56 protein-coding genes and 2 pseudogenes (1 of these 58 running past the window's edge) are annotated in these 57671 nt (G+C 40.2%); 41 read left to right on the top strand and 17 right to left on the bottom strand.

Going from position 1 to position 57671, the window contains the following annotated elements; genetic code table 11:
- The 10 genes from H4683_RS12265 to H4683_RS12225 all read left to right on the top strand — a co-directional run.
- Nucleotides 1-1348, top strand: the 3' portion of a protein-coding gene (locus H4683_RS12265) for a Cas10/Cmr2 second palm domain-containing protein (RefSeq protein ID WP_192599131.1). Its footprint begins 209 nt before the window's first position; the window shows 1348 of its 1557 coding nt (coding positions 210-1557); its start codon lies off the left edge, out of view; the stop codon is at nt 1346-1348.
- Complete coding sequence (locus tag H4683_RS12260; protein WP_192599130.1) at nt 1345-2094, top strand: RAMP superfamily CRISPR-associated protein; 750 nt, start codon at nt 1345-1347, stop codon at nt 2092-2094. Before H4683_RS12265 ends, H4683_RS12260 begins: the two co-directional genes overlap by 4 nt.
- Nucleotides 2072-3703, top strand: a complete 1632-nt coding sequence (locus tag H4683_RS12255) for an RAMP superfamily CRISPR-associated protein (protein WP_192599129.1) — start codon at nt 2072-2074, stop codon at nt 3701-3703. The genes H4683_RS12260 and H4683_RS12255 overlap by 23 nt, the downstream gene beginning before the upstream one ends.
- On the top strand, nt 3696-5102 hold the full coding sequence (locus H4683_RS12250; RefSeq protein ID WP_192599128.1) for an RAMP superfamily CRISPR-associated protein: 1407 nt from the start codon (nt 3696-3698) through the stop codon (nt 5100-5102). The genes H4683_RS12255 and H4683_RS12250 overlap by 8 nt, the downstream gene beginning before the upstream one ends.
- Nucleotides 5099-5491: a hypothetical protein gene (locus tag H4683_RS12245; protein WP_192599127.1), complete on the top strand. Its 393-nt coding sequence runs from the start codon at nt 5099-5101 to the stop codon at nt 5489-5491. The genes H4683_RS12250 and H4683_RS12245 overlap by 4 nt, the downstream gene beginning before the upstream one ends.
- A 9-nt stretch (nt 5492-5500) precedes the next feature.
- Nucleotides 5501-7687: a hypothetical protein gene (locus tag H4683_RS12240; protein WP_192599126.1), complete on the top strand. Its 2187-nt coding sequence runs from the start codon at nt 5501-5503 to the stop codon at nt 7685-7687.
- A 290-nt stretch (nt 7688-7977) separates the two neighbouring features.
- Nucleotides 7978-8163, top strand: a complete 186-nt coding sequence (locus H4683_RS21415; RefSeq protein WP_239027719.1) for a DegT/DnrJ/EryC1/StrS family aminotransferase — start codon at nt 7978-7980, stop codon at nt 8161-8163.
- A gap of 4 nt (nt 8164-8167) precedes the next feature.
- Complete coding sequence (locus H4683_RS21410; RefSeq protein WP_225942071.1) at nt 8168-8323, top strand: hypothetical protein; 156 nt, start codon at nt 8168-8170, stop codon at nt 8321-8323.
- Nucleotides 8324-8859: 536 nt separating this feature from the next.
- On the top strand, nt 8860-9852 hold the full coding sequence (locus H4683_RS12230; RefSeq protein ID WP_192599125.1) for an Rpn family recombination-promoting nuclease/putative transposase: 993 nt from the start codon (nt 8860-8862) through the stop codon (nt 9850-9852).
- A 58-nt stretch (nt 9853-9910) separates the two neighbouring features.
- Complete coding sequence (locus H4683_RS12225; protein ID WP_192599124.1) at nt 9911-10102, top strand: hypothetical protein; 192 nt, start codon at nt 9911-9913, stop codon at nt 10100-10102.
- A gap of 411 nt (nt 10103-10513) precedes the next feature.
- Here the strand turns inward: H4683_RS12225 and H4683_RS22400 are convergent.
- The 6 genes and pseudogenes from H4683_RS22400 to H4683_RS12195 all read right to left on the bottom strand — a co-directional run.
- Nucleotides 10514-10744: pseudogene (locus H4683_RS22400) on the bottom strand (transposase); the annotation flags it as partial.
- Nucleotides 10745-11241: 497 nt separating this feature from the next.
- Nucleotides 11242-12558: a M28 family metallopeptidase gene (locus H4683_RS12215; protein ID WP_192599123.1), complete on the bottom strand. Its 1317-nt coding sequence runs from the start codon at nt 12556-12558 to the stop codon at nt 11242-11244.
- A 157-nt stretch (nt 12559-12715) separates the two neighbouring features.
- Entirely contained in the window at nt 12716-13627 is a 912-nt protein-coding gene (locus H4683_RS12210; RefSeq protein WP_192599122.1) for a DUF4097 family beta strand repeat-containing protein, read from the bottom strand.
- The gene (locus H4683_RS12205; protein WP_192599121.1) at nt 13614-14180 is read right to left on the bottom strand and encodes an HAAS signaling domain-containing protein; all 567 of its coding nucleotides are present in this window, start codon (nt 14178-14180) and stop codon (nt 13614-13616) included. The genes H4683_RS12210 and H4683_RS12205 overlap by 14 nt, the downstream gene beginning before the upstream one ends.
- A gap of 17 nt (nt 14181-14197) precedes the next feature.
- Complete coding sequence (locus H4683_RS12200; protein WP_192599120.1) at nt 14198-15226, bottom strand: DUF4097 family beta strand repeat-containing protein; 1029 nt, start codon at nt 15224-15226, stop codon at nt 14198-14200.
- The gene (locus H4683_RS12195; RefSeq protein WP_192599119.1) at nt 15219-15542 is read right to left on the bottom strand and encodes a PadR family transcriptional regulator; all 324 of its coding nucleotides are present in this window, start codon (nt 15540-15542) and stop codon (nt 15219-15221) included. Before H4683_RS12195 ends, H4683_RS12200 begins: the two co-directional genes overlap by 8 nt.
- Before the next feature lie 175 nt (nt 15543-15717).
- Between H4683_RS12195 and H4683_RS12190 the strand changes: the two genes are divergently transcribed.
- The 3 genes from H4683_RS12190 to H4683_RS12180 all read left to right on the top strand — a co-directional run bounded on the left by H4683_RS12190 (nt 15718) and on the right by H4683_RS12180 (nt 18003).
- Entirely contained in the window at nt 15718-15876 is a 159-nt protein-coding gene (locus tag H4683_RS12190) for a hypothetical protein (protein ID WP_192599118.1), read from the top strand.
- A 70-nt stretch (nt 15877-15946) separates the two neighbouring features.
- Complete coding sequence (locus H4683_RS12185; RefSeq protein WP_192599117.1) at nt 15947-17329, top strand: leucyl aminopeptidase family protein; 1383 nt, start codon at nt 15947-15949, stop codon at nt 17327-17329.
- A gap of 161 nt (nt 17330-17490) precedes the next feature.
- Nucleotides 17491-18003, top strand: coding sequence for a YcxB family protein (locus H4683_RS12180; RefSeq protein ID WP_192599116.1), 513 nt, complete (start codon nt 17491-17493; stop codon nt 18001-18003).
- A gap of 87 nt (nt 18004-18090) precedes the next feature.
- On the opposite strand, the gene H4683_RS12175 is transcribed toward H4683_RS12180, so the two are convergent.
- From H4683_RS12175 to H4683_RS12165, 3 genes are read right to left on the bottom strand one after another with little or no spacing between them, the layout of a single operon-like run.
- A complete protein-coding gene (locus H4683_RS12175; RefSeq protein ID WP_192599185.1) occupies nt 18091-19002 on the bottom strand; it encodes a TRM11 family SAM-dependent methyltransferase in 912 nt (303 codons plus the stop codon).
- Nucleotides 19003-19032: 30 nt separating this feature from the next.
- Nucleotides 19033-19614: a branched-chain amino acid aminotransferase gene (locus H4683_RS12170; protein WP_192599115.1), complete on the bottom strand. Its 582-nt coding sequence runs from the start codon at nt 19612-19614 to the stop codon at nt 19033-19035.
- Nucleotides 19615-19669: 55 nt separating this feature from the next.
- Nucleotides 19670-20578 (bottom strand): cation diffusion facilitator family transporter, encoded by a 909-nt coding sequence (locus H4683_RS12165; RefSeq protein ID WP_192599114.1) that lies wholly within the window; start codon nt 20576-20578, stop codon nt 19670-19672.
- A 299-nt stretch (nt 20579-20877) separates the two neighbouring features.
- Here H4683_RS12165 and argH point away from each other — a divergent pair, with 299 nt between their 5' ends.
- Entirely contained in the window at nt 20878-22206 is a 1329-nt protein-coding gene (gene argH, locus H4683_RS12160; RefSeq protein ID WP_192599113.1) for an argininosuccinate lyase, read from the top strand.
- Nucleotides 22207-22258: 52 nt separating this feature from the next.
- On the opposite strand, the gene H4683_RS12155 is transcribed toward argH, so the two are convergent.
- The 3 genes from H4683_RS12155 to H4683_RS12145 all read right to left on the bottom strand — a co-directional run bounded on the left by H4683_RS12155 (nt 22259) and on the right by H4683_RS12145 (nt 24489).
- A complete protein-coding gene (locus H4683_RS12155) occupies nt 22259-22552 on the bottom strand; it encodes a hypothetical protein (RefSeq protein WP_192599112.1) in 294 nt (97 codons plus the stop codon).
- Nucleotides 22553-22727: 175 nt separating this feature from the next.
- The gene (locus tag H4683_RS12150; RefSeq protein WP_192599111.1) at nt 22728-23507 is read right to left on the bottom strand and encodes an enoyl-ACP reductase FabI; all 780 of its coding nucleotides are present in this window, start codon (nt 23505-23507) and stop codon (nt 22728-22730) included.
- A 91-nt stretch (nt 23508-23598) separates the two neighbouring features.
- Nucleotides 23599-24489 carry a DUF4349 domain-containing protein gene (locus tag H4683_RS12145; RefSeq protein WP_192599110.1) on the bottom strand — a complete coding sequence of 297 codons (891 nt, stop codon included), beginning with the start codon at nt 24487-24489 and terminating at the stop codon, nt 23599-23601.
- Nucleotides 24490-24701: 212 nt separating this feature from the next.
- Between H4683_RS12145 and argC the strand changes: the two genes are divergently transcribed.
- The 5 genes from argC (at nt 24702) to H4683_RS12120 (ending at nt 30069) form a co-directional block, all read left to right on the top strand.
- Nucleotides 24702-25736 (top strand): N-acetyl-gamma-glutamyl-phosphate reductase, encoded by a 1035-nt coding sequence (gene argC / locus H4683_RS12140; protein ID WP_192599109.1) that lies wholly within the window; start codon nt 24702-24704, stop codon nt 25734-25736.
- Between the two features lie 13 nt (nt 25737-25749).
- Complete coding sequence (argJ, locus tag H4683_RS12135) at nt 25750-26976, top strand: bifunctional glutamate N-acetyltransferase/amino-acid acetyltransferase ArgJ (protein ID WP_192599108.1); 1227 nt, start codon at nt 25750-25752, stop codon at nt 26974-26976.
- Nucleotides 26939-27718 (top strand): acetylglutamate kinase, encoded by a 780-nt coding sequence (gene argB, locus H4683_RS12130; protein WP_192599107.1) that lies wholly within the window; start codon nt 26939-26941, stop codon nt 27716-27718. Before argJ ends, argB begins: the two co-directional genes overlap by 38 nt.
- Nucleotides 27715-28869: an acetylornithine transaminase gene (locus H4683_RS12125; RefSeq protein ID WP_192599106.1), complete on the top strand. Its 1155-nt coding sequence runs from the start codon at nt 27715-27717 to the stop codon at nt 28867-28869. The genes argB and H4683_RS12125 overlap by 4 nt, the downstream gene beginning before the upstream one ends.
- Nucleotides 28870-29139: 270 nt before the next feature.
- Nucleotides 29140-30069: an LCP family glycopolymer transferase gene (locus H4683_RS12120; RefSeq protein WP_192599105.1), complete on the top strand. Its 930-nt coding sequence runs from the start codon at nt 29140-29142 to the stop codon at nt 30067-30069.
- Between the two features lie 89 nt (nt 30070-30158).
- Here the strand turns inward: H4683_RS12120 and H4683_RS12115 are convergent, their stop codons facing one another.
- The gene (locus H4683_RS12115; protein ID WP_192599104.1) at nt 30159-30518 is read right to left on the bottom strand and encodes a hypothetical protein; all 360 of its coding nucleotides are present in this window, start codon (nt 30516-30518) and stop codon (nt 30159-30161) included.
- Nucleotides 30519-30597: 79 nt separating this feature from the next.
- Between H4683_RS12115 and H4683_RS12110 the strand changes: the two genes are divergently transcribed.
- From H4683_RS12110 to H4683_RS12050, 13 genes are all read left to right on the top strand, one after another.
- Nucleotides 30598-31311, top strand: a complete 714-nt coding sequence (locus H4683_RS12110) for an ABC transporter ATP-binding protein (protein WP_192599103.1) — start codon at nt 30598-30600, stop codon at nt 31309-31311.
- Entirely contained in the window at nt 31308-32138 is an 831-nt protein-coding gene (locus H4683_RS12105; RefSeq protein WP_192599102.1) for an ABC transporter permease, read from the top strand. Before H4683_RS12110 ends, H4683_RS12105 begins: the two co-directional genes overlap by 4 nt.
- Nucleotides 32139-32152: 14 nt before the next feature.
- Entirely contained in the window at nt 32153-32923 is a 771-nt protein-coding gene (locus H4683_RS12100; RefSeq protein ID WP_192599101.1) for an ABC transporter permease, read from the top strand.
- Between the two features lie 7 nt (nt 32924-32930).
- Nucleotides 32931-33611, top strand: a complete 681-nt coding sequence (locus H4683_RS12095; RefSeq protein WP_192599100.1) for a response regulator transcription factor — start codon at nt 32931-32933, stop codon at nt 33609-33611.
- Complete coding sequence (locus tag H4683_RS12090; protein WP_192599099.1) at nt 33599-35044, top strand: sensor histidine kinase; 1446 nt, start codon at nt 33599-33601, stop codon at nt 35042-35044. Before H4683_RS12095 ends, H4683_RS12090 begins: the two co-directional genes overlap by 13 nt.
- A gap of 468 nt (nt 35045-35512) precedes the next feature.
- Nucleotides 35513-35803: a hypothetical protein gene (locus H4683_RS12085; RefSeq protein WP_192599098.1), complete on the top strand. Its 291-nt coding sequence runs from the start codon at nt 35513-35515 to the stop codon at nt 35801-35803.
- Between the two features lie 68 nt (nt 35804-35871).
- Complete coding sequence (locus H4683_RS12080) at nt 35872-37533, top strand: SWIM zinc finger family protein (RefSeq protein ID WP_192599097.1); 1662 nt, start codon at nt 35872-35874, stop codon at nt 37531-37533.
- Nucleotides 37534-37677: 144 nt separating this feature from the next.
- The gene (locus H4683_RS12075) at nt 37678-38865 is read left to right on the top strand and encodes a class I SAM-dependent methyltransferase (protein WP_225942069.1); all 1188 of its coding nucleotides are present in this window, start codon (nt 37678-37680) and stop codon (nt 38863-38865) included.
- A gap of 472 nt (nt 38866-39337) precedes the next feature.
- Nucleotides 39338-39658 carry a hypothetical protein gene (locus H4683_RS12070; protein WP_192599096.1) on the top strand — a complete coding sequence of 107 codons (321 nt, stop codon included), beginning with the start codon at nt 39338-39340 and terminating at the stop codon, nt 39656-39658.
- A gap of 134 nt (nt 39659-39792) precedes the next feature.
- The gene (locus H4683_RS12065; protein WP_192599095.1) at nt 39793-42357 is read left to right on the top strand and encodes an ABC transporter permease; all 2565 of its coding nucleotides are present in this window, start codon (nt 39793-39795) and stop codon (nt 42355-42357) included.
- Nucleotides 42358-42423: 66 nt separating this feature from the next.
- The gene (locus H4683_RS12060) at nt 42424-43326 is read left to right on the top strand and encodes an ABC transporter ATP-binding protein (protein ID WP_192599094.1); all 903 of its coding nucleotides are present in this window, start codon (nt 42424-42426) and stop codon (nt 43324-43326) included.
- Nucleotides 43327-43432: 106 nt separating this feature from the next.
- A complete protein-coding gene (locus tag H4683_RS12055) occupies nt 43433-44344 on the top strand; it encodes a stalk domain-containing protein (protein WP_192599093.1) in 912 nt (303 codons plus the stop codon).
- A 160-nt stretch (nt 44345-44504) separates the two neighbouring features.
- The gene (locus H4683_RS12050; protein ID WP_192599092.1) at nt 44505-46049 is read left to right on the top strand and encodes an S-layer homology domain-containing protein; all 1545 of its coding nucleotides are present in this window, start codon (nt 44505-44507) and stop codon (nt 46047-46049) included.
- Nucleotides 46050-46346: 297 nt separating this feature from the next.
- On the opposite strand, the gene H4683_RS12045 is transcribed toward H4683_RS12050, so the two are convergent.
- The gene (locus tag H4683_RS12045; RefSeq protein ID WP_192599091.1) at nt 46347-47549 is read right to left on the bottom strand and encodes a YhgE/Pip domain-containing protein; all 1203 of its coding nucleotides are present in this window, start codon (nt 47547-47549) and stop codon (nt 46347-46349) included.
- Between the two features lie 58 nt (nt 47550-47607).
- Entirely contained in the window at nt 47608-48189 is a 582-nt protein-coding gene (locus H4683_RS12040; RefSeq protein ID WP_192599090.1) for a TetR/AcrR family transcriptional regulator, read from the bottom strand.
- Nucleotides 48190-48475: 286 nt separating this feature from the next.
- On the opposite strand from H4683_RS12040, the gene H4683_RS12035 reads away from it, so the two are divergent.
- The 4 genes from H4683_RS12035 to glpK all read left to right on the top strand — a co-directional run bounded on the left by H4683_RS12035 (nt 48476) and on the right by glpK (nt 53297).
- Nucleotides 48476-50119 carry a glycerol-3-phosphate dehydrogenase/oxidase gene (locus H4683_RS12035; RefSeq protein ID WP_192599089.1) on the top strand — a complete coding sequence of 548 codons (1644 nt, stop codon included), beginning with the start codon at nt 48476-48478 and terminating at the stop codon, nt 50117-50119.
- Nucleotides 50120-50183: 64 nt separating this feature from the next.
- A complete protein-coding gene (locus H4683_RS12030) occupies nt 50184-50750 on the top strand; it encodes a glycerol-3-phosphate responsive antiterminator (RefSeq protein WP_275403080.1) in 567 nt (188 codons plus the stop codon).
- Nucleotides 50751-50918: 168 nt separating this feature from the next.
- Nucleotides 50919-51749, top strand: coding sequence for an MIP/aquaporin family protein (locus H4683_RS12025; RefSeq protein WP_192599087.1), 831 nt, complete (start codon nt 50919-50921; stop codon nt 51747-51749).
- Nucleotides 51750-51803: 54 nt separating this feature from the next.
- Nucleotides 51804-53297: a glycerol kinase GlpK gene (gene glpK / locus H4683_RS12020; protein ID WP_420826561.1), complete on the top strand. Its 1494-nt coding sequence runs from the start codon at nt 51804-51806 to the stop codon at nt 53295-53297.
- A gap of 58 nt (nt 53298-53355) precedes the next feature.
- Here glpK and H4683_RS12015 read toward each other — a convergent pair whose 3' ends face one another.
- Both H4683_RS12015 and H4683_RS12010 read right to left on the bottom strand, forming a co-directional pair.
- Entirely contained in the window at nt 53356-53577 is a 222-nt protein-coding gene (locus H4683_RS12015; RefSeq protein WP_192599085.1) for a hypothetical protein, read from the bottom strand.
- Nucleotides 53578-53673: 96 nt separating this feature from the next.
- Entirely contained in the window at nt 53674-54246 is a 573-nt protein-coding gene (locus H4683_RS12010; protein ID WP_192599084.1) for a biotin transporter BioY, read from the bottom strand.
- Nucleotides 54247-54343: 97 nt separating this feature from the next.
- Here H4683_RS12010 and bioD point away from each other — a divergent pair, with 97 nt between their 5' ends.
- The 5 genes and pseudogenes from bioD to H4683_RS11985 form a co-directional block, all read left to right on the top strand.
- The gene (gene bioD / locus H4683_RS12005) at nt 54344-55078 is read left to right on the top strand and encodes a dethiobiotin synthase (protein ID WP_192599083.1); all 735 of its coding nucleotides are present in this window, start codon (nt 54344-54346) and stop codon (nt 55076-55078) included.
- Nucleotides 55056-56417 (top strand): adenosylmethionine--8-amino-7-oxononanoate transaminase, encoded by a 1362-nt coding sequence (gene bioA, locus H4683_RS12000; RefSeq protein WP_420826560.1) that lies wholly within the window; start codon nt 55056-55058, stop codon nt 56415-56417. Before bioD ends, bioA begins: the two co-directional genes overlap by 23 nt.
- A 171-nt stretch (nt 56418-56588) precedes the next feature.
- The gene (locus H4683_RS11995) at nt 56589-57002 is read left to right on the top strand and encodes a nucleotidyltransferase substrate binding protein (protein WP_225942068.1); all 414 of its coding nucleotides are present in this window, start codon (nt 56589-56591) and stop codon (nt 57000-57002) included.
- A complete protein-coding gene (locus tag H4683_RS11990; RefSeq protein ID WP_225942067.1) occupies nt 56990-57283 on the top strand; it encodes a nucleotidyltransferase family protein in 294 nt (97 codons plus the stop codon). The genes H4683_RS11995 and H4683_RS11990 overlap by 13 nt, the downstream gene beginning before the upstream one ends.
- Before the next feature lie 87 nt (nt 57284-57370).
- Nucleotides 57371-57610, top strand: a pseudogene (locus tag H4683_RS11985) (GNAT family N-acetyltransferase); the annotation flags it as partial.
- Nucleotides 57611-57671 lie beyond the last annotated feature (61 nt).

Genomic DNA, 57671 nt, shown 5'->3' with positions numbered 1-57671 from the left:
AAATAGTATTCTCAAATTTGCTCATTTGAATTTGGCTTCTAGGTTTGTCAAGAGTTATTCTCTGGAGATACTCAAGGCATATCCCGATATGGAACTATACATAAGTATGGTCGATGGAACAGGATTGACGGAAAAAGAGATTCGTGGAAAGTTAGATGACAAGGCAGATAGGTTAAAAGATAAACGAAGGGCTAGATTCAAACGTTGGACATATGGTATAGAAAAAATTAATGCCATTGGGAAAGCAGAGACATATGAAAAACAATTAAATGACGAAGAGAGGAACGCAAAAAGGAAGGAGGAGTATACCAAGTATAATTGGGGACGGAATTTTCTATCTAATCGTTTGGAAGAAAAGGTGGAAGGGCATTCAATCAAGATCACGAATGAATTACAGGATTACAAGAAAAGAATGGGCGGGAAGAGTTACATAGGTGTCATCTCTATTGACGGCAACAAAATGGGTGAGATGGTAAAACGGATTTCTAGCTTTAAGGAGTTAGGGGTCTTTAGTGAAACAATCGAGGAAATATATTTGGATGCAGTAGCCGATGCTTTAATTGCTCAGGCGAAGGATTGTGTGGGTATAAAAAATATAGATTTGCTTGTAACGCCAGTTGTTCTTTCAGGAGATGACATATGTCTTATTGTTGAAGCGGAGCATGCAATTTCAATTGCAGCTCAAATCGTGAAAAACATCCAGAATATATCGATGGAAGAGGATCGGCGAAGCGAGATTCAAAACGAACTAGGGAATGAACCTTATTTAAGTGCCTGTGCGGGTGTGGCAATTGTAAGAGTGACGTATCCATTTTTTGATGCTGTCAAAGAAGCGGAAGCGTTATGTGGACAAGCGAAAAGGTTTCTTTATAAGGGTAGTAAAAGTACAGATGAAACGACAACAGCATCCTTTATTGATTGGAGCATCGTACAAGGACAGGTAATGAGAGAAATCCAGTATGAAGATAATGTTAAACATAATAATTATCAGGAAACTTTTCATATAAAACCGTTGCGGATTGACCAGGACGTTTCCGTAAAGGAGGGTGTTTTTAGCTATGATTCATTCATTGAATTATCTAAAGACATACAATTAAAGGTTAGTAACTCTACATTGGAGCAACTCAAGAAAGTAATCTATAACGGTTGGACTGAATATAAGTTGTTTTTTGATATGAAACAAATTGATGATGTCAAATGTTTAGCTTGCTTTGTCGAGAAAGAGTACGCACAGCAATGCAAGGTGGAAAATGGGGCAGTCATTATTGGGGAAAATAAAATTTACGTACTAAATGATGTACTTGAAGCATTACCCTTTATCTCTCAAACAGAAGGAGCTTTAAAATGACATTAAATCAGACTTATCAAATTGAAATTCAGCTATTGAGTGAAGCAATCTTTGCTAGTGGGGAGAAAGAACGAAATCTCGCTCAGTCAAAGGTGCTCACCGATCAATACGGGTTTGTCTATTTTCATGCGAAATCACTTAAAGGTCAATTGAAAAAACAGGCTTTCTGGCTGTATAAGCAATATGAACACCTAGATCCGCAACATGCGGCTACCTTTCTTCAATCACTTGCAGTTTTGTTCGGAATCAACAAATTGGAAATGAAACACTACGCGCCTAAATTCAAAAAGCATGATTTTCCTACGCAGGGAATTATGCGACTTAGCAATCTGGAATTACCGGAATCGGTAAGAAGGTATTATATTGAATTACTTTCGAAAGACAGGGATGCAGGATATAGTCACTTGTCCTCTCATGATTTAATTGAAGCACAAACAGAACTACGAACAGCAATTCAACTTGAAGACGGTGTTACCAAGGATCAAATGTTTACAACCTATCAGGCGGTAAAGAAAGGCCTCATTTTTTATTCGACTATTACTTTTGTAACAGATTCCATTAATCCTAAAGATGATTTGAACCCCATTAATTATATAGAGGATTTGCTGCGAATCCTTGGCTCGATGACTCGGATTGGTGCGGGTGTTCATCGGGGGAGAGGCAAGATTGAGGCGCGTCTTTTACAAGAAGGGAAAAAAGTTTCGAGACAGAGAGGTGAACGGCATGAGACGTTATTGCGTCATTGAAGTTGAAAATATAGAACCGCTTAAAATTGGGGCGGGGGGAAGTAAAAGCAATCAGACGGAGCCTTCGAAGGATTATATTCCGGGGTCTACTTTAAGAGGTGCAGTTATTGCTAATTTAATTCGGCATGGGGTGTTCAATGATACGACAGCAACTGAAATTCTACAGAAGATGGAATGTTACAACGCCTATCCTTATCAGAACGGTAAATTATTTGTGCCGACTCCGCAACATTTGCGGGTAAATAAGCATCAATGGAGAAAAGCTAAGATGATGGAACAAGAAACTTCGTCGATAGAGTCAAAAAAAATAGAACTCTCAAATTTGTTAAAAGATAGAACGGACAAAAATCCCCTAGAGTATCAGTATGTAGCGTTTCATGAGGACTACTTGAGTGGTATAGAGATTCCCAAAACTTACAGGCAGCATCATACAACAAGACTGAAAGAGGAAAACTTATTCAGTTATCAAGCAATCTCTCCCGGCCAAACATTTAGGGCGATGATTGCCTTGGAAGAATCGATGGCTGAAGAAATTGAAGCATGTTTAAGAAAACCGGATGTATGGTATGTAGGTGGTTCCAAGGGATCGGGCTACGGAAGGTGTAACTTAAAGGTAGTCTCTGATGGACCAACAAGTTATGAGCGTGCAAAGCAACTCCTTGGCCTGCCATTCGAACCTGTTTTTCATGCGAAGGAATTGACCATTACATGTTTGTCGGATTGTTTATTTCGCAATGAAAAAGGACAACCAATGAACTTCATGCCGGTGAGTATAATCGAAGAGGTTTGTGAACAACGAGTTGAATTGAACGAACAACTGGTGGGATTTGGATTAAGTGAGGGCTACAATGCCAAATGGCAGGCCCGCTATCCAAAGGAGACTACGTTAAAGGCCGGTTCAATCTTCACATATAAGTTTGAACCAGCGTTGGACAAGGCAGAATGGCCACGGATAGTAAATGCTTTAGAAAGTAAATTAGCAGGGTTTCGCACACAGGATGGTTATGGCTGGATTGGTGTCAATATACCTTATCCGACTGAATTACAAGTAAAAGCAGAGATTCAGGAAAAACAAAGTGTATTGTTTACGAATCAATTAAAACCTAGCGAACAGAAGGAAGATTCACTATCAGGCAGTGCAGCAGAGGTTCACGAAATTATTCGGCAGGGCTTGCAAGCCACACGAGGGCGCTGGCTGAATATGATTTATGATCTTTCTTCTAATTCGACTGAACCTTCAATTGTTATAGCCAATCTTAAACGACATCACTGCATGAAAATGTTGGAGAAACTAGTGGGGAAAAAACAAGAAATTGGGATGAAAGGGCAAGAGGATTCAAAAAAAGTGGAAAATATTGAACGGAAGTATGAGATGAACAATAAGAACTTCTCAATTGCGGGCTTTAATTTTAAAGAGATTCTTGCATACTTGTCTATTAAAGAAACGACAGAGGAATATGCCGGGTTAATCAAATTTGCGGAGACTAAGCTGAACAGCAAGAAGGGGAAACTTTATTATACCGAGTCTGCGAATCGAAACCAACAATTCATTGCAGATTTACTGGAAGCCGGACTCACTATTTACCACTGGAGGGAGAAAGATGAATAAAAAGCTAATTTATTATTTTAACATTAAGGCGGAGTCTCCTGTTTACTTTGGTACTAGCGATAAGGAAAGTACTAGTTTAAAACGAAGTGATGATCCGCGAGCACTTGTTGTATCAGGAAATTCCATCGGAGGCGCCTTACGAGAGTATTTGATTCGAACAGGGGAGACGCAGGAGTGCCTGCTTCGGTATATGGGGGGCATTAAAACGTCCATTCAAGACGCGGATAACACTGTAACTGTAAAAGAGGAGTTTAAGGAAAGTTCCATTTATATTAGTGACGGGGAGTTCGTACATCCACCGAAATTCTTGACAAAGGAAGGTACCGCAATAGATCCGACTACAGGTGCAGCCCAGCATAACCAAAAGTATACGTTTGACTATTTACCGCGGGGGACAGAAATTACATTTCATATTGAATGTGATGTGGAGGGGGATGAGTCTGAAGAACAAGTGCCGACAGAACGAGGACTGAAACAGCTCATTGAAAAATGGACCAGGGGGATAATTCAAGGAGAACTTCGATTCGGTGGTGAGAAAAGTAATGGTTTCGGTAAATTCAGCTTAGTTTCCATGGAACGTATTGCATTCGACTTTGATAGTTTGGATGCAGTAGATGAATACATATTCTGCCGGAAGAATAGAAAGCGGGAGAAAGTCGATCTTGGATTTTTAGATGAAGATAAGGTTATAGAAAATTTAGGCGTCGTTTTTTCATTGAAAGGAAGTTTTCCTTATGGGGTCTACCAATCTTTTAAAGACAATAGCTTAATGAATGATAAGGTCCGAGTGACTGGACTACAGAAATGCGGCGAAGTTTATTTCATTCCTGCAACTAGCTTGAAAGGTCTTTTAAGAAGCGAGATCATGCTGCTTTTTAGAAAAATGACCGATTGCGAGACAAAAGCCAAAGAAAAGTGTAGTGAACTATTTGGAGACACTGACCGGCAAGGGAAACTTGTTTTCTCTGATATATCTATTCAAAACGCACAAACTACTAAAAAGGTGCAGGGAAGTAACGCAAAGGATGAGTCAACTTACGTACCTGTTTATATAAAAATTGACCGATTGACAGGAGGAGCATTTAGCTCTGCGCTCAAACATCAGAATGAGGTTCAAGGCGATGCGGAAATTCGATTCAGGTTGTTGGGAAATGGTGAGTCATTCGAAGAAAGCCCTTATCTTTTCCCTCTGATTTATGTGTTGCGGAGAATTGGAGCAGGAAAAGTGCCGTTGGGAGGACGCACGGTAATCGGATTGGGACAATTTGAAGCGGTTGAAACAGTAGTAACGGGAAGTGGATGGAAGTCTGAATTCACGAATCAAGGAGTTTTATCCGAAGAGAGTACACAGAGTCTAAAAAGATACTTTGAGACGTTTGAAAGGTGGGTTCTTACATGAAGAAGCTACAGCCATTTGACTTGGCAGATGTCGGGATTAATGAGCCCTTTTTTATTGCACATTTGTATGGTTGTGTTCTAATCGGTCGCAAAGGTGAACCGTCCTATACTGAATTATTGAAGGCGTTGGATAATGATACTGTGTTGGAAATGCATTTGTTTAATGGTGAAATCGAAGTCTATGCGACTCGAGTAAATCATAGTTTGGTTGCTTACGAGCCTTTGGAACCACTTGATGTACCAGATGAACAAGTGATGACACGAACCTATAGCATAGAGCAAAACAAGTTTAATGGGTACAAAAAGCTAATAGTTAAGGAATATATTGACTATGATGAAGATTGCATGGCTTATGTCAAGCAAACTGTCTTATCAAGTCTTGAAAGGTGATGGGGTTTATTGAATAAGAAGAATCAGGATATAGAATACGTAACGCTTCCTTATGATTTTGTCCCTTTTGCAGGTACGGGAAAAACGGAAGATTACCTCTACCCTTATAGGGAAGATGCTGCACCTAATACGGATAAAGCTGTACCTAAACATAACGATAGAACGGACTTAAGTGGGTGTATCACGTATACAATCCGTCCTTATTCCGAATTAGCTTTGGAAATGAGAGAAAAAGACGGTGGCGGCACCTTTTTAAGCGGGAGCTCAATTCGCGGGAAGATTCGCTCCAATATTGAACTATTGAGTGCGAGCTACCCAAAATTTATCGATCGTTCTGAAATGCTTTATCGAAATATTGCTAGTAAAATTTATAGAGGAAAAGTGTTGGAGGGGGACAAAGTAAAAAGTGATATAGAAAAATCAATTAAAGCAGGTTATCTTCAAAAAAGGGGCAATGCGTTTTATGTTGTGCCAGCAAAAAAGATTGGAGATAAGTACTTCGCTTCGATAAAAGAACATCAACTTTTGAACATGAACTTGAAAAGCGATGATATTTCCTATTTATTCGAACCAGGAGGGGTGGACGGGGATCAGCTTCTTGAAAATCAAAAGGAAATTAAAGAATTAAATGGAACGATAAAATCGCTTCGAAGGAAATTAAAGGAACAATTGAAGAAAAAACAGAAGAATCTTGATCGCATATTTATGAGAAAGTTTAGTTTTTTAGGAGAAGAATGGGAATCCGAAAACGAAGATCAGCTTAACTTGTTGGAAGAAGATCTTCAAAACCGACTGATGAAAGAATTTCAAAGTGAAGAATCAGAAAATACGGACATAATCCGCTTATGTAAAAGCTATGCAAGAAGGTGGAGACTGAAGGCAGAAATTGAAGCCAAATATAGGAGCGGAAGAAAAGTAGAGGATTTCAAACCCTACCAACAGGCAGTTTTTTTAAAATCAACACATGGGGGAAGTGTTGTTAATCTTGTATCTTCGGCCACAGTCGAGTGTACTGAAAAAGCTTGCCTGTTCAATTCAACTAATGCTACTTCTAAGCGAAGTCATTATATTGTCAAGGAACCGGATGCATCAGAAGAGGAGTGTCTGGTTCCACAATCGGTAATTGAAAGTTACAATATGATGTATAAAAAAATGCAAATTTTTGGTGGTAAAAGTTTTTATGACTTGTTTGGTGGCTACGATAAGTTGTACACAAAAGAATCGAAAACGGGTAATCTGGCAAAATGGCCTATTGTCTTTTTCAAGGATGATGGTGATTCAGGGGAAAAGAAGGTACTTCAAATTGGCCGTACGCCCTACTTTAAAGTACCTTATGGTTATCAGCTTACAGAATTGTTGGGAACAAAGGAAATAAAAAATGTGGACTATGCCAGTGCCTTATTCGGCTATGTCAAAGAAGAAAAGGACAACGATAAAAAATCGAGTTCTTATAAATCGAGACTGCGCTTCAGTCCAGTTGACGTAGTAGGAAATCCTAAAGTCTTAACTAAGCAATTTCTCTTACCTTCTCCATTTGCCTCAGCAAGTGCAATGTATTTACAACAAAATGATAAGAAAGAACTGCAAAGTTATGAGAAGAAGGAGGAAAAACACAAGGCCAAAACGCCACCTAAACTTAATGGTTATAAATACTATCATGTACTAAAGGAAACCATCCTTAAAAGGGGAAGTATTACTAATAAAGAAATGATTTCTGAGCGGACAATTATTAAACCAGAGGGGGTCTCCTTGAAAGGAACAATTTACTTTACTAATCTTAAGCAAGAGGAAGTAGGTTTACTGTTGCTCGGTTTGAATTCGGGACTGCTATTTCAATCTCAGCAATACAAGGAAGAATTGCGCAAGCATACTCAACATTTGGAGCAAGGATATGAGTTGATTGGCGGGGCTAAGCCTTATGGATACGGGAAAGTGAAATTTGAGTCACTTCAACTCAAATTGGATATTGAAGGAAATGATTTTGAATCACTAATAGCCGACACAGAAGAAGAATCAGAACTAGGAGAGTATATCGATGCTTTCATTACTAAAATGGGCGGGAAGAACTACTTCGAGCATATTCATTTAAATCAGTATCTCCAAAGTAAGCAAGAGAAACCGACGAATGAACACAAAAACTGGACAGAAGATTTTGGGGGAGGGTATAAAAAACACTGGAGACTAAAATCAAATTAGTAGTGTAAGGTATCAGATACTGAAACAACTCAGAATTACATTATACGCTGGTACCTTTTTTGATAGAATGAAAGCCAGAATTGAACGCAAAACTCTGGCTTTTTTCGTATGTTTATTTAAATGTATGCATTATTGGTCATCATTTCTTTTTCAATTACCTATTTAGTAATTCTGGGTGTACATACTTGTTTGGGTGACAGTCACTCATTCAAACGTGAAAGTTTAAACAATCATGATAAATAAAACAAACGTGAAAGTACTAGTGACAGGCTGCGCTAGGTTTGTCCCAAATGCGCAAGGTTGATGGATTTATTGAGCGTCGTCGAGAAATTGCTGCTTTATATAGTGAGAAATTGATAGCGATTTCGGGTATCATTTTACCTGAACAGCTAGAAGAGACAGAATCGGGCTGGTATTTGTATGTAATCCAACTGGATGCTGAAGTGTTGTCGAAGTCGCGTAAGGAAGATTTTTGAAGAGATGCGCGCGCTTACTATCGGTGTGCATGTTCACTATATTCCTGTGTATTGGCAGCGGGATTTGGGCTATGAGAAAGGGCTTTGTCCAGTTGCGGAGAACTGGTATGAGCAGGCGCTAACCTGGTCGGTTTATTTAGGGATGATGAAATCTAGATAGGTAAACACATATAGAGGAAAAGAATTGCACTTCTGATGGCAATGTTGTTCGTCTATTTCGTTTGTCGCGATATTGAATGCAGGATTGAAAAGGAACATCATTTTTTTGAAGGTATCGATGGCCGCCTAAAGGTGATTATGTACCGGCCTATATGAATAGACAATTACATATACTCCCCCAAAAAACACCCCAACCGTAAGTTCGGGTGAGTTCGGGTGACAGTCACTCGTTCAAACGTGAAAGTTCAAACAATCATGATAAATAAAACAAACTTGAAAGTATTAGTGACAGGCACCGGAAAATTAAAATTAAGTGTGGAGTGAGTAGGGAAGCAGTTCAATCCTTTTCAAATTCATCAAAATTTAATTATGCCACCTTTATGATCCCAAAACTTCACACTTTTTACCCCATAATTGAAATATGACCATATTTCGGTATCTCAAAATGGAGTTGTTGGTCTTTCTGTACAATTTACACATTATTCCTTCTGTTGTATGGTAGATGCAAGTCGAATAATGGAGGTGCTGGAGGGGATGGTGACGGCATTAGTATGGGAAAACTCAACGGATTATGAAGTGGGAAATGTCGATCAGGATGGTCTGTGGAAGAAAGTGATTGGCGAATTATTTGAAGACTTTTTATTGTATTTTGCCCCAGATTTACACGCACAAGTCGATTTTTCGGAAAAAGCCGAGTTTTTGCAGCAAGAGCTATTTCAGCAAATCATAAAAGACAAGAAAGGGCGGAAAATAACCGACCAACTTGTCAAAGTCCATCTAAAGGATGGCGAGGAAAAATGGGTGTTAGTTCATGTAGAAGTTCAAAGTGACAATGAACCCGACTTCGCAAAACGAATGTTTCAATACTTCTACCGCATTTTTGATAAATATGATAAAGAAATCATTGCACTAGCCATCATGACCTCACCTCATAAAAGTGAATTCCCCACCGAATTCCGCTACACTTATTTTGGCACAAAGCTGAATTACGCGTATAATACGTATAAGATTGTCGACCATTCCTATGAAAAGTTAGAGCAGTCGGATAAATTGTTCAGCAAAATGATTCTCGCCATAAAATATATGCACGATACGCGAGAAGACGTGGACAAACGGTATACGTTTAAAATGAAACTGATGGGGGAAGTTATTAAAAGTAAACACTATTCCTGGCCAGAGATTAAAGCTGTATTTTACTTCATCGACTATTTACTACGTTTACCCGAAAAGTTATCAGAAAAACTGTATGATAAAATGACCACAATTATGCAAAAGGAGGGAAATGGCATGGTTCAATTTGAAAGCGAGGGTTGGTCTCCAACAATGGAAGCAATCTTTACTCGGATCCATGAAAAAGGGGAGAAGGAAGGGATAGAGAAGGGGCTAGAACAAGGAATAGAACAAGGAATAAAGAAAAATAAAGTGGAGTTCGTACTTGGAATGATAAAGGAAGGAATCCCGATTGCTACTATTACTAAAATAGCAGGCTTGGATGAAGTGGCCATTAAAAAGCTAATAGAAACAAAGTAAGCGGCGACATAGACACTGCTATAATAATTCAAAATGCAAATTGTAGGAGTGTCTAAATGTGGACAATGGTACGGGCTTCACGTGGACATATGGCGCTGCGGCTCGTAATACGGTTAATATGCTAACAGCTCTTATTCATGTAGATGGTTTCGAAAAGCAATTACTGAACATCGTGAATTATATAAGGAGTACTTTGAGTTCACACGTATTTTGGCGAAGCGTATGCAAAAAGAAGGATTGGAGAGAATAGACCGACATTCAAATGAAGGATCGTGATTTTTATTTGTTTAGTTATGCGGTAATCTCTATGAATTGGGATCCGATTTTTCTTTGGCTTATTTTCAATGCTCATAAAGAGCTGAACGACGAGTGTCCACCATATATAGGTGACTCCCCTGCACCGATGAAACTGTTTCACGACATGGCACATTTCATGGCGGTACGAGTCATTGATGGTCCAACACCGGAGGCATGGTTTCCAATGAATGAAACGGTGGTGCAACGGTTGAATGATCCAGATCACTCAACTGACCGTAGGATAAGGATTGGGAAGTTTTATTCCCCACTGATTGTTAGTTGAACCATTCGGGCTTTTACGGGCAGTTGATCCCCCACTTACGCTTCTTCGGGCACCCTTAAGCCTTGATGTAGGGATCTTACTGCCCGTTAATGCGGGATAAAGCTTTTGACTCAGCAACTTTTCATTGGAATGAATAAAGTGGGACCGTTTGTCGTTTAAATGAAGATGATCCGCCAATGTTTGAGTGAATCCAAGCTTTTCATCAAACTCTCGGAAAAGAAAAACACCCGTATCCGAGGAAAGAGAGCCGCTGTCATTTGATAATTTAATACGTCGGTTGAAATCTAGGGTGATTTGCGGTAAAATGGTCATTATAAGAATCCCTCCTGTTGGTTATTTTGCGTAATTTAACCTTAACAGAAACGGATTCTTTTTTCATTTATTTCATGCACAAGCAAAGACCCAGAAAGCTTATTGGATAGGGGCTAACAGCCCGTTATAAATATTCGGTGAATAATTCAGGTTTATTTATCGATTAGCTTTTTTATAAGTGGAGATTCACTTCCTGTATATCAAATTATATCGTATGAACTACTAGACGCGGTTCATGAGGGGATGACAAATAAATTGATTTTCAATTTATTTATTGGAATGGCATTTTTATTAGCCGGTCACTTAGTTTTAAACAGAAGAATGAGAAGCGTAGATTAACTAATGAACCGGGTTATAAAAAGAAGCATGAAATAAACCACAACTTCATTTGAGGCGACTAAAAAACCTGCATTTTTACAAGGGAGCTAAAATTGAGAATCAAAAAAGACGATTCAAATTCGCTGTCTGAATTTTTGAATCGTCTTTTTTATGTGTATTTACTTATTAAAAGTCAATGTCAAAACTGAACTCCCTACGATTTTTGCAACATCGCGTAGACGGTCTTTGCTCAACTTATCGATGGTATCGTCAGGCGAATGATACCATTCCTCCACCGGATTGTAGATGAAGAGTGCAGCATCGATACCCGCTTCATGAAACGGGACATGATCGCTACGATCACCGAATTCCGTCTCAATCGATTCGTCGCTAAGTTCTATATTGGCTTGACTCGCGGCTTTTGTAACGGTATTATCCATTCCATCAATCGTCTGAATCGCCAATTCTCCAGCATCTGCACTGCCGACCATATCCAAATTAAACATAGCTGCGGTCCGTTTGATTTCATTCTTAGTCATTTCACTCACATAATGTTCCGAGCCGTATAATCCTTCTTCTTCAGCACCGAAGAAAAGAAATCGCAGTTCTTTCTCTGTTGTCACATCCTTGAACATCCGTGCAAGTTCCAGTACAACGGCTGTACCACTTGCATTATCGCTTGCCCCAGGTGCTTGATCGACAGAATCATAATGTGCGCCAACTAATACGATATCCTTTGTTGCCTCGGTTTTAGCTACAGGCTGTTTTGTGATAATTAAATTCTGAGATTTAGCTTTCTCCACCCCAGCACCTTCAATCGCAAAGGTTGCATTGACAGTACCTTTACTCTCCATAAAATCCGTAAGCCCTTCACCTTCATCGAATGATAGGGCAAACGCGGGGATAAAGTCCTTATCATGCTCACCAAGTGACCAGCTACCAATCGGCTCGGATTCAGGGAAAAGGATGAGAATAGCAGAAGCACCTGCTTTAGCTGCATTTAACACCATTTCAGAGAAGTAAATATCACTCACGCGAGCAAGAACAATTTTCCCTTCTACATCGATGTCATCGTAATCGGATTTCAAACCTTTTCCAGCATCAATCAAATCTCCCGTAACCGCTCCTGAAACTGAGTATTGGAAGGGTTTAGGGGAAAGAGGGCCACCAAATCCATCGACTGAAAGACTGAAGGATTCCGGCATAACATAACGCTCAAAATCGAATGGCTGTGTTTCAACCTTATAACCGTATGACTCCAATTTCCCCGACAAAAATTTAGCTGCTTGTTGTTCCGATTCTGTTCCGGCAACACGCGGTTCTTTTGTCAATTCTTCAATCGTACCGTAAATCGTATCAACATTCAGTCCCTCAATCAAATCGGATTTCACCTGGTCAAATTCCGAGCTTTTAATAATCGATGTGGTCGATGAACATGCTGTCATGATAATAGTCAATAGCACTATAAATGAGCACAGCAACTTTTTATGAACCATATAATACCTCCATTCTAATGGAAATTATACCATAAGTAAGCTGTTTCATTATATTCGAAAGGGGGCAAAACGATGCGTGTAATAAACAACTAAAAGAGGATACCGTGGCATCCCCTTTATTGGTTCGTGAGTATGGAAAAAGTAGTGTAAGTTCTACTTAGCGTTTTGCAACAACGATCTTCCCATCATTTGTTGATAAATTGATTTCATGTTCTCCTGAGCCAAATACAGAATGTGATTTTTTTTCATCGAAAATAGTAATACTTCCGTTGTCCGATTGTGCACGAATGCTAGCATTTATAGGCGCGTTATCGGTTTGAATATCAATGTGACCATTATCGGTAGAAAACTCAATCGGAAAATCAAGCGTTTTTGTCATCAGTTTTATACTCCCATCATTCGCTTTTGCGGAGAGATTACCATTAATTTCTTCTAGCCTAATCTTTCCATTATCCGAAACGATAGAGATTGAATCAGCTGTAATACTTTTTAAAGTAGTCCGACCATCATTTACTTTTACCTTTACGGTGGTCCCAATCAAATTTTCTGCCTTTATTTGCCCATTATCCGATTCAGTAATAATTGAAGCTGCGTTAATGTCTCTCAATTCAATTGCCCCGTCGTTTGCCTTTACGTTTACTTCACTTGCATCAATATCTTTTGCCGAAAACGATCCATAATCGGACTGAACTCGTATGGTATCATAGAGTTTTTTCGGCACATACACTTTCAATGTTGGAGATTTTGGAAAAACATCAAAACTAAAGAATTTCTTTTTAGAATCCTTGTATACAATTGTTAAAGTGGATTCTGTAACAGAAGCCGAAAAATTATTTTTACTATCATGTCCTGAAACTTCGACAAGAGTATTTGGTTCATTTATCGGAATAAGTTCAATCCGGGCGTCATTCGTTGAAATCTCAATGTTCGTGAAGCTATCCTCTTTAATTTCTATTTCTTCCGTAACCAATTCGGGCTTTTGTATTAAATTATAGGTCAAAACACTACCGATAACACCGACAAGTAAGAGGAATAAAGCAATAATCGAGAGCCTTTTAACGTTCAACATGTGTTAAACCACCTTTTACAAGTTTCGTATTGAATTTTAGATAACGTACAAAACCATTCATCAAAACCTTCGTGGCAGTGAACATTCCGATCGCCACGAATAGGCCAATCCCGCAAAATGCAATCGAAGCGAAAATGTCAAACCATTCGAATATCCCTGGGAATATCACAATATTGGCGAGTACGAGTAGGGGAGCGGCGATGAAGCCAACACTTGCAGTCCATCCTCCTAAGAGAACCCCAACTAAACATAAAAACGGACCCAATACAATAATAAGATTGAAAAACCCTAATCCGATTATAGCCCAAACAGCACGGAAAATAGTTCCCGTTGTCGCAGTGGCTTCTGCTTTTTCAAGGCGATACGAAACGAGTAACTCCTTTGCCATATTTTTCGGAGAATCAAGTGAGGCAGTGATTTGTTCTTCGGTTTTCCCGTCTAATTTTCCATTTTCAAAATACTCCTCTAAGTCTTTCATTATTTCAATCTGTTCTTCTTTAGGAATTCTTACTAAAAGAGCACGTAAATCTCTTTGGAATTCATCTTTCTTCATTTTATTTCCTCCTATTATTATCCGACCGTAATCCGTCCATTATCCGACTTCAACCGGATTGTGTTTTCTCCAGTGCCGACGACCGTTCGAGAATTTCGCTCACCGAACACATCGATCCTTCCATGATTTGTTTTCGCGTGAATAGCAACGTTTGATGGCTTACTACTTGATTGGATTAATATGCTGCCATTATCCGTTTGGAAATCGATATTTCGATCTAAACTTGTCGTCTGCAAGCTGATTTTTCCATTATCCGTCACTCCGACAATCGAACCTTCTACATGCTCAAAAATAATCTGTCCATTATCGGACTCAGCCGAAATACTTTCTGCATCGACATAGCGCATCTCAATCCGTCCATTATCCGTCTTCGTTTTAATATGATCGGCTTGGACTTTATCGAATTCTATCCTGCCATTATCAGTTTCAGCGTTCAACGTCGTAGCTGCAATCTCTTTCAGTTGGATTCTACCGTTGTCCGTCCCGACACTCACTTTTTTGCCAAGCAACTTCTCAGCACAGATTCGTCCATTATCTGTTTTCATCGCAATCGATTGATATAGTTTCTTTGGAATGAACACGTTCAGTGTCACCGCCTTTAGATTGAAATTGAACATGAATAACCAATGGCGTAGACTTTTCAGACGTACGACCAACGTATCGCCGACAACTTCCGCGGTCAGCTGTAATTTTTCATTATTTTCTACAAGTTCAACAGTCGTTACGGAATTGTTCGAAGGTGAGATGAAAAGCGAACCATGCTGAACATTAATATCAATATTCGTATACCGATCATCTTGAATCATAATTATTTCATTGATAGATTCCACCGGCGCTTTATTGTCAATAAATGAGTAGGAAGCAAGCAGTTCATCCGCTATTTTTCCTGGAGATCCGAGAGAAGCGGCGATATCATTTTCCGACTTTCCATCTACGCGCCCATCTGTGAAATATTCTTTGATATCTTGAATAATATCGTTCCGTTCTTCAGTAGGTAGTCGTTTTAATGCGGTTTCAAGCTCAAAGATAAATTGGTTTTCAGTCATTCTGTACACCCTCCTCGATTAATGTATTCACACCATCCGTGAAATTTCGCCATTCATCCAACTGCTTGTGAAGATATTCCCGTCCTGTATCCGTCAGTTTATAATATTTACGGGGAGGGCCTTCCGTCGATTCTTGTAAATACGTTGTGAAGTACCCTTCCTTTGTCAACCGTCTCAACAGGGGATAGACCGAGCCTTCCGAAATAGAAATCTGATCTGAAATCTTTTGCACAAGCTCGTAGCCATAGCGGTCCTGCTTGTCAAGAAGTACAAGTACACATAAATTCAGCACACCTTTTTTGAATTGCACATTCATTGAAACCACGTTCCTTTCACTATTAAACAATAGACAGTACCAGTTCATGCGGAGTACCAATAACAATAATATAGCACAAGGTATTATTCATTGCAAGGTACTGTGCGATGAATTATGAAACCTTCTACCAATCACATCGTAGAAGTAGATAGAGATAATAGAAGGAGTGATTCATATGGACGACGGTAGTTATTTCATAGGGTGGGGGACACTTGCGCTTATCAATGCTGGACTGGCGCAAGGGAAAAATAGAAGTGGCTTGAATTGGTTTCTACTTTCGTTACTATTAGGGCCTGCTGCTACGTTTTTCCTGGTAATTTCGGATAAGAGATAATTTTTTCAAATTGGTCTTCTTGTGGTAAACTATTTTTGAAGCCGAAATAATTTATCTAGGGGGAAATAAAATGACTAAACAAGTAAAAATCATTTTTGCGAGCGATTCAATCGTTGCAAACAATAGCGCAGTAAAACAATTTGTGGACAATCAACAAGCAGACCATACTTCCGTACTCGTGGGAGATCAGCATTATGTCGTAGTGAAAGAATGTAAAGACAAAGTGGCAACATTGGAAAAAGTACGTGCAACGGCAGGCAATATCGCTCGTGACTTAAGCACTCAAAAAGTGGAAACGGCATCTGTTGAAGACGGAACGCTTGTCACTGCGTTTGCCAACCTAAATAAGAGTGCTGTTCTGACTGCATTCGTCGAAGGTTGGGAATTGGGAGCTTATCAATTCGTTACGTATAAATCAGATATCACGGCATTCAAAACAGAACTAAACGTATCTGGCGCAGACCAATCATCCGTTGAAGAAGGTAAAATTCGTGCTGCAGCGATGTCGTTTTCGCGTGACTTATCGAATGAAGTACCAAACGTATTAAATCCAGAAACATTCCCGGAGGTACTTAAGAAAAACTTTGAAGGTACAGAAGTTGAAGTGAATGTGTTGGATAAAGAAACAATCGAGAAAATGGAAATGAACGGCGTACTAACAGTGAACCGTGGGAGCAAATATAAGCCTGCATTCGTTGAGCTTATATACAAAGGGGACGACACGAAACCACTTGTTGCACTTGTTGGAAAAGGCGTAACCTTTGACACAGGCGGTATTAGCTTAAAGAGTGGGAAAGATTTAAGCGATATGCGTATGGATATGGGTGGAGCTGCGGCTGTTTCGGGAGCACTGACATTGCTCGCAAAAATGAAAGCGAAAGTAAATGTCGTGGCTTTGATGCCAATCGTAGAAAATATGCCAGATAGCCTGTCGGTACTCCCAGGTGAAGTCATTACATATAAAAATGGATTGACGGTCCAAGTCGGTAACACGGATGCAGAAGGACGCCTTATTTTAGCGGATGCGCTTATCCGCGCAGGCGAGTGGAAAGCAGAATACATCGTTGACATCGCAACGCTTACGGGGGCAGTCCTCAATGCACTTGGCACTGAAATAGGTGGCGTATTTGGTGATGAAGAACTATCCGCTACCATGAAGAGAATCGGCGACCAGAACGGTGATTTCATCTGGCCAATGCCTTTAGTTGAAGCTTACGATAAAACATTGGCAAGCGACTATGCGGATATGAACAACATCAGTTCATTGAATGTAGCAGGATCGATAACAGCAGGCTTATTCCTACGTCGTTTCGTTCCTAAAGACAGCAAATGGTTACATGTCGACATGGCTGGCGTGGTGGACAAAACAGCTGTTGCAGGTTATTATGGAAAATCAGCAACAGGCTATGGCGCACGGTTACTAGCGGATTTCACCGTTCATATTTCGAAGTAATTATAAATGAGCAGATGAATCGTGAGACTCAAACAATGCAAAAAGCATCGCATTTAGCGGTGCTTTTTGTGTGTTTTCATATACGACAGTATCAAAACTAGAAATATGCACCAATTAAGATATAATGAGAATAAGATAAGTAAGTTATTGGGGGGATTATAATGGAAATTGATTATGAATTAACAGAAGAAGATTATTTGAATTTTAATATGTTTCACGTTAAGAATTCTAAAACTGCAATGAAATCACTAGCGATGCAAAGATTTTTAACACCGATTGTCTTTCTCATTTTGTCCTATGTATTATCTGCCATGGGAGACGGCTCATTCATAGGATTGTTTATAACTTTTTCGATTACAGGTATTCTATGGATTATTTTTTATCCGAAGTATTTTTATAGTCTCATAAAACGAAATACCAAGAAAATGATCAAAGAGGGTAAGAATGATGGGTTATTAGGGAATCATCATTTAATCATGAATGATGAAGGATTAGTCGATTCTACTTCAGATCGTGAAACGAAAGTAACCTGGTCGGGTATCAAAAATTTCAAAGAGGACAACGATAACCTCTATCTGTACACCAGTTCGATAAGTTCATATATACTGCCGAAAAGAGAGTTGAATAATGTAGAGGAAGTAAGAAATTATTTCAAAGCAAAGGTAGTGCAATGAGAAAGGAATTAGGATGGATAGGGATTAAATAGGTAGTTTATAACCAATAAAAAGACCTCGCAATCATCTACGAGGTCTTTTCATATTTCATATACAAACAAGAATCTGCCTTGAAAACGTACCTTTTTTCGCTACACAGCGATCCACAATGCTGAAGCCAGCCTCATCAATCATAGGGTCGATAGTTTCAATCGTCACAACGACGACTTTCTTCGAGAAACGACGTGCCTGCTTCAAAATATCGAGCTGTTCTTCGGGAGAAATATGAGTAAATAAGTTATATGGCATATCAATAATTGCAACGTCGTAATCATCAACAACATCTGCAATGGGTCCGATGATTACTTCACCTTCAAGGCCGAAGTGGGCGATGTTTTTTCTTGAGCCTTTAACAACAAGCGGGTTAATATCCCGGCCCGCGATGTTAATGCCCATTGACAATGCTTCCACCAAAACGGTCCCAATACCGCAACAAGGATCGATTACTCGGATACCTTCAGGATGAGGAGCCGCAATATTTGCAACCGCTCGCGCAACACGAGTACTTAGCGCTGTCGAATACATATGTGGTTTTTGCTGATGCTGAAACCAGATGGCTTCACTTTCCACTAGTTTTCCGAAATACCATTTATCGTCCAATTCAATGACGCCGAACAGCGTTTCAGGATGATCTAACTCAGGCTCTCCTTGAATACGTAGCCCAACTTCACGTTCAACCTTACGTCTTTCAGCATGTCCAATCTTCTTCGTCGTACCCAGTTCAAGCGAATTCAAACAGACGACCTTGAACGTAGAACTAGCCAATTGTAAGTACGCCACTTGGCCTAAAATAGATTCAAAGCTATCGGCTTCATATAATATATCTACGCGTTCTTTCATAAACGGACTTCGACACGGGTCAATTCCAATCGGGCTCATTAAAACATTCGACTGGACATCAAATCCGAACAACGACCGCATCTCCAAACGGCAAAGATCATACTCATCTGTATGACGCATATACGTGTAAATAAATTCTGGACTACTCAATCACTTGTCATCCTCTACAGCTTCAGACAATTTGAATATAAAGAGGTAAACCATCTTAAGTACTTGCTCGAAAGATAGTTCGTCATTGAATCCTTCTATATAACTCAACGCGAAATTCATATCCCATAATCCGTCTTCTCCGGAGAACATCACACTATATTTCGTATTATCTCCTTGTAAATGTGTATCGAGAAACGCTTTAATGGCAGGGCCGTATTTCTTTTGTAATTTCAATCCGAAGAGAGCGGTATACGTTTCGAACACATCATCGAATTCGAGCGCAATCCCGTCAACACCTATTATTTCAAATGTATTTGATTCCACAAAGAGAAATTCGTTTAGGTTCTTTTTCAAATAGGAAGCAGATTCATTCAAAAAGTTATCGGTTTCAGTACGGATAACTTCTTCAGTTTCTTTGTTGCACCGTTCAATGACAGAGGTATGAAAACCTTTATCCACAATAGTTACATCTTGTGGAACAAGTTGATGCTTCTCCGCATATACCTTTTCAAAATTATTCAATTCAATTTCATTATTGTTCACATTGTTCGCAATATAATTTGTCATTTGCTTATTCAACATATCCAAGCAACTCCTTTACTCTCACTAGTATATCTTACATCGCGCTGCTAGGCTTTCAATTCTGTTCGGAATACCATGGATTTAAATGGATCAATACTTCATCGACATCTGTATGTTGGTCCATAATCATATTTCGAATGGAGCTTGAAATATCATGACCTTCTTGAATTGTTAAATCAGCTGGGACACCAATGCGAAGATCTACAAGAATATAATGGCCGTGTTCACGGGCGCGTAGTCGGTCAATGCGCTTTACTTTTGGGATCGAGAGGATTAAAGAGGAGAACTCATCCAAACGTGTGGTACTCACATTTGTCTCCATTAAAACATCCATTGCCTCTTTTCCCATTCCGTAAGCAAGTCGCAGAACCAAAGCAGATACGATAATACCGGCAAAAGGATCCCCGTACGCCATCCAAGGGATTTGAAAAGCATCTCCGACTATTGAAAGACCAATCCCTAAAACAGCCGCAAGGGAAGCATAGACATCAGCAAGATGGTCAAGAGCAGTGGCGATTAACCCTTTACTATTTGTCAATTTTCCAATCCGAATTGTATACATGTACAACGCTTGTTTCCAGACAAGGGAAATAACTGCGGTGATTAAAGCGAGAAAACTCCCTTTGACAGGATTTTCAAAGAACGCGGAGATCGCTTCGTATGCGATATAAAGAGCGGCCAACCCTAAAATAATGGCAACAATGGCCGAACTGATAATTTCCGCTTTCCCATGCCCATACGGATGATCATCATCGGCTGGGCGTTGCGAAATGCGCATTGATGTTAACGCAGCCCCTGATGCAACGACATCCCCAGCATTATGGAATCCATCTGCTAAAAGAACAGGACTGTTGAACAATGCACCAACGGTTATTTTTAAAACAGTCAGTAAAATATTGCTGATTAGACTGATCCAGACCGCAATAAGTGAAGAAATGGAGTAGCTATTGTTGTTAGTGTTCATAAGATATAACCTCCCATTTTTTTCTTTCCCCAAGGCAACAAAAAACCCCTGACGAGCTACAGTCAGGGGGTACGGATAAATTTATGAAAATAGTGGTAAACCTTTATGTTAATCAAGCTTATCAACTCATTCTATGTTTAAGTCTCGAAATTATACCATGTTGGTACTAGTCTGGCAAGGAAATGGGTTTTTATTTCTGCTGAATCATCGAAATAGGGAACTGGATGTTGCAATCCAACTAGTAAAGAATTATAATACATATAAATGCATAATAATTCACTTGAAGGGTTTGAGTATAGATGAAACTTTGGGGCGGGCGATTTACAAGCCGTGCAGATGAAATCATGGAACAATTTAATACATCGTTACCAGTGGACCATCGTTTATATAAAGAAGATATTGCTGGGAGTTTGGCGCACGTCACGATGCTTGTTCATTGTGATTTATTGACGCCAGAAGAGGGCGAACTACTTGTAAATGGACTTGAATCCATCCGGAATGACATCGACGCTGGCAATCTGAAAATCGAAGGAAACTACGAAGATATTCACTCTTTCGTCGAAATGCACTTAACAGAACGCATCGGCGAGACAGGGAAAAAGTTACACACTGCGCGTAGCCGAAATGACCAAGTCGCAGTCGACATGCGTTTGCACGCAAAACACACTGCGGCGAATGTAATGAACCATCTCCAAATGCTCATCGATTCATTGCATACAAAAGGTGCGGAGAACAACGTCATTATGCCAGGTTATACACATTTACAACGTGCACAAGTCGTGACATTCAGCCATCATCTCGGGGCTTATGCACAAATGTTCAAGCGTGACAAAAAACGAATTGCAAATGCCATCGATATTTTGGATGAAAACCCGCTCGGATGCGGCGCGCTCGCAGGGACAACGCATCGTATCGATCGCGACATTACAACGGTATTATTAGGATTCGCTAAACCAGTGGATAACTTCCTTGACGGTGTCAGTGACCGTGATTATTTACTCGAATTAATGTCGGATTTCTCAATCATCATGATGCATCTAAGTAGATTGAGTGAAGAACTCATTTTATGGAGCAGTCAAGAATTTAAATTCATCACAATGTCCGATGCTTACTCAACAGGCAGCAGCATTATGCCGCAAAAGAAAAATCCAGATGCGGCAGAATTGATTCGCGGGAAAACGGGTCGTGTTTACGGCTCACTATTCGCGCTATTAACGACATTAAAAGGACTTCCATTGACATACAACAAAGACATGCAGGAAGATAAAGAGCAATTCTTCGACGCACTCGATACCGTCATGGACTGCATCGAAATTATGTCGAAAATGATTGATACATTACACGTCAACGCTGACCATATGAAAATGGCCATCAAAGCCGGTTTTCTCAACGCAACCGAAGTCGCCGATTATTTAGTGAGTAAAGGAACCGCCTTCCGTGACGCCCACGAAATTGTCGGCAAGCTAATCATCTATTGTGAGCAGCAGAAAAAAGCGATTGAGGACCTGACGATTGAAGAATTAGCGAAGTTCAGCAACCATATAACAGATGACATCTACGACTACATTGACTATGAAAATATCCTGACCAAAGGGAATAAGAAGTTGATGAAAGAAGTAGGGAAGTAAGAAAAGAGGAGCTATCCATTATGGAGAGCTCCTCTCTTTAATTTAAATGGGATTAACTAGTTTGCTGGTGCCGTTTTATTTTTTGAATTTCGACTTCAGCATTGAAGATGCGATCATTCAAGGCGAGAGTCCTACTTTCAGCTAAATGCTCAATCGAATTATTGAAGATACTGAAACTATCGACCAAATCCTTTTTCATTTCAAGATGATTACCCTTCAGTTCAGCTAGGTCTTTACGTATTTCGAATTGTCCCTGCTCCAAAGAACTCATTCGTATATCCATAGAATCCAACCGACCATTAACATTCTTCAATTCATGAAGTATTTCTTTAAACATAGCTTCCACACGTATGCCTCCTAGCAAGTCACAATTATTTTCCGAGCATTTCTTTCAATTTGTAAACAGTATACCATTCTCAGGCATTAATTTCGAGTGAAAATTTATAAAAAAGGGAAAACCTAAAACTGAACAATAGCCAATACAAAAACGGACGAACCATCTACCTGGTTCGTCCGTTTTTTTATCCCATAATATTATATCCGCCATCCACATATACAATTTCCCCAGTGACGCCGCGGGAAAGATTACTCAAAATGGCTATCGTCATATCGGCCACTTCTTCCTGCGTCACATTCCGTTTAAGTGGTGCAGTTTCTTCGATTTTAGACAAAATTGTATTGAAAGAGGAAATCCCTTTCGCTGATAACGTACGAATCGCACCAGCCGAAATCGCATTGACCCGGATATTATCCTTGCCTAAATCTGATGCCAAATATTTCACAGACGCCTCAAGGGCTGCTTTTGCAACACCCATAACGTTATAACCAGGAAGTACGCGTTCAGCTCCTAAATAACTCATTGTCACAATTGAACCGCCATCCGTCATATAAGGACGCGCTTCTTTTGCCGTTGCAATAAGCGAATAAGCACTCGTATCCTGCGCAAAAGCATAGCCACTTCTTGTCGTCTCAATGAAATCATTTTTCAAATCTTCCGCATGTGCGAACGCAAGCGAGTGGACAACACCGTGGATCGTGCCGACTCCTTCGCCGATTTTTGTAAACGCCGAGTGAATACTCTCGTCTTCGTTGACATCACATTGCGTAATTAGTTTCGCCTCATACGCATTTGCGCTCAACATCTTTTCAAGTTTCGCTAGCGAACGCTCTTTGCGATAAGTGAAAATGACATTCGCACCGACTGCAAATAGCGCTTTAGCCACTCCCCAAGCAAGACTTCGTTCATTGGCAACACCCATCACCACAATATTTTTCCCTTTTAATTTCAATAAATCGCCCATAGTAGCCTCCCAATTCAAATATGCAATAGCTAATACCTATCGTTAGTACCAGATACTAATTATAGCATACTATCCTTGTTGAAAAATAGTTTCATTTAGGCCCTTCATTCATTTTTCTCCTTTTTATGATGAAATAAATCCCTATGCCAACAAGCGACAGAAGGATGATTACGGGCAAGTTTCCAACAAAAAAGACAATCATACCGGAACCAGCGGATAGCATGAAGTTAGTGCTTGTCGCGAGTTGTTTTTTTGTTTTTTCCCATGTATCTAATTTCTTTCCGTCTAGTGTTGGGACGACAACGCGATTTTCAAACATCGATATTTCAACCGTAGAATAAGATGTTTGGTTTTCAAAGTAGTTCATCTTTCCAACGAGTACTTCAATCTCTTCTTGAACACTAGCTAAATCAGAAGAAATTTTTAATAAGTCCTCGGTCTTTTGTGCTTTACCAATAAATTCAAGCAGTCGTGCTTCTACTGCTCGTTTGGATTTTACCCTGGATTGTAAATCGACATATTCTTCGGTAATATCCTGACCAGTCACATTACGCTCCAAGATATCCGCTTTTTCTTCCGCATCCTTTAGAAACGTTTGAAAATGCTTCTCGGGAATTCGAACAGTTATATTCCCACTAACAATATCATCATTTTCTCGGTATACATTCGATTCAACTATGTATCCCCCGTATTCAGCCACTTTTTTCTCGATTTCAAGCTGAGCTTGTTCAAGGTTTTTCACATTCACCTGTAATTGTGCTTGGTGGATAATCATTCGATTCGTAGAAATTTCATTATGCTCTTCTACAGGCTGATCTATGGAATTAAACAAAGATTTATCCATTTCACTTTCCACAGCAATTTCATTTGAATCAGAAGCGGATTTCTCCTTCATAGCTAGACTCTCATCATTTGAACTACAAGCCGTTAGTAGTATGAATAGGCTTGATAATAGTAGGATAAAAAATAACTTTCCCTTCATTGAATATTCCCCCTTTATTTACCATGTTAGACGGTGAAAACGGAAAAAGGTTACAAGTTTAGTATATTACGGTGAAATAAAAGAAGTCGCAATTTTTAATGTAAAATGAAAATGCATTCAAAAATGAAGTGTTTGAAACTTATAATAATACTATTGACTTTATAAATATGCATGTATATACTATGTCTAACTTGTTTTTAGGGGTGATGAAAATGAAGGTGGGAATAATTGGTGCTTCAGGGTATGGTGGACTTGAACTAATACGTTTACTACATAACCACCCCGAAGTCGAAAATACTATACTTTTTACATCTTCAGAGGAAGGAACTGTCTTTTCGCATAAGTATACACATCTTGTAAATATATACGATCAGCCGCTTCAAAAGATTGAATCCGAAAAGTTAGCTGAATTCGATGTCGTTTTTTCGAGTGCTCCTGCCGGCGTAGCGAGTCAGCTTCTTCCGCCTTTAATCGGCAAAGGGCCACGGCTTATCGATTTGTCAGGAGATTTCCGTCTGAAAGATTCAGCAATCTACGAGCAATGGTATAAAAAAGAACCCGCATCCGCATTAGCAGTTGAACAAAGCGTTTACGGACTGACGGAATGGAATGCCAAGGAAATCCGGCAATCGCAGTTAATTGCCAATCCGGGCTGTTATCCGACAGCGGTTCTTTTATCACTTCTTCCTCTACTGAAAGAACAGCTAATTGATGGGAGTCAACTGATTATCGATGCGAAAAGTGGGGTGTCAGGTGCGGGCAATCAACCGAGTCAAATGACGCATTTCAGTGAAACCAATGAAAATACAGCGATTTATCGATTGCATCAGCACCAGCATATTCCGGAAATTGAACAGGCTATCTCAAGCTTTGCGAGTGAGGCAGCGCCAATTACATTTAGTACGCATCTTGTTCCAATGACACGGGGAATTCTAACGACAAGTTATGCGCGTGTTATGGAAGGCGTTACAGAGGCGCAGCTGGTTAGCTGTCTTGAGGAAACATATGCCAATCATCCATTCGTCCGTGTCATAAGAGAGACGAATAAGTTTGGAACCAATCAAGTCTATGGCTCAAACTACTGTGATCTCTACGTAAAAGTCGACCCAAGGACCAACCGTGCAACAATTGTTTCGGTCATCGACAATCTGGTCAAGGGAGCTGCAGGGCAGGCAATTCAAAATATGAATGTTCAATTCGATTTAGAAGAAATAACGGGCCTGTCACTGGTCCCATCATTCATATAATAGGAGGAGTACTATGACGACAACAGTGTCGGTGATGAAACGTATTTCCGGGAACAATATTGTATCTCCACTCGGTTTCAAAGCAGCAGGTATTCATTGCGGAATTAAATATAAGAAACATGATTTAGCGCTGCTTGTGAGTGAAGTTCCAGCCAGTGTTGCGGGCGTTTTTACGACAAATGCAGTTCAAGCGGCCCCCTTACTTGTTACAAAAGAAGCTGTGAAAAAGATGGGTAAAATGCAGGCTATTATTATAAATTCCGGAAATGCCAACGCATGTACAGGGAAACAAGGAATGGTAGATGCACGCTTGATGCAAGTTGAAACTGCAGAAAAATTGGGCATTTCACCGAATTTGGTCGGCGTTGCTTCTACGGGTGTAATTGGTGAGTTGATGCGTATGGAACCAATCGTCAAAGGAATCCATAAGCTTGAACCCAATAGCCAGTTAGAAGGATCTATCCATTTTTCGCAAGCTATCTTGACGACAGATACCATAACGAAAAATACAGCTTATTGTGCCCTAATCGACGGCAAGGAAATCATTATTGCAGGAACAGCAAAAGGATCAGGGATGATCAATCCAAACATGGCGACGATGCTCGGTTTTATCACAACAGATGCGAACGTCGAATCAGTCCATTTACAAGCAGCGCTTAAGTCGGTTACTAATCTGACGTTCAACGCCATTACTGTCGATGGAGATACATCCACGAACGACATGGTTCTTCTATTGGCAAATGGTATGGCAGGCAATGTAACATTGACACCGGCGCATCCTGATTGGGAAGTATTTGTCCAAGCTTTGCATGCAGTTTCACAAGACCTTGCAAAAATGATTGCAAAAGACGGGGAAGGTGCGACGAAACTCATCGAGGCTGAAGTAAAAGGTGCGGTTTCGGATGAGGAAGCGCGTAAGATTGCTAAAACGGTTGTCGGTTCACCTCTCGTTAAAACAGCCGTCTTTGGTTGTGATGCGAACTGGGGAAGAATTATTGCGGCGGTTGGATACAGTGGGGCAACAGTGGATCCTGATGCCATTTCCATTCAAATCGGGAAGATAACGGTCGTTGAAAAAGGCGAACCTATCGAATACTCCGAAGAAAAACTTATCAGCTATTTAAAACAACCTGAAGTGAAAATAGTTGTCCAACTTAGTCAAGGGAGTGGACAGGGAAAAGCATGGGGGTGCGATTTAACATATGACTATGTCCAAATCAACGCAACCTACCGCTCGTAAGCGAATGGTCATTAAATTAGGAGGCAGTATGCTTGCGGAATTAACTAAAGACTTTTTCGCGAATTTTAAGCGACTACAAGATGCAGGGTATGAACTTATACTCGTACACGGTGGAGGACCTGAAATCAACCAAGAACTTGCCGCTAACAATGTGACCTCTACAGTGCTGAATGGCATTCGTGTCACATCGAAAGAGGCTGTTCGCATCGTTCAGTCGACACTGATTGGTCAAGTGAATCCGGCTCTTGTCCATCATTTAAACAGGGAAGGAATCGAGGCAATCGGACTTAGCGGGTACGATGGAAAACTCCTTAGTTGTTCATTTCTAGATGAAGCTGTCTATGGGTTTGTTGGTGAAATTCAGCAAGTCCGTTCGGAATTAATTGAAAAAATGCTGGATGTCGGTCTTGTCCCTGTTATTTCATGTATTGGGTCAACTACTAATGGGATTTCCCTTAATATTAATGCGGATACAGTCGCAAGTAAGATTGCCCTTAGCATGTGTGCGGATAGTCTTTTGTTGGTAACTGATACACCAGGCATTAAAATCGAAGGCAAAGTACAACATATTGCATCTCTCACTGCGATTTCACAGTGGATTGAATCTGGTGAAATCTACGGTGGGATGTTACCAAAAGTGAAAGCAGCGCTTGATTGTTTAGGGGCAGGCATCCCATCTGTCCAGATTGTCGGTCAACAACTGCTTGGGACCGTTATTGCACATGAGGAGGTTTTAGCATGAGTAGCTTATTCAAAAATTACGCCCGTCGTCCTGTTCATCTTGTAAAAGGGCAGGGGACAGTCGTAACAGATGACACAGGAAAAAATTATCTCGATTTTATAAGCGGCATCGCAGTCGTTAGTCTTGGTCATGCACATCCAGCGATTGTTCATGCCATCCAACAGCAAAGTGAAAAACTATGGCATGTTTCGAATTTATTTGAAAGTCCGGAACAGGAAGAACTAGCCTCTGCCCTTATGAAAGATACACATTTAAGTCATGCGTTCTTTTGTAATAGCGGTGCCGAAGCGAACGAAGCAGCTATTAAACTAGTTCGGAAACATACGAAAAAAAATATAATTATCACGTTTGAGCAATCCTTTCACGGGCGTACGTTCGGTGCCATGTCTGCAACTGGACAGGATAAGGTCCGTCAAGGTTTCGGTCCGTTACTTGAAACATTTCGCATCGTTCCTTACAATGACATCCAGCAACTTGAAGCGGCAATCGATAACGATGTCGCGGCAATCATGCTTGAAGTTATTCAAGGGGAGGGCGGCGTCCATCAGCTCGATGTTGATTTTGCGCAGTCGATTAAAGATATTTGTAAATCGACAGGCATTTTGCTGATTGCCGATGAAGTACAGACAGGTATTGGCCGAACGGGAACCCGTTATGCCTATGAGCAGACACAATTAAAACCGGATATTATTACGATTGCCAAGGGACTGGGCGGAGGATTTCCAATAGGCGCGATGCTTGGAACAGCCGAACTAGTCGATTCATTCGGACCAGGTACACATGGCACAACTTTCGGTGGCAATCCATTAGCTGTTGCGGTTGCTCAATGCGTTGTCAATCATGTTTTTCGAACAGATTTTCTGCAACAAGTGGAAGAAAAATCAAGCTATTTAATTAAAAAACTGCAAACGTTATTGCCGAAAGAATTGTTTTCTATTCGAGGATCAGGATTATTGCTGGGCATTGAATGCAAGGATGCGGTCCAGACATTTATCCACCAAGCGGAAGAAAAGGGCTTATTACTCGTTCAAGCAGGTGAACATGTCATCCGCCTACTACCACCATTAACCGTAACAAACGAACAAATTGACGAAGCAATAGGTATTTTATCATCCGTGTTGGTATCTGTGCTCGCGCCCAAACAATTCTGAAGGGAATATCCTTGAATTAAAGCGTTCAGTGAAATGCTATTCAAAAGACTCCCATCTGAAAACAAAAATAAACGTATTCGCCATTGCCAGCGAATCCGTTTATTTTTTTTCCGTTTTATGCGATACTAAAGTGGAAATTATTTTTTGAAATTTCCGCCATGCGAAACCGATTTTGGATGCCGAACGTCTACATATAATCAGTTAAGTATCCGTATGATTAGGTACAGATACTTTTATGATTTTGTGGATAAAAAGATGGAGGAATAACAGATGAGCAGAACTGATCGAAGAAAAAAGAAAAAATGGCCATGGATTGTGGGAATTATCGGGGTTCTACTCCTCGGGGTTTTCATATATGGTTTGATGATTTATAAAGGTTTGACGGATACAGTGAAGGGGATTCATGAAGAAATCGATCGCGATATTTCTGTCAAACGGGAAGAGGCAGTCGCTTTCCATAAAAAAGAACCATTTTCTGTCCTTGTTCTTGGGGTAGATGAACGTGAAGGAGATACAGGTCGTTCCGATACAATGATTGTGCTGACGGTCAATCCAGATTTGAAAACAACGAAGATGGTCAGCATCCCAAGGGACACGTACACGGAAATCGTTGGTAAAGGCGTTGAGGATAAAATTAATCACGCCTTTGCATTCGGTGGCATCAAAATGTCAATGGAAAGTATTGAACATCTGCTCGATATTCCGATTGACTACGTCGTGCAAGTAAATATGGAAAGTTTTAAAGACATTGTCAACGCGGTTGGCGGAGTGACAGTGGAGAATGCAATGGATTTCAAATTGGATAACCATTCATTCAAAAAAGGTGAGGTTACATTAAATGGGGACGACGCACTAGCTTATGTCCGTATGCGTAAAGAAGATCCCCGTGGCGACTTTGGTCGACAAGATCGCCAGAAGCAAGTCGTTCAAGGCGTATTGCGTGAGGGCGCATCTGTCAGTAGCCTATTAAATTATAAAAGCATTTTTAATGCAATCAGTAACCATGTTCGGACAAATATGACGTTCGACGAGATGGTTGAAGTACAGAAAAATTACCGTGACGCCGCGGGTAAGATTGAACAGCTCTATATTAAAGAAGGCGAAGGCAAACGGATGAACGGAATTTGGTACTACATCATGAACGATGAGGAATTGGCAAGTGTCCAAGGCGAGTTGAAAGCGCATCTGGGATTGAAGTGATTGGGTTTCCAATAGGATGAGATGATCCAGGTATTGTTCCTGGATCATCTTTTTTAAATAAAAGAATCAACATGACGATGATTCTCAAATTAAGCGACCAATTCCCCTCGCGAAGCGACCAGTCCAGCAAACAAGCGACCAATTTCCCTCGCGAAGCGACCAATCCAGCAAACAAGCGACCAATCCCCTTCGCGAAGCGACCAATCCAGCAAACAAGCGACCAATTCCACTCGCGAAGCGACCAATCCAGCAAACAAGCGACCAATTCCCTCGCGAAGCGACCAATCCAGCAAACAAGCGACCAATTTCCCTCGCGAAGCGACCAATCCAGCAAACAAGCGACCAATCCCACTCGCGAAGCGACCAATCCAGCAAACAAGCGACCAATTCCCCTCGCGAAGCGACCAATCCAGCAAACAAGCGACCAATTCCCCTCGCGAAGCGACCAATCCCCCTCACTATATTTTAAACCTTATAGAATCTTTATCTTTCCGTTTTATACTCCTTCTTATAGAAGGGATGGAGATCATGAAAAACATAGTAGAATTACAAGCTGTTTCAAAAAAGGTTAGAGGGAAGTATTTGGTTCGCGATGTTTCGATACAGGTAGAAAAAGGGGCGATTTGCGGATTACTAGGACCTAACGGAGCGGGAAAAACCACGATCATTCGCATGCTGACTGGGTTGATTCGACCAACGTCTGGGGATATTTTTATCAATGAACAAAGTGTGGTAACAAATCGGGCATCTGCGTTAAAGAATGTTGGAGCAATCGTTGAGTCACCCATCTTTTTTCCTTATATGACAGGGAGAGAGAACTTGAAAAACTTGGTGAGATTACACGATACGATTCCTAAGCTAGAGGAAAATGCGAAAGTAGCTGAGGTCTTGCAGATTTCCGGACTTGAAGCTAGAGCTGATGAAAAAGTTCGAACATATTCATTGGGGATGAAGCAGCGACTCGGCATCGCTCAAGCATTATTGGGGGATCCAGCACTACTTATTTTAGATGAACCTGCAAATGGCCTTGACCCAATGGGGATGAGAGAATTACGAGAATTGATCCTTACCTTAAAGAATAAATACGATAAGACGATTCTACTTTCCAGTCATCTTCTCGATGAAATACAAAAAATGTGCAATCAAATTGTGATTATTCGGGAAGGCGAATTAATCTGGTCAGGTGAGTTAGATGATGAACAAAACCTGGAAGAAGTATTTATCGAGTTGATGTCAAAATGAGCAAACTACTCGCAAGCGAATGGGAAAGGCTCTGGAAACGGAAAGTGACATGGCTTATGTTTGCTGCTATTCCAATCATGGTTTATGCTGCTGCAAAATATTGTTTACATCAAAACAACAACCTATCACCTGATTTGCCGCAATTTACCGTTGCGGGGAACTTCCCGGTACTTGGACTTGCGGAGATGCTAATGACAGCTTTTAATTTTGTTGTGCTTGTTATTGCTGCGATGATTGTCACAGAAGAGTATCGATCAGGACAATTACGAATGGTGCTAATCCGCGCACATTCCTTTCAGCAAATCATCATCGCTAAATATATAGTCTTAGCAGGATTTATTTTTCTGTATTTGGTGGCCTACTTTATTAGTTGCTATGGAATGGGGTATGCGCTGTTTTCAAACCCCGAAACATATCCGCAATTTCATTATCAAGATCATGTGACGTTAGGAGAAGGCTTTATTTATAATCTGAAATTTTACGGGTTAGCCTTTCTGACATTGGTTGCGATGAGTAGTGTTGTATTTTTTATTGCAATCGTCTCCCATACAACAACGACGACACTTGGAATCGGAATTGGCTTTTTACTCATTAGCTTTTTATACCCAAATATAATCCAGTTGTTTCAACAATTCTTAAATAATGAAGTTGTAATTAAACTATTTTTCACGTCCATTCCAATGATTCAATGGGAAGGCTTAACATTGATGCTTGCAAAATCGTCTAGTTTATATGGTTGGATGTTACTCGTGCTTAGTTGTTATATCTTACTGTTTCATCTATTAATCATTTTGGTAACGAGAAGAAAAAGTGACATTTTCATATAAGGAGTGTAAATCGAATGAGAAGTATTTTATTAAGTGAATACGAACGAGCTTTCAAACGGAAAAAAACAAGCATTGGCATACTCGTTTATTGTTTCTTGCTAACACTTGAATGCGTCTTTCTATATCTAACAGGTGGAATTAGTTTTTATGATGCAAACCATTCCGTTCAGCTAAATTCAATTAATACAGCATCGTTTTTTTTGAGGGAATTAGGATTATTTATCAACTTTATTTTAATCCCGATGTTCGTGGTTGACAGCTTTAATGGTGAATATAGTTCAGGGGCTCTACGTCTCGTGTTAATACGGCCACAAAAAAGAGTGAGTTTGTTTCTAGCAAAATGGATTGTTCAAGCGAGTCTAATTTTAGCGCTCACTGTTTTTACATGGTTAATCGCAACTATTTTTGGTCAAATGATCATGCCTTATGTGAGTGAAACGAACTTTTTAAACACGGAATCGATGAATATATTCGAAGGACTGATTTATTCAATCAAGTTTTATGGGCTGTCCTACGTTATTTTTTTATGCGTGATTGGCCTCAGTAGTTTCATGAGTATTGTAATGCCAAATCCGATTATGGCGTATATGGGTACAGTTGCTTGTTTAATCGGCGGGGTGTATATCTCTGGTCAATTTATCTATTTTGTTATTGTTTCAGATTCTGTTTTCGAGGTGTTAGGAAACGCTAATCAATATGGGTTTTATAGTAGCCTACTTTTCTTATTCGTCATAAGCCATATAATGAGCATAGGAATATGGAATCGGAAACAGTGGATGGGATGAGTGATCATTGAATAAAAGGATTTTACTTGTTGATGATGAGAAAGATATCGTCGGATTTATGAAAGATTCTCTTAAGGATCAAGGATATCAAGTCCTAACCGCGTACAATAGTACTCAAGCCCTAGCGTCCCTTATACATGAGCCAAATCTAATCATTCTAGACGTCATGATGCCTGGGATGAATGGATTCGAGCTTTGCGAAATGATGAGGAAAAGCATCACTTGTCCGATTATCTTTTTAAGTGCAAGAGCAAGTGAAGCGGATCGTATAAAAGGGTTATTCGTCGGCGGTGACGATTATTTAGTCAAACCATTTAGTATGAAAGAATTGCATGCACGTGTGATTGCACATTTACGCCGTGAACATCGACAAAATGGCTTGAATCGAAAACATTTATATTTTGGTCACTTAATGGTGGATTTAGATGGCCATGAAATCTATTATCAAAATCAAAAAATATCTTTTACAACCAAGGAATTTGAAATAATTGAATTCCTTTCACTTTATCCTGGTCAAGTATTTTCTCGAGAGAAAATCTATGAAAGGTTATGGGGGTATGGGGCAGAGGGGGATTCTTCAACGGTTACGGAGCATATAAAAAAAATCCGAGCAAAGCTGGCAAAATATGAACCGAATCCATCCTATATTTCTACAATATGGGGAGTGGGCTACAAATGGGAAAAGTAGAGCGGCCAATTCGAAGGCAAATTATTACCTCGTTTTATCTCATTCTTCTATTAAGTGCGGTAGCAACCATTGTTACATGGGGAATCATTGCAACAATCTTTCTTTTACAACTGAATCGGATGAATCCAGCCAATTATTATGAAAAACAGATTCCAAGTATTTTGAAATCGGTTGAGGAAAGTAAGGGGCAGCTTTTAACGATTGAAAGCAAAAATGAGTTAGAAAAGGAGATTCCATTAGATGGAATTGCTTATCAAGTTGTAGATAAAGATGGTAACATCCTTTTTGGTTCAACTTCTAAGCGATATGTTAAGAGTCAAAAAGCGCTGTTGAATAGTTTCAATAAAAATCTTTATGATAAAACGAGCATTGTGAAATTTTATCCTACTTTCAATGACAAAGGTGAGCACATAGGAGCGATTGGTTTTCGCTATGAGCTTAGCTTAGCGGCTTCTAACCCAAAATTACGGGGCTTGATTATTGTGATTGGACTCCTTACCCTCGTTAGTCCATTTGTTTATTTCTATGTATTTTCTTATTTGATTGGGAAAAGGTTTAGTAAACAAATCGAGCAACCATTTAATCATTTGATGGTAGGCGCTAGGAAAATACAGAGTCATGACTTGGATTTTCAATTGGTTGAGTCAAAGACCACTAAAGAATTAAACCAATTAGTACGAGCCTTTGAAGATATGAGAATCGCTCTTCAGGACTCGCTATTACGGCAATGGCAATTGGAAGAGGAACGAAAGGAAATGGTGGCAGCGATTGCCCATGATTTAAGGACGCCGTTAACTATTATTCATGGACATGTAGAGGGTCTATTAGATGGAGGAGATAAAAATACTGAACGACTAGAGCGTTATTTGCAAACGATTTTTACGAGTACGCAACGCTCGATTCGGTTAATTGATCAATTAAATGAAGTGTCAGCTATTGATCGATCCAATTTTACTATTGAACCAATAGCGATCAATGTTGTGGAGTTTATTCAAAATAAAACAGAAGAATATAAAATGCTGTGTGCTAAAAAAAATATTTCTATAGCCTGCACTTTCAGCATAGAAACGGGGCTAGAACCTGAGTTAACAATCGATTCATATCGCATTTCCCAGGTATTAGACAATATTATAACAAATAGTATTCGTTACTGCCCCAAAAATGGTTTGATTGAGTGGAAGACAACCATGAGCGACAAAAGGCTTGTCTTTGAGATAATCGATAATGGGCCAGGTTTTCAAAATAAGGGGATTGGTAGAATGTTTGAAAAGTTCTATCGAGAAGATCAGTCAAGATCAGGACATGATGCTAACCTTGGCCTAGGATTGTATATAGCTCAAATGATTGTTAAGCAACATAACGGTTCAATTACCATTCAGAATCGCCCTGAAGGTGGTGCGTATACGGAGGTGATTATTGGTGAAGTGTTATAATCACGTACCTGGCGCGGAAATAATAAGGGTTTTGAATTCACAAGGGGTGCGATTGCCGCTGTACCGTAGTTACCTGTCCCAATATAGGACGTAGAAGTGAAATCGAAATCGAAATCGAATAAAAGCATGTCTACAAATCCTATCGGAAGTGTAGACATGTTTTTTGAGTTCTGCGCGCCTGACACCGAACACTCAAGAAAAGTTTTTTGTTATAATAAACTATATGGGAAAAAAGGAGCTATTGAAAATAAGTATGGATAGAAAGTATTTTTATGAATTGGTTGATAAAATTCCAGAAGCCAAACTAAGCGAACTAAGAAAGGCTTTATTAATTTATGTTAATGTCAGAAGAGGAAGTTACTGAAGAAGAGATGGAGGTAATAGGTCCTGGGGAAAAAGAAAGATAATACACCTCGTAGAAAAAGACTAAAGAGGAATCAGCGTTTACTAGATGCAAAAATAAAATGGTTGCCGACAGTAACTGCAAAAAATCCTGTGAAGTCTTATAGTAAATGGTATGGTGTCGATCTATTATGTGCCATTAAGGAGTTGGAAATCCTTGGCCATAGGTTCAGTGAACGCTATGAAAAACAAATAGAGATCTCTATTGAGAATAAAGCGAATAGTAATAGAAGACGAAAAGAAGAAAGAGAAAACCGAATCAATTTTCCTTATGATCACGATGATCAATTTTCTTTTATTGCAGGATATACAGAGAATGGTGTGCCATTTGGGATTACGTATGATGAGGAAGAGTGAGAGTATAATCGCGTACTAGGTAGGGATCTACTAATTACGATGAAAATAAAATAGCGAAGGTGATTTAAGTGAACATAAGAAACTTTGAAACTCGAATTTCAGAGGTGATTTTACAGCGAGGACAGGAATATTTCAAGGGTGGACATGTCGTGGAGTTGTTCGAAATAACAGATACCAATTGGCAAGCCGAAGTGGAAGGAACAGACACTTATGTCGTAGATGTTAAACTGAATGAAGTTGGTGAAATTATTGATTCATGTTGCGATTGCCCTTACGATTCGGATAGTTATTGCAAACATGAAGTAGCCGTATTTTATGCCTTGCAAGGGATGTTCAATGATACGAAAAGAAAAAGTGTGAAACAGAAAAAACCAACGTTGCCGCAACTATTGGAGGCGAAAAAGAAAGAAGAGTTGATAGAGCTAATCTTGGACTTGGCGTTAAACAACACTGACATTTATAAAGAACTTCTTTTTGAAGTATCCCAACAAGAGAATGAAATCGATTCTGCAGAGGCATTAATTCTTCACCATATTTCGATGGCCAAAACTAAAGGTTTCATTAAATGGGATAGGGTTCCAAAAGCCCTTAAAGGTGTGGATGTAACGTTGGGACGAGTGAGAGAAAAGCTGGAAGATTCACAGTACGAAATGGCGATTCATCTAAGCCTTCTTTGTTTGAAGCATTCAGTGGAATTATTAAATGTCATGGATCATTCGTCTGGAGAGACTGAAAGTGGAATCGATGATAGCCTTGCCAGCATTGAATTTGCGATAGGTGTAGGCATGGGCAATTGGAACCATGAGGAAAAAGAGATAATCTTTGCTAAAATCGTTGACGAAGCACTGGATAAGAAGTTCAATAGCTGGTCAGAGTACCGTTTCGAATTGCTGACAGCATGTATTCACTTTTGCACGGAAGCGAAATTTGAAGATGAGCTCAATGCTGTTTTAGAATCCTTTCTAGGACTAGCGTCAAGTGAATCATGGAATAACAAATCCGAAAGAGAGAAGATTAAAGACATTCAATTTCAAATGATTTTGCAAAAGAAAGATACAGAGGCAATCGAAAGATTTTTATTTGACAATTTAACTAACAGTAATATGAGAGAGAAAGCCATTTTATATTCATTCGAAAAAAAAGAGTATGAAAAAGCATTAAAACTTAGTATCGAAGGAGAACAAGTTGATAAATCACGGCCTGGGATTGTGAAGAAGTGGAAAAACTATGAATACGAATCATACCAATACCTTGGAGATAAAAAAGCCATGCGGGAGATTGCTTTCACAATGGTCTTGCAAGGGTACTCTGGCTATTATGAAAAAATAAAATGTTTATATTTAGAGAACGAATGGCAAGAAGTTGTTGATGAATTACTGTTAGCATTCGATGAAAAAAAGTACTATCCTATTGTGTATCTTACAATTCTTATTGAAGAGAATAGGAACAGAAGATTACTAAAGTATTGCCAGGAAAGTCATTACTCCATACTCAGCTATTACAAGTATCTACTAAACGACTATTTTGCGGAAGTGACAAGTATTTTTGAAGATTATATTCGGGAAAAAGCGCATGCTGCAACTAATCGTAAAGACTATCAACAGGTTTGTGAAATTATAAGACGTTTTCAACAAGCATGTGGTCAAAGTAGTGCTATTTCACTCATTGACGGGTTGAAGAAAGAATATGATAGACGTCCGGCCTTTTTGGATGAGTTGAGGAAGGTATAGTTAATTCAGAGGCGTTGTAGAGCAATAAAAATATGTAAAATGTCATGTTAATAGTAGAGTAAGCAGGCTTGAAGTCAAGCTATTAGTTGAGCATTTAAGCACGCAATGGAATTGAAGCGAGTGCTATATTGGGGGATTCTGTTGATGAAAGAAACATACTTACAGTTAGTTCGAACTATTGGTACAGTACTTGAGGAAGCGAATATTCCCTATCAATTTACAGGTCAAGCAGCTCTTGTTATTCAACAAGTCGCATTGGATGACTATAATGAAATCAAGGTGTCTGTTCAATGGGATGTGTTTAAGGGAGCGTGCGATGCACTAGCAGTTTATTCACCATCACCCCCTGAGAAAACGGTCGAGCGAGCAGTTACTCAATTTGTGAAGGATGGCATGTCTGTAACAGTTAGTTGCACATATAATACGACCATTAGAACAGACCCCTATCACATGTCACATGTTGTCGATCATACGGAGCTATGGTGCCGTTCTCTTTATAGTTATTTATACGATAAAGAGATGGCACGTTATCAAGAAGCCATCCATGCCTATTTAACTAGGGAACAACAAGGGTTTACCGCCGAAAATGAGCAAGCATGGAACCAGAATAACTATTTAGCGTTAGTAAATCGGTACGGGCAACCAATGGAGCTTGCCGAAAAGATTAGCCAAAACCCAAAGTGGCGCTTATATCCATTCTATAAATATTTAGATGAAGTGAAAGGGAAGAAAATCACTCATTTAATGGGTTCGAATGGAGTCAAAGCCGTTGCACTTGCCATTTTAGGGGCAAATGTAAAGGTTGTTGATTTTTCTAAAGAAAATGCGGCATTTGCTAATGAATTAGCAAATGCCTCCAATGTGAAACTCACGTACGTTGTATCGGATATTTTGTCTTTAAGTGACGACCATCTTAGCGGAGACCAAGATATTGTTTTAATGGAGCTCGGTGTTCTTCATTATCTAATCGATTTACAACCTTTATTGGAAAAAGTTAAAGCACTATTAAAGCCCGGTGGATACTTTGTTCTTCATGAATTTCATCCCATTTCAACTAAATTAATCACGTCTACTGGAAAAAAACATAAAGTAACCGGAAATTATTTTGCTCCAGCGATTGAAAGAAATCCAGTGGCCTTTACAAAACATATGCCTGATGAGAAAAAAAGTGAATTAGCACAAGTTGTACAAAGAAAATGGACGATTGGTGAACTTATTACAGCAGTCGGTCAATCCGGTCTTGTTATTAAGGTGTTAGAAGAAGAACCAAACCATAAGCTTCATGATAGTGGATTGCCCAAGACGTATACATTAGTAGCGGAATATGTTTGATTTTTGGACGTAAATGCTTGGTGCGAGTTTTTCGATTACTGGCATCCTTCCTTTCCATGCAAAATGGAAAGAGTGCTTAAAGATAATGGGTTTGAAATTTCGCAAGTATACGATGATTGGGATAAAAACGAGCGCAATGCGAAAAGTACTTCTATGATGTATGTGTGTAAAGTTAGAAAATGAAAGGAGCCAAGTTCTGAGATGAATCAGAATTTGGCTCCTTTTAATGAAGGGTTCTTATTGAATTCTGAATTGTTTTAGAACCTGGTGCTTTTCACTTTGGCTGGTCATTTACACAAGTTACTGTCTTTTTCCCTCTATTTGTTGCAAGAGAGAATTGGTTATCTGACTTACACAGGTAACGTTCAAAAAAATTAAAATTCTGTAAAAATGTGGTGGACAAAGATGGTGGTATATGGAATAATTGAATTATAAGAATTATCGGCCGATATTCTTACTAAAATACGAGGAAATGAGAAAAAAAGTATTCACGCTAGTTTTAACTTTCCTGACTGAATTTACGTTATTTGTCGGTGTGCAAAATCATCGTGTGATGGCGAGTGAAGTGGAGCCTGCTAACGAGCTGCAACAAAACAGAAAACATGTTGATGTTAGTATTTCTCTCAGTATTGTTCCGCCAACGACTTATTTCTACAGCAGTGGAGGATATGCAGGCTATCTCGGTTTAGTGAATTATTTCTTCGATGGGACAAAATATCACGCAACCTACATAGGTTATCTTTACGATAGCCCGCCATACCCTGCGCCAGCTATGATTTCTCTGGACAAATAAGAAAAAAAAGAGGGCTTCTTCCGAAAGCCCTCTTTCTCATCATTAGCAACTATTTTTAAAAAATAGTAGTAAGAGAATAGGAACGTTTTCCCTAATCGGTATCCTATAAAGAGTAGAAAGAACGGGTGATTCCAATGAACATGTGGATGTTTGAACTGAAAAAAATGTGGAGACGCAAGCAATTTCTAATCCTTGCGTTAATAGCTGTGGCATGTGTAACGGTCATATTCCTGCGAAATTTTTGGGCGCAAGATGAGATTTTAGGAAAAGTTTTCCAATCGATGGCTCCGCATAGTCAAAGTGTCTATAAGATTGGGAAACAATTCCGGAATGAGATGATTCATCGTTCCGAAGACAAAGCATTTATGGACGCTTATGACAATGCTCGAAAGATGTCCACCGAATTTGGAAAATGGCAGGAAGCAATGCGGAATAAGGAGTGGAATCACGTTCCAGAAGCAGAGATGGCGTTTCTTCAAACGGTTCTCAAACATATCGAGTGGGGGGGAGACTATGATGGGTACCCGGAGGATGGACTTTATCAATCCTTTGAAAAGAATAAAATTCTACTAGAACATTCACTACCCTACGAAGATGACTTGTATTCCATTTCCACGCCGAATTTTATGAAAATTGTTTTTGCATTTATAGTAAGCATCCCTGCCCTCGGTATATTTGTTCTTCTTCTTGGGGATCAGATGGTGATGGAAAAAGAGAACAATACCATCCGCACATTGTCTACGCAACCGATTACTAAATGGCGTTTGCTGTTCGGTAAATTTATGGGTCAATTGTCGGCTATCGTTTTTGCTTTGTTGGTCATCTTTTTGGCCTGCTTTGCGATTCCCTTTTTCTTCGGCGGACAGATGGGAAGCTTTTCATATCCTCAGATGATCCATTTGGAAGATGGATTCGACTTCATGCCGATTGATCGATATCTCTTTTTGCATGTTCTTCTTTTCTTAGGCGCGGCTTCCTTTTTATTTAGCCTGGTTTTATTATTCAGCACTGTCTTAAAAGATCGATTAAGTGTACTATTTTTCACGCTTCTCGCGCTATTTGGCGGGGTGCTACTTACCAATCAATTTGCTGCTTTACAATCTATCATCAATCCGTTTTACTATTTGGGCTTTCAAGAACTGATTGAACAGCCGAATCGATTGGGAAATTCACTGTTGATAATTATTCCTTACCTTTATGCCTTGCTGATTGTCGTGATTTCCGCAACTTTACAGAAAATCAAGCATACGGCGGAAAAAGGAAAAAAAGACGTGTTGCCCTTTAAAAAAGGTGCGATTTCCAAAACGGCGAATCGGCTTTTTCTCGTTTCTGCATTTGAATGGAGAAAGTACAAACGGGAAGGTGTGGTGAAGCGGTTCACCGTGATCATTCTTTTATTGATTGTGGGTGGCTATGCGTTCATCGTATTTTCGACAAATCAATTGCGTGAACAGTATATTCCAGGTATGAACGCCTCCATTTCCTTTTACAAAGAAATGATTTTAGGGTTCGAACAAATCATTGAAGGTAGCGAAGCACTGTTAGAAGAGTTAGAAAAGAAGGGAACGACCCCCACGAGTAGTGAGGAAAGCCTGAAAGAGGTTGCACAAAGTGAGGTGGATGGGCTTGGTGATGCGGTCTCGCGGTATAAAAATGATGTGGAACGACGACAAAAGGAACTCGCCGCATACGAACAAGGCGATTGGAAGACGGTTCATGAAAGTTGGATTGAGGAGATTCTACTTTGGTGGAAAGACCCTAATTATATGGACAATGCACCGACAGAACGCATAGGTGGTGGGCTTAGTGATTTCCTTTTTATGGCAAGTGTGCAGGAAAAAGAATGGATGATTGAACATGATTTAGCAGCTGTTCATAACAATCAATCCTTGGCATATACTTGGTCGATTTATGACAAATTTATAAGTCCGTTAGAACAATCGAAGTGGAATCATAATACGCGCAAGGTCGACAAAACAGGTCTATTTTATGTCTATACATTTTTTACTACTTATAGCTACTTCATTCTTGCCGGGCTGCTTATCTTCCTGTTAGGTGCGGGAATGACATCGGAGAAGGGGAGCAAACGAACGCTCACTTTTCTTCAAACGCAGCCACTTACGAAGTCGATGATTTTTCTTGGGAAGACAGGAGTTTCTATACTATTGACTGCTAGCATCACGCTGTTATCGATTCTGTTCATGGTTTTGATTGGCACGGTTAGTGACCGTTTTGGAGACTGGAAATTCCCTATCCTTTACTATGATCTGCCAAGTGTAGCCGATTCCGCAAATTATACCGGTTTCTTAGCGGAGGAGGGTGGTTTTCATTTCATCGACATGGGAAGGTTTTTACTTGAGACGGGTGCGTTATTCCTAGCGGGGATTGTTTTCTTGATTGCCATCTCGCTGGTTGTATCGTTATTTTTCAATAATGCGATGAGTGTTTTGCTAACAACGCTGATTGTGGCAGTTGGCGGCTATGTAGTTAGTACTTCATCCTTGTTATCGTCTGTAGTCCAATGGTCACCGTTCACATATCTGAATGCCGGGAAGATCGCAAATGGTGAAACAGCCGTCGTACTTGCGAATGAATCGATTTCGACGATGTCAGGTCTTATGGCATTGCTAGTCGGAACGCTAATCTTCATTTGTATCGGAATACTTTATTCACGTAGCAGGTGGATGAAAATGGTTTAAATCGCACGAATGTCTATTCGGGATTAGAGGAATTGGTAATATCACCTTTTGTAGGGAGGCTGTGAAATGATTTTATCCGTAAACAATATCTATAAATCATACGGTAAGGAGCAAGTATTAAAAGGCATTACATTTGAAATCAATCAACCGCAAATTATAGCTTTGGTGGGGCCGAACGGGTCGGGGAAATCTACATTATTGAATATCATTACAAATCTATTGCCTGCTGATAAAGGGGAGGTCAAGATTCTTGGAAAAAGTAATCGGGATCCGAACATCTTTCGTGAAATAGCGTTTATGCAGGATAATACCGTACTTTACGATTATTTAACTGGCTATGATCATCTGCAGTTTATCGGGAATATACAAGGACTTTCGAAAAAACAGCTACTGGATTCTGCGGAACGGATTGGCATTACTGGTTATTTGAATAAAAAAGTAAAAAACTATTCGCTTGGCATGAAGCAACATTTGTTGTTGGCGATGGCAGTCGTGAATCGGCCGAAATTGTTAATTTTGGATGAACCGTTGAATGGGCTTGATCCGACAAGCGCCATCCGTGTGCGAGATTTGTTATTGGCATTGCGTGAGGAAGGAACTACCATTCTATTGTCTTCGCATAACTTGGCAGAGATTGATCGGGTGACTTCTACAATTTTATTTTTGAAGAAAGGGAGTTTGATCCAAGAGGACGTTTCTCAATTTGAACGGATTCGCTATCAATTTAAGGTGGATGATGTTGTGAAGGCGGAGCGGGCGTTGATTGCGGCGGGTATTCCTGTGGAGATTGTGGACGATCAGCTTAGGATGTATCGTCAAGATGTATCAATAGATCTTATTCTACAAACATTAGAACAAGAAAAAATCACAATCGATGATATTGAGAAAAAGGTGTTAGGTTCGGAGGAGCGGTATAGGAAGATTTTCGCAGATACACCTCAACAATCGACAAAATCGATTAAAGTGTGAGAATTTTTCAATCGTTCAACGGAATCAAGGGGAAATTAAAAAACTGTAACTTCTCCCACATTGACTCGTCAAATTCATTGAACGACGAGAAGTGAGGAGAGTTACTATGAAAAAGATTGGCACAATCGCATTGGCAGCATTATTAACAGCAAGTGTGATCGGTAGCTATTCAGCACTGGCACAAGAAGAAGCTGTCCAAGTCATCAATGAAAAAAAGGAGGAAGCAACAAATTATATGCGTTTTTCTGGAAAAATCACGGAAACTGAAAGTGGAGACAACGAAATCAGACTGACGGTTGAAAATGAAGACAAGATGCTCATGATTTTACGCATTAATGACGAATCCCAGTTATACAATAGTGGGACGGCAAAATCACTTACCAAATCCGACTTGAAAAAAGGCGCAACAATTGAAGCTTTTTATGATAAAAACAAGCCGATGATTCTAATTTATCCCCCAACTTTGACACCTGAACTCGTCATCGTTAAAGACGAAAGTGTATCCGGTGAAGTGAAGGTCGGTAAATTCGATAAGAATTTCCTTAGCCTTGATGGTAAATTGAAACTAAACATAGGTAAAGATACCATGCTGTTGAATCAACAAGGTAAAGCCATTAAAGAAACAGAATTACATGGCGAGGAACTGATTGTCTTCTATGCAGTAACGACGAGAAGCCTTCCGCCACAAACAACACCGTCTAAAATTATTACGTTGAATCATTTTAAGGATGATACGTTGAACGTGCAAGAAATCATCGCCAATGATCATTATATGAAAAATGGCGTAAAAATGATTCCACTTCGCAAAGTAGCGGAACACCTCGGTTACAAGGTACTGTCTCAACCAAAAGTTGACGGTGCACTCGTCACTCTGCAAAACAGTTCATTCACGATTAAACGTGGTGAAAAAACATACGGTTATAACCGTAGTATCAGGAATTTTGAAGTTGCTCCTGAACTAAGAGATATGACAACGTATGTATCAGAAGACTTCCTTGAACTGTTAATCCAACAATAAAAACGAATAAGCGTGGTTAACTAGACTACTAGCTTGAAACAATGGGACTGTCTTACGACAAGGCAGACGTTTCAAGCTTTTTTTACTCTCTGAAACTATACATAATCTCCATAATCCTGTACGGTATACATAGGATTACTAACCAAAAGGGAGATGCCAAATGACCAAGAAACTACTACCATACCTACTTGCTATCCTACTCGTATTCACGACATTTGGGACAGCACTCGCCGCACCCCTTTTCAAAGACGTGGGGGACAACTACTGGGCGAAAGCTGAATTGGATTTTTTGATAAAAAGAGGAATTATCATAGGGAATTCTACTGCAAATTTCGGTGTCAATGAAGAAATCAGACGTCTGGAAGCTTCAGAAATGCTAATCAAAGCGCTGAAACTAGATACGAATAATCGTCCGGCTCTAAATTTTATAGACATCAAACAGGGTGAACCCGGATATGCAATCATTTCAACAATTGTAGATGAAGGCATCATGAATGGGACTGCCGAAGGTGAATTCAAACCGAACGATAACTTGACTCGTGCTCAAATGGCGGCGATTCTTGCCAGAGCTTTCGATTTAAAAGGGTCATCTGCTAGTGATTTCCGAGATGTCAGCGCGAAACATTGGGCATCTAGTTTTATTAAAACCCTTTCTGCCAATGAAATCACGACGGGCTATTCGGATAATACATATAAACCGGCTGCGTCAATCACACGCGCTCAATTTTCCGTATTTCTTGCAAGGATTTTGAATCCCGACTTCAAGCAGCCAATCGCTTGTTACAAGCCGGATAATTCGAAAATACAGACGGTCAATGTGGCTGTGACGACGCTTTGGAAAGAACCCAATAAAGCGCGCACCGTCGATCGTCCATCCACTACAAATGTCGTTGACATAGCGAAATGGACAAAGAATATGACATTGCAGCAGAAACAAGGGCTTGTAGGAAAAATCGAAACACAAGCATTGTACGGGCAAGAAGTTGTTATTTTGAAAAGTAGTGGGGACTGGGTTCAAATCGCCGTAAAAGAGCAAACTTCACCGAAAAATAAAGCGGGCTATCCAGGATGGGTGCCGAAAGCACATATTACGGAAAGTTATCCAAATTACAAAGACTGTAAGGTTGCAATTATCAGTACCCCAACAGCCCCACTTTACAATGACGCGAAAACAACCAGTGAATTTATGGATATCAGCTTCAATACATCGCTTCCAGTTATTAAAGATGAGGCGGGTTGGCTACATGTTCAAACACCAGCAGATGGTGTGAAATTTATTCGTAAACAAGACGTCGAAATTTATAAAAATAAAGCAGCTATTCCGAAACCGACGCAAAAAGATATTATCGATACAGCAAAAAAATTCACAGGCCTCGCTTATCTATGGGCAGGCACTTCAGGCTTCGGCTTAGATTGTTCCGGTTTCACCTATTCCGTCTACAAACAACATGGAATCGCAATTCCAAGAGACTCAACCGTCCAAGCTGTTAATGGTACGCCAGTATTATTGAAAAATTTACAACCGGGTGACCTATTATTCTTCGCGCACCAAAAAGGCAAAGGACCAGTGCATCATGTCGGCATGTATATCGGCAACGGACAAATGATCCACTCCCCGAACCCGAAAAAAAGCGTCGAAATCATCTCCATTAACACCGCAGCATACAAATCAGAGTTTTCAGGAGCAAGACGCTATTTGAAATGAAGTAAAACACCACGAGCGAACACGGTTATAAATCGTGTTCGCTCGTGGTGTTTTTTTATGCACCAAGCGACCAATAAATTAATCAAGCGACCGTTTCCACGAGCGAAGCGACCAATTAAGCAATCAAGCGACCATTTCCACGAGCGAAGCGACCAATAAAGGAATCAAGCGACCGTTTCCACAAGCGAAGCGACCAATTAAGCAATCAAGCGACCATTTCCACGAGCGAAGCGACCAATAAATTAATCAAGCGACCAATTCCACAAGCGAAGCGACCAATTATCAATTCCAAACAATTCAATGGTTCATCACTGCATTAATTTCCAATATACCTTTTCTATTCCGCTTAATCGCAACCGCGCCAGCAGAGATAATCAAAGTGACAATAACAATAATGAACAGAGATTGGATATTTTCTCCGATGCTCGTACTGCTCCCACCAAAAATAATCGTGTAATAGCCATCCGCTCCATATGTTGCTGGAAGAAATGTTGCCACTTTCCCATACCAATCAGACAGCAATGCCTTCGGTACAAGAACGCCCGACGTAACAAGTTGCAGCGACAATGCCAAAATATTGAACACCATCCCGGCGTTTCCGAACATTAAAACAAAAACTTGCGCTAACGATAAGAAAGCCCAAAACATCATCGCTTGAAAAAAGTAGACTGTTAACATCGGTTCTTGACTTGAAATTTGGAACAAGCCCATTAAGCTTATTGTCAATAAAGGAAGTAGGAAAGCGACTCCTATATTGATTAATTGTCTACTGAAAAACAAATCCCATTTCGAAACGGTTCCGTCAAGTGAACTCGCAGCTGCTTGATGTTGCATCACCATGACCATTGCACCAACGAAAGAAGAGATAATCACCATGAAAGGCACTAAATTTGCTGCGAATCCCTCCGCAGTATTCGTTTTCATAACGGAGGCTTCAATCGGATGATCTTTCAACGATTCTAGCGCAAATAATACAGCTTCGCCAACGCCTTTAGCAACTTCTTGTTGAACAGGGAGCTCCTCAAGCTGTTGCATAAACCTCCCCGCAACTTCGGTTTGCTGGATAGGATACATACTCCGGTTCACTTGATCAGTTACTTGAACAGCCACACTTTCCATCATTGTTTTTGCCAAGCTTGCATTCGCCTGATTAATCCAATAGACGATGTTAGCATCATCACCTGATTGAATCGAGTCAGTAAGATTGGATGGTATTTGAATTATCATGTCAATATTTCGATCATTCATTGCACCTTGTGCCTGCTCAATTGATGTAAACGTTTCAACAGTAAACGGCAACGACTTAGAAATTTGCTGAGCCACTTGTTCGCCAATCACACGATCCTCATTTAATAGTCCGACACTCAAATTTCCGGTCCGCTCATGCACGCCATCATAAGCCGTCATCCAAATCGTAAAGAAAATAAGCTGAAACAGTATTGCTGCCATGATACCTATATATGTTTCTCGAACCTTAAACAACGCTTTTAAACCCTTCATACTAACTCCCCCTAGCTAATTAAGTAAGTGCTTGCTTGCATGTATGATAAAATTTTTTCTAGGGAGTGATTCCCCTAGAAAAAATGGACGTGCTTGTCTGCAATAAATCCTCGATAGAAAGTTGGGACACACTTGATCCCAATCGTGCACGTGAAATGAAAAATCCGAAATTCAAAGCTATAAAAGCCATCGCTGTAGCTTCAATATTAGTATCCGCCAATTTCCCTCTGTCCTTCATTTTAGAAAAATACTCCATCAATTCTCGTTTGATAATCAGCGGAACGTTTGCGATTTCTTCATCGATTTCGGGAAATTGAATCGCCTCTTTAAAGCTAATCATAACGAAATCTTTGATTGACATCATGTATCGAAAATATTCCATTGAAAAATGAAAAAGGTCCGTTTCCAACTCCCAAGTTACATCTTTTTGAAGCATTTCTTTTAATAAAGGACTATATGAAAATGTAGCAACAATCGCTTTCAAAACGCCTCTTTTATTACCAAAGTGACGGAAAATAGTTACTTCATTGACCCCTGCCAACTCCGCAATTGCCTTCGTCGTTGCTGCTGTGTACCCTTTTTCACTAATTAACTTGAGGGCAGCGTCTAGTATTCGATCTGGTGTCGGTTGTGTAGTCAAAATTAATCACATCCTTTTATTACTATGTAAGTGTATACTTGCATGTTACGTCAAAGTGGGAAAGAATGCAATAGGAAGAATTATGTTCATGCCAGGCACCTGTACGATTTCGAATTCGAACAGCCTTATACTTTATAATAAGATTGACTTATGTTAAACTTAAGACAAGTTAATATCTATGGTTTGAGCTACTGAGAGACCTCATTAAATGGTTGCCCCTTGCAATCGTTTTATTGAGGTCTCTTTTTTATAGAATTTGTTCCGAAATCGAGAGGAGAAAAATAAAATGACTACATTTTCATCTTTAAATCGTGAAACTATCTTTAACAGATTAAACACGGAGGAATTTGATTTACTTGTCATCGGTGGGGGTATTACAGGCGCAGGTATCGCTTTGGATGCTTCGGCACGCGGATTGAAGACTGCGCTTGTCGAGATGCAGGACTTCGCTTCTGGCACATCAAGTCGTTCCACTAAACTCGTCCATGGCGGATTGCGTTATTTGAAGCAATTTCAGATAAAAGAAGTTGCGGATCTCGGGAAAGAGCGCGCAATCGTCTATGAAAATGGACCTCATGTTACGACCCCAGAGTGGATGCTCCTTCCTTTCCATAAAGGCGGCACATTCGGGAAATATTCGACATCCCTTGGATTGAAAGTGTATGATTTTCTCGCGGGTGTGAAGAAATCTGAAAGAAGAATGATGCTATCAAAGGAAGAAACGATTAACAAAGAGCCCCTCGTTAAAAAGGAGGGATTATTAGGTGGAGGTATTTACGTCGAATACCGTACGGACGATGCTCGTCTAACAATTGAAGTCATAAAAGCGGCTGCTGAAAAAGGGGCTGTCATCGCCAACTACACAAAAGCGGAAGCCTTCCTTTATAACAATCAAGACAGAATTGCTGGGGTACAAATTTCGGATGAACTGACAAAGAAGAAAATTTCTATAAAAGCAAAAAAAGTGATCAATGCTGCGGGTCCTTGGGTTGATGAAGTGAAGGGAATTGAAGGCAAGACGAAAGGAAAACATCTGATTTTAACGAAAGGTGTGCACTTAGTCTTTGACCAAAAAGACTTCCCGTTGCACCAAGCAGTCTACTTCGATACGCCCGATAAACGCATGATTTTCGCTGTACCAAGAGCCGGGAAAACGTATGTAGGTACAACTGACACTTTCTATGAAGGTGATCCGAAAGAGATGCAGATTACGGAAGAAGATCGCACCTATCTATTAGGCGCAATCGACTACATTTTCCCGAGCCTGAAGTTGACGCCACAGGATGTCGAGTCGAGTTGGGCGGGAGTCAGACCTCTCATTCATGAAGACGGGAGAAATCCTTCTGAAATTTCGAGGAAAGATGAAATTTGGGAATCAGAAAAAGGATTAATTACGATGGCAGGTGGGAAATTAACCGGTTATCGGAAAATGGCCGAAACAGTTGTTGATAAAATTACAGCTCAGCTTGAGAAAGAAAACAATCTTTATTTTGATAAATGCAAAACGAAAAACATGCCGATTTCAGGAGGGGATATGGGCGGGTCCTCCAAAATGAAATCATTTATGGGAAAGGCGATGGAAAAAGGGCAAACGCTAGGATTTACGGAACTAGAAAGCCGGCATTTAGCGGCTCTTTACGGAACGAATATCGATCAGGTCCTATCGCTAGCAAACGAGATACATCCAATTATTCCACGTTTACTCTATATAAAATTACGCTATGCGATTGAACATGAAATGACTGTTAAACCGACCGATTTCTTTATCCGTAGAACTGGAGACATGTTCTTCAATATAGAAAACGTCAGGGCTGGAAAAAATGATGTCATCGCTGAAATGGCAAACCTATTCGGCTGGTCGAAATCAGAACGACAACAATATGAAGAAGAATTGGAACAAGAGATAACGAGGGCAACAACTGTGAAATAACATGCTATATTGATGATATGAAGCATGACAACTAAAATGAATATGAAAGGAGGAACTACTTATGTTGCCTTTTGATAATCAAAAAATCCTTCCCGCCGCACGAAGCTTAAAGCAGTTTGAACAATTACTAAAATGTCCATTTGAATATATCGTACTGTTGGAAGTGCATGTCGGCAATTTGAAAACCCTTAAACAGGAAGCAGAGAAGCATGAAAAAAAAGTCATTATCCATGCAGATCTCATCCAAGGGTTGAAAACGGATAATTACGCAGCTGATTTTCTATGCAATGACATTAGGCCAGCCGGGATTATATCCACAAGATCCAATATGATTATGAAAGCAAAATCCAAAGGGATCATCGCCATCCAACGAATGTTTCTATTGGACACGATTGCTTTGGAGAAAAGCTATTCATTGATTGATCAGACAGCTCCGGATTATATTGAGATGTTACCAGGCGTTATTCCAGAATTGATTAGCGAGGTGTATGAGCGGACAGGTATTCCAATTATTAATGGGGGCCTAATCCGTACACTAGCGCATGTGAAGGATGCCTTAAATGCAGGTGCAGTGGCCGTAACGACTTCGGACCAAGAGCTTTGGGAATCTTACTATGATAAGAGTAAATAAAAAAGTGTTGACAGATTATTTGAATAAACCTATACTTGGGGTAAGTCAATAAAAAGTGGTTGAGTTTAGGAGTCCACATTTAGATTCTTGCATTATGCAAGATTTTAAATGTGGATTTTTTATGTTCAAATTCAGCCATGGCTAAATGTAATGAAGGGGGAGAAGAGGATGACACCGTTTATGGGGGAATTCGTAGGTACAATGATTTTAATAATTTTTGGTGGTGGAGTTGTCGCTGGCGTGCTGATGAAAAAATCAAAGGCAGAAAATAGCGGATGGATTGTGATTACAATTGGATGGGGACTTGCTGTTGCGATGGGTGTCTACGCAGTCGGCAGTACAAGTGGCGCACACTTAAATCCTGCAGTGACAATGGGACTCGCTTCTATTGGAGAATTCCCTTGGGCAGATGTACCAATGTATATCCTTGCTCAAATGATTGGCGCAATAATAGGGGCAATCATTGTCTACTTCCACTATTTACCTCACTGGAAAGAAACGGAAGACGAAGCGGCAAAATTGGCTGTTTTTGCTACAATTCCGGCAATTCGTCACCCCCTTTCGAATTTGACAAGTGAAGTCATCGGAACTTTCGTGTTGCTTCTTGGTATACTAGCAATAGGTGCAAATGATTTTACGGAAGGCTTAAACCCGCTTATCGTCGGAGCGTTAATCGTTGCAATTGGATTATCACTCGGCGGAACAACAGGATATGCCATCAATCCGGCCCGTGATTTAGGTCCGCGAATTGCACATTTCTTTTTGCCGATACCCGGGAAAGGGAAATCTGATTGGGGTTATGCTTGGGTACCGATTGTTGGCCCGATACTTGGCGGTTCGTTTGGTGCATTATTTTATCAACAAGTGTTCAAAGGTGTGAACAGTATTGCATTTTGGATTGTTGGCGGAATTGTACTTGCTGTATTATTGGCTACACAGTATTCGCTAAGAAAAGATACGGTACAAGTAGTAAAACAAGATATAGCAGACAGAGTGTAAGTCAACGTACTTAGACTATTACCTTTAAAATATAATCCTATGGAGGAGAAACACGTGACTGAAAAATACATCATGGCACTTGACCAAGGAACAACAAGTTCACGGGCGATTTTATTTGATAAAAAAGGAACGATATTTCACACATCGCAACAGGAATTTACTCAATATTTCCCGAAATCCGGCTGGGTAGAGCATAATGCAGACGAAATTTGGAGCTCTATATTAGCAGTAATCGCAGGTGTGCTGTCTGATAAAAATATATCAGCCAATCAAATTGAAGGAATTGGCATTACCAACCAACGGGAAACAACTGTCGTCTGGGATAAAACTACGGGAGAACCGATTTACAATGCAATCGTGTGGCAATCGCGACAGACGGCTGGAATTTGTGATGAATTGAAAGAAAGCGGTTACAATGACTTATTTCGGGATAAAACAGGATTACTCATCGACGCTTATTTCTCTGGAACAAAAGTGAAATGGATTTTGGATAACGTAGAAGGTGCAAGAGAAAAGGCGGAGCGAGGAGAGCTATTATTCGGAACGATTGACACTTGGCTTGTTTGGAAATTATCCGGTGGGAAAACGCATGTAACGGATTACTCCAATGCTTCAAGGACGCTAATGTACAATATCTATGAATTGCAATGGGACAAAGAATTGCTCGATATCTTGGGTGTGCCAGCATCGATGCTTCCAGAAGTGCGTCCTTCCTCTGAAATTTATGGCCACACAGATGAAAATCACTTTTTTGGTCAGGCTACTCCGATAGCTGGCATCGCTGGAGATCAGCAAGCAGCCCTATTTGGCCAAGCTTGTTTTGAAAGTGGTATGGTGAAAAACACCTACGGAACAGGTTGCTTTATGTTGATGAATACAGGCGAGAAAGCCGTTAAGTCCAACAATGGTCTATTGACGACGATTGCATGGGGAGTCGACGGAAAAGTAGAATATGCACTTGAAGGAAGTATTTTTGTAGCTGGTTCTGCAATTCAATGGTTGCGCGACGGACTCCGCATGTTCCGTAACTCGGCCGACAGTGAACAGTACGCTGCTCGCGTTTCATCGACAGAAGGGGTTTACGTCGTACCCGCATTTGTTGGACTGGGTACACCCTACTGGGACAGTGATGTAAGGGGAGCAATTTTCGGATTGACACGTGGAACGGAGAAAGAACATCTTGTCCGGGCGACACTGGAATCCCTTGCCTACCAAACAAAAGATGTGCTCGATGCAATGGAAGCAGATTCCGAAATCTCCTTAAAAACATTACGTGTAGATGGTGGAGCCGTTGCAAACAATTTCTTGATGCAATTCCAATCAGATATCCTAAATGTGCCGGTCGAACGCCCATTAATTAGCGAAACGACCGCATTAGGCGCCGCCTACCTAGCAGGTCTCGCAGTCGGATTCTGGAGCGATCGTTCTGAAATCGCAGCACATTGGCAACTGGATCGACCTTTCGAACCAAAAATGGAAGCGGATCGCCGTGAAGAATTATACAGTGGGTGGAAAAAAGCTGTGAACGCAGCTATTGCATTTAAATAAAACAGCTCAAATACCAGATTGCAAGACAGCCTTGTGTTGTCTTGTAGACTGGTATTTTTTAATTAATTATAAGAGTAAGTTTATATGCCAGCTGCCGAAGCGACTGATTCCACCATCGAAGCGACCAATTTTTGAACCAAGCGACTGATTCCATCATCGAAGCGACCAATCTTCGAACGAAGCGACTGATTCCATCATCGAAGCGACCAATCTTCGAACGAAGCGACTGATTCCACCATCGAAGCGACCAATCTTCGAACGAAGCGACTGATTCCACCATCGAAGAGACCAATCTTCGAACCTAAGCGACTAAGAAAACTACTAAAGTGGTCGCGGCATTGTAATGGGCAAGCAGAAAGGATTGGTGGTTGAAAATTTATACGACAGATTGCTTCTGTAAAGGTTTTTGCTTCAATGTTTTTTGCAGCCTTGGCAACATCCCTAATGATAGAATGGTTACGACGATATCGAGTGGCAAATACGCCGTCATCCAAGACCATGCCATGGTATAACTGAATCCCTCAGGTGCCGCCAACCAGTATTTGAAGGCGAAATACATATAATTCGTACCAATCACGTAGTTCGCGACAATTGCCAATGCACCTGCACCGATAGAGTTGAAAATGGATTGCTTTTCCCTTTCAAAGAATTTCCCGACAATATACGCAACAAAGATGAATGAAATGACATAGCCGAAAGTCGGACTGAAAATACTTCCCGGCCCACCTTTGAATTGTGCAAATATGGGAGCCCCCACCAGACCCAGGAACAGATAAGCTCCCATCGAAAAACTCCCAAGCCTACTTCCGATCAATCCACCCGCTAAAATCGCAAATAGTAGTTGAAGTGTAATCGGCACCGCACCAATCATTAATAAAGGTGAGACGTTCGCTCCAACCCCCATCAATGCTGCAAATAATGAACAAATCACAATTTCTTTTGCTTTCATTTCTATCCCTCCGAATAAATATTTCTGCGAACCTTCAAATAATATGTTAACATAAAACTATATTTAGTTAACTTATTTTATTTTGGAGGCTTGTAATATGACCGTTTTTTTCATTACGGGAACAGATACAGATGTTGGGAAAACAGTAGTTACATCGTTGTTCGTGAGCTTCATGAAATCGTATGGCTATCACTGTGCACCGTTTAAACCAATTCAGTCAGGGGCGGTTCAACGGGACGGTGAATGGATTGCGCCTGATCCCGAAATTTACCAGCTCGTAACTGAACATCAAGAAATGAAGGACTTGTATGCGTATTTATTGGAAAAACCGTGTTCTCCCCATTTAGCGGCAGCGCATGAACAAGTTCAATTTGATTTTTCTTTTATAAACAATAAAGTAAATAAATTGGAAAAGGCATATGATGGAGTTATTTTAGAAGGGGCTGGCGGACTGTATGTTCCATTAATCGAAGATGGCTATTGCATGATTGATTGGATGGAAGAGCTTCATGTTCCGACGATCTTAGTAGCAAGAGCAGGAGTAGGAACGATTAATCATACAGTCCTTTCTGTTGAAGCGTTGGTCAGAAGAAAAATTCCAATCGCAGGGATTATTTTTAATCACCTACATGAAGAAGAAGAAGGGATTGTAAAAGACAATATACACATGGTGGAGAAGTTGACGAAAGTTCCAATCATTGGCACTGTTCCTTACCGTGAAAATATTCTGGACGTACTTGCTGATCAAGATGAAAGACAAAAATGTTATGCAGATTGGGAAATAAATGTATTCAGGGAGGCTTTTGCAGATGAATCCGCAACAATTGCTTGAGAAAAGTAAAAAATATATGTGGCTGCCGTTTACGCAGATGTCAGATTATGAGCAGAATCCGTTAATTATTGAAAGTGGAGAAGGGGTCATTGTTAAGGACGTCTTCGGTAAGGAATATCTAGATGCGAACTCTTCATTGTGGTTGAATGTTCATGGCCACAGGAAAAAAGAACTCGATGACGCTATTAAAAAGCAACTGGATCTGATTGCGCATTCAACATTACTGGGAGCGGCGAATGTCCCGTCCATCAAGCTCGCTGAAAAATTGATTGAGATTGCGCCGGAAGGGTTAACGCGCGTGTTTTATTCTGATAATGGAGCTACAGCTGTGGAAATTGCTGTGAAAATGGCCTACCAATATTGGCAGAATAAAGGGGTCAATGAAAAAACGAAGTTTGTGACATTAAGCAATGGTTATCACGGGGATACGGTTGGTTCAATGAGTGTTGGTTCAATCGAATTGTATCATAAAGTATATACATCCTTACTTTTCGATTCCCTTGTCATCCCGTTCCCATCCATTTATCGCCATTCGTCAATGGATGGACAAGTCGTCCGAAATGAAAGCTTGCAGTCGCTACGAAAACTACTTGAGAAGCAGCACAGTGAAATAGCGGGAATGATGGTTGAACCGATGCTACAAGGAGCAGGCGGGATGAACGTTATGCCCAAAGGATACTTGAAGGGCGTTGAAGCATTATGCCGTGAATTTAATATCCTATTGATTGTCGATGAAGTTGCGACAGGTTTTGGTCGTACAGGGAAAATGTTTGCCGTAGAGCATGAAGGCGTCCGACCGGATTTAATGACGGTGGCGAAAGGAATCACGGGTGGCTATCTGCCTGTGGCGGCTACGCTGGCGAGCGAAGAAATATATGAAGCTTTCTACGGTGAATATGAAGAGATGAAAACCTTTTTCCATGGGCATTCCTACACAGGAAATCAGCTTGGATGTGCAGCAGGTCTAGCGAATCTTGAAATTTTCGAGAAAGAAGGATTGGTCCAGCAGGCGATGGAAAAGGCGGATCTGATAAGCGAGTTGTTTGAAGGATTGAAGGAACTTGAACATGTCGGTGATATTCGCCAGTGCGGAATGATGTGTGGAATCGAACTAGTGAAAGATCGAGCCACGAAGGAGTTGTTCCCGTTTGAGCTCCGTGTCGGCTACCAATCAACATTAAAAATGAGGGAACTCGGTATGTTGACGAGGCCACTCGGTGACGTAATCGTCTTTATGCCGCCGCTCGCCGCGACGCATAATCAATTGAAAGAGATGGTGAGCATTTTAAAACAAGGTATAGTGTGGGCAACGACGGAGTATGCGAGGGTGAACAGATAACAGCGTGATTTTTGCCTAGTACCAATCACTCATTCATACGCGAAATTTAAACAACCACGATTATTCAAACTTTAATGTTTTGGTAGCTGTACTGCCTTGACATATCGTTAATTATTTTCCGGAAATGTAGTATAGTTAAGGTAAATGATGTGTTTGATAGGAGTGATGATGATGGAGGATACGTTGCGCAAGTTGCGACAAAGTTTTAAAAACCTTGAACGTGCGCTTTCAAGGTTGGAGGAAGCGTTGCAAGAAGATGAAAAGAATAGTCTGATGGTGGATGGGACAATACAGCGATTTGAGTTTACGATTGAAATTTATTGGAAGACGTTAAAACGATTGTTGCTATCAGAAGGAATTGAAGCAAAAACGCCTAGAGAGACTTTAAAAGAAGCATATCAGGCGGGGTGGTTAGCTGATGAAGAAGCATGGCTCCAGATGCTGAAAGACCGCAACGAGACTTCCCATATTTACGACGAGGAGATGGCGTTGCGAATCCTGCATAATATACAACGTTATTTTCCCGAGATGAAGACTACTTTTTTAAACCTGAAAGGCCGGTATGAAACGAAATGGATGGGATGAATAAAGAGTTGGTGAATCAGCTGCAAATGATGGCAAACCGGTTTCCTGCTATTGAGTCAATTTTATTATTTGGTTCGAGAGCTTATGGAGATTACGGAGAGTTTTCGGATATTGATTTGGCAGTCAAGGCGCCGAAAATGTCTACTAAGGACTGGTTAGCATTTTCGGAGCAAGTCGAGGAAGAGTTGGATACATTGCTAAAGATTGATTTGATTCGTTGGGAGATTGCGTCGACAAAGTTGAAGAATGAAATAGCAGCTTGTTATCAAGTACTTGTTTGATTGTACGGTGACAGTCACTCATTCAATCGTGAAAATTAAAACAATCACCTTTATTCTAATTGGTGTAATTGTTTTAGTGCCTGTCACCATCTTTCAAAGGATAAAGAGGGCTCAATTCTTGGGAGAATGAATTTAATAGATATTGAGGAACCTCAAGGTATTGCCCATCTAGGATATAGGGTTGGGCAAATTCATACAGGCAAAGGAATTGCAAATAGAGCATTGAAATTATTAGTCGAAAAAGTAGTAGAAGAAGGCAGAATAAAACAAATTGAAGCGAAAGCAACAACCAACCTGAATTATTCACGCATGTACGAGAAATCGTGAATTTAGCTAGAATTCATGATCACGTATTTTGATTTTGTAAAATCTATCATCTTTTGTGATC

Source organism: Sporosarcina limicola (assembly GCF_014873855.1).
Classification (GTDB): domain Bacteria; phylum Bacillota; class Bacilli; order Bacillales_A; family Planococcaceae; genus Sporosarcina; species Sporosarcina limicola.
The sequence above is the reverse complement of the archived record's forward strand: the minus strand, read 5'-3'. Positions and strand labels throughout refer to the sequence as shown.

Coding starts and splice junctions, on each gene's coding strand:
- bioD (WP_192599083.1), top strand. CDS start 54,344: ATGACCGTTTTTTTCATTACGGGAACAGATACAGATGTTGGGAAAACA.
- H4683_RS12210 (WP_192599122.1), bottom strand. CDS start 13,627: ATGTTGAACGTTAAAAGGCTCTCGATTATTGCTTTATTCCTCTTACTT.
- argC (WP_192599109.1), top strand. CDS start 24,702: ATGAAGGTGGGAATAATTGGTGCTTCAGGGTATGGTGGACTTGAACTA.
- H4683_RS11995 (WP_225942068.1), top strand. CDS start 56,589: ATGGAGGATACGTTGCGCAAGTTGCGACAAAGTTTTAAAAACCTTGAA.
- H4683_RS21415 (WP_239027719.1), top strand. CDS start 7,978: ATGCGCAAGGTTGATGGATTTATTGAGCGTCGTCGAGAAATTGCTGCT.
- H4683_RS12125 (WP_192599106.1), top strand. CDS start 27,715: ATGAGTAGCTTATTCAAAAATTACGCCCGTCGTCCTGTTCATCTTGTA.
- H4683_RS12150 (WP_192599111.1), bottom strand. CDS start 23,507: ATGGGCGATTTATTGAAATTAAAAGGGAAAAATATTGTGGTGATGGGT.
- H4683_RS12170 (WP_192599115.1), bottom strand. CDS start 19,614: ATGTTGAATAAGCAAATGACAAATTATATTGCGAACAATGTGAACAAT.
- argJ (WP_192599108.1), top strand. CDS start 25,750: ATGACGACAACAGTGTCGGTGATGAAACGTATTTCCGGGAACAATATT.
- H4683_RS12045 (WP_192599091.1), bottom strand. CDS start 47,549: ATGAAGGGTTTAAAAGCGTTGTTTAAGGTTCGAGAAACATATATAGGT.
- argH (WP_192599113.1), top strand. CDS start 20,878: ATGAAACTTTGGGGCGGGCGATTTACAAGCCGTGCAGATGAAATCATG.
- H4683_RS12025 (WP_192599087.1), top strand. CDS start 50,919: ATGACACCGTTTATGGGGGAATTCGTAGGTACAATGATTTTAATAATT.
- H4683_RS12105 (WP_192599102.1), top strand. CDS start 31,308: ATGAGCAAACTACTCGCAAGCGAATGGGAAAGGCTCTGGAAACGGAAA.
- H4683_RS12010 (WP_192599084.1), bottom strand. CDS start 54,246: ATGAAAGCAAAAGAAATTGTGATTTGTTCATTATTTGCAGCATTGATG.
- H4683_RS12255 (WP_192599129.1), top strand. CDS start 2,072: ATGAGACGTTATTGCGTCATTGAAGTTGAAAATATAGAACCGCTTAAA.
- H4683_RS12055 (WP_192599093.1), top strand. CDS start 43,433: ATGAAAAAGATTGGCACAATCGCATTGGCAGCATTATTAACAGCAAGT.
- H4683_RS12145 (WP_192599110.1), bottom strand. CDS start 24,489: ATGAAGGGAAAGTTATTTTTTATCCTACTATTATCAAGCCTATTCATA.
- H4683_RS12120 (WP_192599105.1), top strand. CDS start 29,140: ATGAGCAGAACTGATCGAAGAAAAAAGAAAAAATGGCCATGGATTGTG.
- H4683_RS12200 (WP_192599120.1), bottom strand. CDS start 15,226: ATGACTGAAAACCAATTTATCTTTGAGCTTGAAACCGCATTAAAACGA.
- H4683_RS12175 (WP_192599185.1), bottom strand. CDS start 19,002: ATGCGTCATACAGATGAGTATGATCTTTGCCGTTTGGAGATGCGGTCG.
- H4683_RS12060 (WP_192599094.1), top strand. CDS start 42,424: ATGATTTTATCCGTAAACAATATCTATAAATCATACGGTAAGGAGCAA.
- H4683_RS12050 (WP_192599092.1), top strand. CDS start 44,505: ATGACCAAGAAACTACTACCATACCTACTTGCTATCCTACTCGTATTC.
- H4683_RS12205 (WP_192599121.1), bottom strand. CDS start 14,180: ATGAAGAAAGATGAATTCCAAAGAGATTTACGTGCTCTTTTAGTAAGA.
- H4683_RS12185 (WP_192599117.1), top strand. CDS start 15,947: ATGACTAAACAAGTAAAAATCATTTTTGCGAGCGATTCAATCGTTGCA.
- H4683_RS12195 (WP_192599119.1), bottom strand. CDS start 15,542: ATGAATGTGCAATTCAAAAAAGGTGTGCTGAATTTATGTGTACTTGTA.
- H4683_RS12075 (WP_225942069.1), top strand. CDS start 37,678: ATGAAAGAAACATACTTACAGTTAGTTCGAACTATTGGTACAGTACTT.
- H4683_RS12245 (WP_192599127.1), top strand. CDS start 5,099: ATGAAGAAGCTACAGCCATTTGACTTGGCAGATGTCGGGATTAATGAG.
- H4683_RS12165 (WP_192599114.1), bottom strand. CDS start 20,578: ATGAACACTAACAACAATAGCTACTCCATTTCTTCACTTATTGCGGTC.
- H4683_RS12065 (WP_192599095.1), top strand. CDS start 39,793: ATGAACATGTGGATGTTTGAACTGAAAAAAATGTGGAGACGCAAGCAA.
- bioA (WP_420826560.1), top strand. CDS start 55,056: ATGAATCCGCAACAATTGCTTGAGAAAAGTAAAAAATATATGTGGCTG.
- H4683_RS12260 (WP_192599130.1), top strand. CDS start 1,345: ATGACATTAAATCAGACTTATCAAATTGAAATTCAGCTATTGAGTGAA.
- H4683_RS21410 (WP_225942071.1), top strand. CDS start 8,168: ATGCGCGCGCTTACTATCGGTGTGCATGTTCACTATATTCCTGTGTAT.
- H4683_RS12015 (WP_192599085.1), bottom strand. CDS start 53,577: ATGGTGGAATCAGTCGCTTCGTTCGAAGATTGGTCGCTTCGATGGTGG.
- H4683_RS12100 (WP_192599101.1), top strand. CDS start 32,153: ATGAGAAGTATTTTATTAAGTGAATACGAACGAGCTTTCAAACGGAAA.
- H4683_RS12190 (WP_192599118.1), top strand. CDS start 15,718: ATGGACGACGGTAGTTATTTCATAGGGTGGGGGACACTTGCGCTTATC.
- H4683_RS12110 (WP_192599103.1), top strand. CDS start 30,598: ATGAAAAACATAGTAGAATTACAAGCTGTTTCAAAAAAGGTTAGAGGG.
- H4683_RS12035 (WP_192599089.1), top strand. CDS start 48,476: ATGACTACATTTTCATCTTTAAATCGTGAAACTATCTTTAACAGATTA.
- H4683_RS12250 (WP_192599128.1), top strand. CDS start 3,696: ATGAATAAAAAGCTAATTTATTATTTTAACATTAAGGCGGAGTCTCCT.
- H4683_RS12180 (WP_192599116.1), top strand. CDS start 17,491: ATGGAAATTGATTATGAATTAACAGAAGAAGATTATTTGAATTTTAAT.
- H4683_RS12070 (WP_192599096.1), top strand. CDS start 39,338: ATGAGAAAAAAAGTATTCACGCTAGTTTTAACTTTCCTGACTGAATTT.
- H4683_RS11990 (WP_225942067.1), top strand. CDS start 56,990: ATGGATGGGATGAATAAAGAGTTGGTGAATCAGCTGCAAATGATGGCA.
- H4683_RS12215 (WP_192599123.1), bottom strand. CDS start 12,558: ATGGTTCATAAAAAGTTGCTGTGCTCATTTATAGTGCTATTGACTATT.
- argB (WP_192599107.1), top strand. CDS start 26,939: ATGACTATGTCCAAATCAACGCAACCTACCGCTCGTAAGCGAATGGTC.
- H4683_RS12090 (WP_192599099.1), top strand. CDS start 33,599: ATGGGAAAAGTAGAGCGGCCAATTCGAAGGCAAATTATTACCTCGTTT.